The sequence below is a fragment of the Marinobacter mangrovi genome, assembly GCF_016798325.1.
Lineage (GTDB): Bacteria > Pseudomonadota > Gammaproteobacteria > Pseudomonadales > Oleiphilaceae > Marinobacter_A > Marinobacter_A mangrovi.
Window position 1 is genome coordinate 633,012 of sequence record NZ_JAERVO010000001.1, and the last position, 57,671, is coordinate 690,682.

At 60.3% G+C, this 57,671-nt stretch carries 49 protein-coding genes, 1 tRNA gene and 1 other RNA gene (2 of these 51 cut by a window edge); 35 read left to right on the top strand and 16 right to left on the bottom strand.

The window, feature by feature from the left end; genetic code table 11:
• A protein-coding gene (gene gltA, locus JL474_RS02850; RefSeq protein WP_123633409.1) for a citrate synthase crosses the window boundary here: on the bottom strand, window positions 1–232 show its beginning. 1,043 nt of this gene lie to the left of the window's left edge; the window shows 232 of its 1,275 coding nt (coding positions 1–232); it begins with the start codon at window positions 230–232; its stop codon lies off the left edge, out of view.
• A 704-nt stretch (window positions 233–936) separates the two neighbouring features.
• Between gltA and sdhC the strand changes: the two genes are divergently transcribed.
• The 13 genes from sdhC to rluB all read left to right on the top strand — a co-directional run bounded on the left by sdhC (window position 937) and on the right by rluB (window position 16,463).
• Entirely contained in the window at window positions 937–1,311 is a 375-nt protein-coding gene (gene sdhC / locus JL474_RS02855) for a succinate dehydrogenase, cytochrome b556 subunit (protein ID WP_123633554.1), read from the top strand.
• Window positions 1,305–1,649, top strand: a complete 345-nt coding sequence (gene sdhD, locus JL474_RS02860) for a succinate dehydrogenase, hydrophobic membrane anchor protein (protein ID WP_123633408.1) — start codon at window positions 1,305–1,307, stop codon at window positions 1,647–1,649. The genes sdhC and sdhD overlap by 7 nt, the downstream gene beginning before the upstream one ends.
• Before the next feature lie 3 nt (window positions 1,650–1,652).
• Window positions 1,653–3,425 carry a succinate dehydrogenase flavoprotein subunit gene (gene sdhA / locus JL474_RS02865; protein ID WP_123633407.1) on the top strand — a complete coding sequence of 591 codons (1,773 nt, stop codon included), beginning with the start codon at window positions 1,653–1,655 and terminating at the stop codon, window positions 3,423–3,425.
• Window positions 3,426–3,439: 14 nt separating this feature from the next.
• Window positions 3,440–4,144 (top strand): succinate dehydrogenase iron-sulfur subunit, encoded by a 705-nt coding sequence (locus tag JL474_RS02870; protein WP_123633406.1) that lies wholly within the window; start codon window positions 3,440–3,442, stop codon window positions 4,142–4,144.
• A 316-nt stretch (window positions 4,145–4,460) separates the two neighbouring features.
• Entirely contained in the window at window positions 4,461–7,298 is a 2,838-nt protein-coding gene (locus tag JL474_RS02875; protein WP_123633405.1) for a 2-oxoglutarate dehydrogenase E1 component, read from the top strand.
• A gap of 26 nt (window positions 7,299–7,324) precedes the next feature.
• Entirely contained in the window at window positions 7,325–8,557 is a 1,233-nt protein-coding gene (odhB, locus tag JL474_RS02880) for a 2-oxoglutarate dehydrogenase complex dihydrolipoyllysine-residue succinyltransferase (RefSeq protein WP_123633404.1), read from the top strand.
• 38 nt (window positions 8,558–8,595) lie between these two features.
• Window positions 8,596–10,038: a dihydrolipoyl dehydrogenase gene (lpdA, locus tag JL474_RS02885; RefSeq protein WP_123633403.1), complete on the top strand. Its 1,443-nt coding sequence runs from the start codon at window positions 8,596–8,598 to the stop codon at window positions 10,036–10,038.
• A gap of 307 nt (window positions 10,039–10,345) precedes the next feature.
• Window positions 10,346–11,512 (top strand): ADP-forming succinate--CoA ligase subunit beta, encoded by a 1,167-nt coding sequence (sucC, locus tag JL474_RS02890; RefSeq protein WP_123633402.1) that lies wholly within the window; start codon window positions 10,346–10,348, stop codon window positions 11,510–11,512.
• Window positions 11,512–12,384, top strand: a complete 873-nt coding sequence (gene sucD, locus JL474_RS02895) for a succinate--CoA ligase subunit alpha (RefSeq protein ID WP_123633401.1) — start codon at window positions 11,512–11,514, stop codon at window positions 12,382–12,384. The genes sucC and sucD overlap by 1 nt, the downstream gene beginning before the upstream one ends.
• 229 nt (window positions 12,385–12,613) lie before the next feature.
• Complete coding sequence (locus JL474_RS02900; RefSeq protein ID WP_190294813.1) at window positions 12,614–13,828, top strand: tryptophan--tRNA ligase; 1,215 nt, start codon at window positions 12,614–12,616, stop codon at window positions 13,826–13,828.
• A 33-nt stretch (window positions 13,829–13,861) separates the two neighbouring features.
• Complete coding sequence (locus JL474_RS02905; RefSeq protein WP_203140845.1) at window positions 13,862–14,725, top strand: segregation and condensation protein A; 864 nt, start codon at window positions 13,862–13,864, stop codon at window positions 14,723–14,725.
• A gap of 17 nt (window positions 14,726–14,742) precedes the next feature.
• Window positions 14,743–15,411, top strand: coding sequence for an SMC-Scp complex subunit ScpB (gene scpB / locus JL474_RS02910; RefSeq protein ID WP_123633399.1), 669 nt, complete (start codon window positions 14,743–14,745; stop codon window positions 15,409–15,411).
• A gap of 32 nt (window positions 15,412–15,443) precedes the next feature.
• Window positions 15,444–16,463 carry a 23S rRNA pseudouridine(2605) synthase RluB gene (gene rluB / locus JL474_RS02915; protein WP_203140846.1) on the top strand — a complete coding sequence of 340 codons (1,020 nt, stop codon included), beginning with the start codon at window positions 15,444–15,446 and terminating at the stop codon, window positions 16,461–16,463.
• 38 nt (window positions 16,464–16,501) lie between these two features.
• Here the strand turns inward: rluB and JL474_RS02920 are convergent, their stop codons facing one another.
• Window positions 16,502–17,482: a GGDEF domain-containing protein gene (locus tag JL474_RS02920; RefSeq protein WP_203140847.1), complete on the bottom strand. Its 981-nt coding sequence runs from the start codon at window positions 17,480–17,482 to the stop codon at window positions 16,502–16,504.
• A 170-nt stretch (window positions 17,483–17,652) separates the two neighbouring features.
• On the opposite strand from JL474_RS02920, the gene JL474_RS02925 reads away from it, so the two are divergent.
• Window positions 17,653–18,003: a TfoX/Sxy family protein gene (locus tag JL474_RS02925; protein WP_203140848.1), complete on the top strand. Its 351-nt coding sequence runs from the start codon at window positions 17,653–17,655 to the stop codon at window positions 18,001–18,003.
• Window positions 18,004–18,033: 30 nt separating this feature from the next.
• Here the strand turns inward: JL474_RS02925 and JL474_RS02930 are convergent, their stop codons facing one another.
• The 3 genes from JL474_RS02930 to JL474_RS02940 all read right to left on the bottom strand — a co-directional run bounded on the left by JL474_RS02930 (window position 18,034) and on the right by JL474_RS02940 (window position 23,037).
• The gene (locus JL474_RS02930; protein ID WP_123633396.1) at window positions 18,034–18,669 is read right to left on the bottom strand and encodes a hypothetical protein; all 636 of its coding nucleotides are present in this window, start codon (window positions 18,667–18,669) and stop codon (window positions 18,034–18,036) included.
• Between the two features lie 86 nt (window positions 18,670–18,755).
• Window positions 18,756–19,670, bottom strand: a complete 915-nt coding sequence (locus JL474_RS02935; RefSeq protein ID WP_203140849.1) for a response regulator transcription factor — start codon at window positions 19,668–19,670, stop codon at window positions 18,756–18,758.
• Complete coding sequence (locus JL474_RS02940) at window positions 19,654–23,037, bottom strand: ATP-binding protein (protein ID WP_203140850.1); 3,384 nt, start codon at window positions 23,035–23,037, stop codon at window positions 19,654–19,656. The genes JL474_RS02935 and JL474_RS02940 overlap by 17 nt, the downstream gene beginning before the upstream one ends.
• 500 nt (window positions 23,038–23,537) lie before the next feature.
• Here JL474_RS02940 and urtA point away from each other — a divergent pair, with 500 nt between their 5' ends.
• The 18 genes from urtA to JL474_RS03030 all read left to right on the top strand — a co-directional run bounded on the left by urtA (window position 23,538) and on the right by JL474_RS03030 (window position 46,920).
• Window positions 23,538–24,707, top strand: coding sequence for an urea ABC transporter substrate-binding protein (gene urtA, locus JL474_RS02945; protein WP_407944043.1), 1,170 nt, complete (start codon window positions 23,538–23,540; stop codon window positions 24,705–24,707).
• A 134-nt stretch (window positions 24,708–24,841) separates the two neighbouring features.
• On the top strand, window positions 24,842–25,765 hold the full coding sequence (gene urtB / locus JL474_RS02950; RefSeq protein WP_123633393.1) for an urea ABC transporter permease subunit UrtB: 924 nt from the start codon (window positions 24,842–24,844) through the stop codon (window positions 25,763–25,765).
• Between the two features lie 44 nt (window positions 25,766–25,809).
• The gene (gene urtC / locus JL474_RS02955) at window positions 25,810–27,015 is read left to right on the top strand and encodes an urea ABC transporter permease subunit UrtC (protein WP_203141293.1); all 1,206 of its coding nucleotides are present in this window, start codon (window positions 25,810–25,812) and stop codon (window positions 27,013–27,015) included.
• Window positions 27,015–27,755, top strand: coding sequence for an urea ABC transporter ATP-binding protein UrtD (gene urtD, locus JL474_RS02960; protein WP_203140852.1), 741 nt, complete (start codon window positions 27,015–27,017; stop codon window positions 27,753–27,755). The genes urtC and urtD overlap by 1 nt, the downstream gene beginning before the upstream one ends.
• A 29-nt stretch (window positions 27,756–27,784) precedes the next feature.
• Window positions 27,785–28,471, top strand: coding sequence for an urea ABC transporter ATP-binding subunit UrtE (urtE, locus tag JL474_RS02965; RefSeq protein WP_203140853.1), 687 nt, complete (start codon window positions 27,785–27,787; stop codon window positions 28,469–28,471).
• Window positions 28,472–28,506: 35 nt separating this feature from the next.
• Window positions 28,507–29,553, top strand: a complete 1,047-nt coding sequence (locus tag JL474_RS02970) for an aliphatic amidase (RefSeq protein WP_123633390.1) — start codon at window positions 28,507–28,509, stop codon at window positions 29,551–29,553.
• A 12-nt stretch (window positions 29,554–29,565) separates the two neighbouring features.
• Window positions 29,566–30,624: an AAA family ATPase gene (locus tag JL474_RS02975; RefSeq protein WP_203140854.1), complete on the top strand. Its 1,059-nt coding sequence runs from the start codon at window positions 29,566–29,568 to the stop codon at window positions 30,622–30,624.
• 248 nt (window positions 30,625–30,872) lie between these two features.
• Entirely contained in the window at window positions 30,873–32,105 is a 1,233-nt protein-coding gene (fmdA, locus tag JL474_RS02980; RefSeq protein ID WP_203140855.1) for a formamidase, read from the top strand.
• Between the two features lie 3 nt (window positions 32,106–32,108).
• The gene (locus JL474_RS02985; RefSeq protein ID WP_123634815.1) at window positions 32,109–32,477 is read left to right on the top strand and encodes an FmdB family zinc ribbon protein; all 369 of its coding nucleotides are present in this window, start codon (window positions 32,109–32,111) and stop codon (window positions 32,475–32,477) included.
• Between the two features lie 148 nt (window positions 32,478–32,625).
• On the top strand, window positions 32,626–32,895 hold the full coding sequence (locus JL474_RS02990; RefSeq protein ID WP_123634814.1) for a YrhK family protein: 270 nt from the start codon (window positions 32,626–32,628) through the stop codon (window positions 32,893–32,895).
• 82 nt (window positions 32,896–32,977) lie between these two features.
• On the top strand, window positions 32,978–34,354 hold the full coding sequence (dbpA, locus tag JL474_RS02995; protein WP_203140856.1) for an ATP-dependent RNA helicase DbpA: 1,377 nt from the start codon (window positions 32,978–32,980) through the stop codon (window positions 34,352–34,354).
• 31 nt (window positions 34,355–34,385) lie between these two features.
• A complete protein-coding gene (locus tag JL474_RS03000; RefSeq protein WP_203140857.1) occupies window positions 34,386–35,621 on the top strand; it encodes an RNA polymerase sigma factor in 1,236 nt (411 codons plus the stop codon).
• A gap of 65 nt (window positions 35,622–35,686) precedes the next feature.
• Window positions 35,687–36,091, top strand: coding sequence for a YciI family protein (locus tag JL474_RS03005; protein WP_203140858.1), 405 nt, complete (start codon window positions 35,687–35,689; stop codon window positions 36,089–36,091).
• Between the two features lie 84 nt (window positions 36,092–36,175).
• Complete coding sequence (locus JL474_RS03010) at window positions 36,176–36,859, top strand: GntR family transcriptional regulator (RefSeq protein ID WP_123634810.1); 684 nt, start codon at window positions 36,176–36,178, stop codon at window positions 36,857–36,859.
• 36 nt (window positions 36,860–36,895) lie between these two features.
• A complete protein-coding gene (smc, locus tag JL474_RS03015; RefSeq protein ID WP_203140859.1) occupies window positions 36,896–40,393 on the top strand; it encodes a chromosome segregation protein SMC in 3,498 nt (1,165 codons plus the stop codon).
• 257 nt (window positions 40,394–40,650) lie between these two features.
• Entirely contained in the window at window positions 40,651–41,754 is a 1,104-nt protein-coding gene (gene zipA, locus JL474_RS03020; protein WP_203140860.1) for a cell division protein ZipA, read from the top strand.
• A gap of 75 nt (window positions 41,755–41,829) precedes the next feature.
• Entirely contained in the window at window positions 41,830–43,848 is a 2,019-nt protein-coding gene (ligA, locus tag JL474_RS03025; protein ID WP_203140861.1) for an NAD-dependent DNA ligase LigA, read from the top strand.
• A gap of 291 nt (window positions 43,849–44,139) precedes the next feature.
• Entirely contained in the window at window positions 44,140–46,920 is a 2,781-nt protein-coding gene (locus JL474_RS03030; protein ID WP_203140862.1) for a hypothetical protein, read from the top strand.
• Between the two features lie 21 nt (window positions 46,921–46,941).
• Here JL474_RS03030 and JL474_RS03035 read toward each other — a convergent pair whose 3' ends face one another.
• From JL474_RS03035 to JL474_RS03045, 3 genes are all read right to left on the bottom strand, one after another.
• Window positions 46,942–47,574, bottom strand: a complete 633-nt coding sequence (locus JL474_RS03035) for a CBS domain-containing protein (protein WP_203140863.1) — start codon at window positions 47,572–47,574, stop codon at window positions 46,942–46,944.
• 132 nt (window positions 47,575–47,706) lie between these two features.
• Complete coding sequence (mnmC, locus tag JL474_RS03040) at window positions 47,707–49,596, bottom strand: bifunctional tRNA (5-methylaminomethyl-2-thiouridine)(34)-methyltransferase MnmD/FAD-dependent 5-carboxymethylaminomethyl-2-thiouridine(34) oxidoreductase MnmC (RefSeq protein WP_203140864.1); 1,890 nt, start codon at window positions 49,594–49,596, stop codon at window positions 47,707–47,709.
• A gap of 17 nt (window positions 49,597–49,613) precedes the next feature.
• Window positions 49,614–50,213, bottom strand: a complete 600-nt coding sequence (locus JL474_RS03045; protein WP_203141294.1) for a peptidylprolyl isomerase — start codon at window positions 50,211–50,213, stop codon at window positions 49,614–49,616.
• Window positions 50,214–50,602: 389 nt separating this feature from the next.
• Here JL474_RS03045 and JL474_RS03050 point away from each other — a divergent pair, with 389 nt between their 5' ends.
• Window positions 50,603–51,340, top strand: a complete 738-nt coding sequence (locus JL474_RS03050) for a pilus assembly protein PilB (protein WP_203140865.1) — start codon at window positions 50,603–50,605, stop codon at window positions 51,338–51,340.
• Between the two features lie 104 nt (window positions 51,341–51,444).
• Here the strand turns inward: JL474_RS03050 and JL474_RS03055 are convergent, their stop codons facing one another.
• From JL474_RS03055 to flgA, 3 genes are all read right to left on the bottom strand, one after another.
• A complete protein-coding gene (locus JL474_RS03055) occupies window positions 51,445–51,915 on the bottom strand; it encodes a flagella synthesis protein FlgN (RefSeq protein ID WP_203140866.1) in 471 nt (156 codons plus the stop codon).
• A 7-nt stretch (window positions 51,916–51,922) separates the two neighbouring features.
• A complete protein-coding gene (gene flgM / locus JL474_RS03060) occupies window positions 51,923–52,249 on the bottom strand; it encodes a flagellar biosynthesis anti-sigma factor FlgM (protein ID WP_123634801.1) in 327 nt (108 codons plus the stop codon).
• A 133-nt stretch (window positions 52,250–52,382) separates the two neighbouring features.
• Window positions 52,383–53,087, bottom strand: coding sequence for a flagellar basal body P-ring formation chaperone FlgA (gene flgA, locus JL474_RS03065; protein ID WP_203140867.1), 705 nt, complete (start codon window positions 53,085–53,087; stop codon window positions 52,383–52,385).
• A gap of 213 nt (window positions 53,088–53,300) precedes the next feature.
• Here flgA and JL474_RS03070 point away from each other — a divergent pair, with 213 nt between their 5' ends.
• A complete protein-coding gene (locus JL474_RS03070) occupies window positions 53,301–54,233 on the top strand; it encodes a chemotaxis protein CheV (protein ID WP_123634799.1) in 933 nt (310 codons plus the stop codon).
• A gap of 37 nt (window positions 54,234–54,270) precedes the next feature.
• Window positions 54,271–55,104: a CheR family methyltransferase gene (locus tag JL474_RS03075; protein ID WP_123634798.1), complete on the top strand. Its 834-nt coding sequence runs from the start codon at window positions 54,271–54,273 to the stop codon at window positions 55,102–55,104.
• 381 nt (window positions 55,105–55,485) lie between these two features.
• On the opposite strand, the gene JL474_RS03080 is transcribed toward JL474_RS03075, so the two are convergent.
• The 5 genes from JL474_RS03080 to JL474_RS03100 all read right to left on the bottom strand — a co-directional run.
• Window positions 55,486–55,630, bottom strand: a non-coding RNA gene (locus JL474_RS03080) — RtT sRNA.
• Between the two features lie 30 nt (window positions 55,631–55,660).
• Window positions 55,661–55,751: transfer RNA gene (locus tag JL474_RS03085), tRNA-Ser, on the bottom strand.
• A gap of 173 nt (window positions 55,752–55,924) precedes the next feature.
• On the bottom strand, window positions 55,925–56,875 hold the full coding sequence (locus JL474_RS03090; protein WP_203140868.1) for a 5-oxoprolinase subunit C family protein: 951 nt from the start codon (window positions 56,873–56,875) through the stop codon (window positions 55,925–55,927).
• Window positions 56,872–57,549, bottom strand: a complete 678-nt coding sequence (gene pxpB / locus JL474_RS03095; protein ID WP_203141295.1) for a 5-oxoprolinase subunit PxpB — start codon at window positions 57,547–57,549, stop codon at window positions 56,872–56,874. The genes JL474_RS03090 and pxpB overlap by 4 nt, the downstream gene beginning before the upstream one ends.
• Window positions 57,549–57,671, bottom strand: the 3' portion of a protein-coding gene (locus JL474_RS03100; RefSeq protein WP_203140869.1) for a 5-oxoprolinase subunit PxpA. 615 nt of this gene lie beyond the right edge of the window; 123 of the gene's 738 nt are visible here — the last part of the coding sequence; its start codon lies off the right edge, out of view — the gene reads right to left on this strand; its stop codon occupies window positions 57,549–57,551. The genes pxpB and JL474_RS03100 overlap by 1 nt, the downstream gene beginning before the upstream one ends.

The following is a 57,671-nucleotide window of genomic DNA, read 5'->3' on the forward strand; positions in this document are numbered from 1 at the left end:
CCGCCAGTTGCTCAATGGGATAGCCGCGGTGCAACAGAACACCATTGGCACCGTCAATGTAGGTGATCTTGGACTCGCAGGCCGCAGTGGACACAAAACCTGGGTCGTAGGTAAAGACGCCTTCCTGGACGAGACCTCGGACGTCAATGACATCTGGACCTTCCGTGCCGGCATATACGGGCAGCTCGATTGACTTATCACCCACCGAAAGCTGTGCTTTCCTGTCGGTCATGGTGCTCTCCTATATCAGCATTTCCAGCGTTAGAAAGGTTTCCGGAGACGCCGCAGGCGGTGCTGCAGGACAGGCTGGAGGCCATTCTGCCCGCCGCCGGTTGCTCTCTTGAAAACGCATATTATTGCAACATCACTCCGCGAGGTCACGGCCGGAAAGCCTTCGGGTGCGGCATTCCGGGCTGCACCGGGGTGCAGGGGATGAGTTGCTTGGTTATTCCGCAAAAACCGTCAGATTGGTGTTTCACGCCCAGCGTCGGGCACACACACAGTTTTGAAGCGTGGCGGCAAAATATAGGGAGTTGGCTTTTATTGTCAATGGATGAAGCAGGAATTCACGATGATGTATAGTGGCGAAATGGGTAGTTTGTGAGATCAGGGATAGGGAATTCCCGAGATTAGACCTTGGTCTGAAAGGATTTTGTAGGTTCCTAAATATTAATGCAAACTATGAGGGCGATTGACGCCTAACTGCCCGCTCACTGAGGGGTTTCAGTCGATTGCCGGTTTGTAATTCAGGGGGCCACTCCTTATAATCCGTAGCCCGGAATCGGGGACATGCCAGTCTGGAACGCCAATGACGACGTTTCGTCAGTGCCTTGTTCTCCCTCCATTGTTCTGATCCAAAGAAGAACACCCAACTACACCAACCATCCGTCCGGCGAGCAGTCTGTGAACCGGACAAAAAGAGAGTGTGAGAGAGCTGTGAATAGCAAACGACCAGTAAATCTCGATCTCAGCAAGTTCCATTTCCCATTGCCAGCGATCACGTCGATCCTGCACCGTATCAGCGGAATCATTATCTTCATCGGTATTGCATTCATGCTTTACGGCCTGCAGCTTTCCCTGTCGGGAGAGGAAGGCTTCAATGCGGTTGGTAACCTGCTGGACAGCTTCCTGGCGAAGCTGATCATCTGGGGCATCCTGTCTGCTCTGCTGTACCACCTTGTTGCCGGTATCAAACACCTGATCATGGACATGGGCTACTGTGAGGAATTGCAGTCTGGCCGTCTGGCCGCCAAGGCCACCGTGGTTATTTCCGTTATCCTGATCATTCTCGCGGGGGTTTGGGTATGGTAAGCAGCGTAACGAATCTGGGTCGCAGTGGTGTCTACGACTGGATGATCCAGCGTGTGACCGCCTACGTATTGGCGCTGTACACGCTCTTCATGCTGGGCTTTGTGCTGTTCACCGATGTGGATTACGCCAGTTGGGCGGGTCTGTTCGATCAAACCTGGTTCAAGATTTTCAGCCTGATGGCGCTGCTGTCGATTGGCGGTCACGCCTGGGTTGGTCTTTGGACCGTGACAACCGACTACATCAAGGCCACAGCCCCGCGCTTTCTGGTGCAGGCATTTTGTGGTGCGGTGATGTTTGTCTATGTCGTTTGGGGCGTACAGATTCTCTGGGGGCTTTGATCCATGTCTAATATGAAGACCATTTCCTACGACGCCATCGTCATTGGCGGTGGTGGCTCCGGCATGCGGGCGGCGCTTCAGCTGACCGAGTCCGGCGTCAACACGGCGTGTCTCACCAAAGTATTTCCGACCCGTTCTCACACGGTCTCCGCCCAGGGTGGTATTACCTGTGCGATTGCCAGTGCCGATCCCAACGACGACTGGCGCTGGCACATGTACGACACCGTCAAGGGGTCTGACTACATTGGCGACCAGGATGCGATCGAGTATATGTGCTCGGTGGGTCCGCAGGCCGTTTTCGAGCTGGAGCACATGGGGCTCCCGTTCTCCCGGACTGAAAACGGTCGTATCTATCAGCGTCCGTTCGGTGGCCAGTCCAAGGATTACGGTAAGGGCGGTCAGGCCGCTCGTACCTGTGCGGCGGCTGACCGTACCGGGCATGCGCTGCTGCATACCCTTTACCAGGCCAACCTGAAAGGTGGCACCACCTTCCTGAATGAGTGGTATGCCGTTGACCTGGTCAAGAACAGCAAGAACCAGGTGGTGGGTGTCATCGCCATCGAAATCGAGACGGGCGAAGTGGCGTTTATCAAGTCGAAAGCCACCGTCCTGGCGACGGGTGGTGCCGGCCGTATCTACGCCTCAACGACCAACGCCCTGATCAACACCGGTGACGGCATCGGCATGGCGCTGCGTGCCGGCTTCCCGGTTCAGGACATGGAGATGTGGCAGTTCCATCCGACCGGTATCCACGGTGCCGGCACACTGGTGACTGAAGGCTGTCGGGGTGAGGGGGGGTACCTGATCAACTCCGAGGGCGAGCGCTTCATGGAGCGTTACGCGCCAAACGCCAAAGACCTGGCGGGCCGTGACGTTGTTGCCCGGTCCATGGTCATCGAAATCCTGGAAGGCCGTGGTTGCGGTCCGGACAAGGATCACGTCCTGCTGAAGCTGGATCACCTCGGTGAAGAGACGCTGAATCTGCGTCTGCCGGGTATCTGTGAGCTGTCGCGCACCTTTGCGCACGTGGACCCGGTGAAAGAGCCGATCCCGGTTGTGCCGACCTGTCACTACATGATGGGTGGTATCCCGACCAACGTCGGTGGTCAGGCGATTACCCAGGATGAAAATGGCAACGACACCTTCATCGAAGGTCTGTTTGCCTGTGGTGAGGCGGCTTGTGTGTCTGTTCACGGCGCCAACCGTCTGGGCGGCAACTCGCTGCTGGACCTGGTTGTCTTCGGTCGTGCGGCGGGTCTGCACATCGAGAAGCAGTTGCGTGAAGGCTCCGAGGTCATGGAGCCGACGGAAGAAGACATCAAGCGCGCCATGGCTCGTCTTGACCGTCTGAACAGCGCTTCTGAAGGCGAAAGTGTCGCCGAGGTCCGAAAGGATCTGCAAAACACCATGCAGCTTTATTTCGGCGTGTTCCGGGATGGCGAGAGCATGGAGAAAGGGCTCAAGAAGCTGGATGAACTGGGTGAGCGGGTTCGCAAGACCAAGCTGACCGATCGCAGCAATGCCTTCAATACCGACCGTGTTGAGGCGCTTGAGCTGGATAACCTGTATGAAGTCGCCTATGCCACTGCGGTTTCAGCCATCGAGCGCAAGGAAAGTCGCGGTGCCCACGCACGCAATGACTTCACCGAGCGTGATGATGAAAACTGGCTGAAGCACTCGCTGTACTTCCCGCTCGAGAAGCGTGTAGGTAAGCGTGATGTCAACTTCGCGCCGAAGACGGTGGATACCTTCCAGCCGAAGATTCGGACCTACTAAGGAGTGACGCAGAAATGTTAGTAAGCGTATATCGGTACAATCCCGAAACTGACAACGCGCCTTACATGCAGGATATTGAACTGGAAATTCCTAAAGGTAAGGATCTGATGGTGCTGGACGTCCTGAACCTCCTGAAGGAGAAGGATCCGTCTTTGGCCTATCGTCGCTCCTGCCGCGAAGGGGTTTGTGGTTCCGACGGTCTCAACATGAACGGCAAGAACGGCCTGGGCTGTATCACGCCGCTTTCTGAGGTCGTCAAGAAGGGCAAGCTCGTGATCCGGCCACTGCCGGGGCTGCCGGTCATTCGTGACCTGGTTGTCGATATGAGCCTGTTCTACCAACAGTATGAAAAAGTGCAGCCGTACCTGATCAACAACGATCCGGCTCCGGCAATCGAACGTCTGCAATCCCCGGAAGAGCGGGAGAAGCTGGATGGCCTCTACGAGTGTATTCTCTGTGCGTGCTGTTCCACTTCCTGTCCGTCCTTCTGGTGGAATCCGGACAAGTTCGTGGGTCCGGCTGGCCTGCTGCAGGCATACCGCTTCCTGGCTGACAGCCGGGACCAGGCGCAGGATGAGCGTCTGGCCAATCTTGATGATCCGTTCAGCGTGTTCCGCTGCCGGGGCATCATGAACTGCGTCAGTGTCTGTCCGAAGGGGTTGAATCCGACCAAGGCCATCGGCCACATCCGGAATCTCCTGCTTCAGCGGGCGACGTGACCAGCAAAGGCTGACACAGGCGCTATACTGTTCTGATGTATTCAGCCTTCCCTGTGACAAGGTGAAGTCAAAATAAGGACTTACACCATTGGCTAATACCCAAAGGCGGGTAGGGGGAGGCACACTACGGAAGCCGTGGCGTGGACTTAAAAGGTTCTCGGCACGGCTTTGCTGAGTTTTAACCACCGGGGAACGGAAAACATCCGCGCCAGTTCAGTGGTGGCAACAGTCGTCGAAATCCCCTCAGGACGATTGTCGTTAACCCCTTGCCATCAGTGGATTGCTCCCCGCTCCAGTCCGAGGTGAGCTATTCAAAATGCATGAAAGCATCATGGAGCAGTTATGGCAGACATCCCACCTACAGGGCGGGAATCTGACCTATGTTGAAGAGCTTTTCGAAACCTATCTGACCGATCCCAACGCGATTCCCGAGGAATGGCGCAACTATTTCGACAAACTGCCCCGTGTTGATGGCTCTTCGGGCAGGGATGTCTCCCTTTCCGCGATCCGCGAACAGTTTGAACACATTTCCCGCAACCAGCGTCGACTGGCCGCCAGTGGCGTTCCGGCTTCCGCAACGTCCGATGCCGATCGCAAGCAGATTCGTGTTCTGCAGCTGATTAATGCGTACCGCTTCCGGGGGCACCAGCATGCCAACCTGGATCCGCTGGGGGTCTGGGAGCGTGAAACCGTCGAAGATCTGAACATCGGTTTTCATGATCTCAGCGATGCCGACATGGATCTGGAATTCCAGACCGGGTCCCTGAATTTCGGCACCGAGACCATGAAGCTGCGCGATATTGTAGAGGGTCTCAAGCAGACCTACTGCAGCAGCATCGGCGCAGAGTACATGCACGTGGTGGACACGCGCATCAAGCGCTGGTTCCAGCAGCGCATGGAACCGGTTCGGTCCCATCCCGAGTATGAAACCAAAACCCGTCGTCACATCCTTGAGCGTCTGACCGCTGCGGAAGGCCTGGAGAAATACCTCGGCTCCCGCTATCCCGGCGTCAAGCGCTTTGGCCTGGAAGGTGGCGAAAGCCTGATTCCCTGCGTCGACGAATTGATCCAGCGTGCCGGCAGCTACGGTGCCAAGGAAATCGTCATCGGCATGGCCCACCGTGGTCGTCTGAACGTCCTGGTCAATACGCTGGGCAAGAACCCGCGCGAGTTGTTCGACGAATTCGAAGGCAAGAAGCTGGCGGATGCCGGTTCGGGTGACGTCAAATACCACCAGGGCTTCTCGTCCAACGTGATGACGGAAGGCGGTGAGGTTCACCTCGCGCTGGCCTTCAACCCGTCGCATCTGGAAATCGTATCGCCGGTGGTTGAGGGTTCAGTGCGCGCTCGCCAAACGCGCCGCGAAGACCCGGACGGTACTCAGGTGCTGCCGATTATCATGCACGGTGATGCGGCGTTTGCGGGTCAGGGTGTGGTGATGGAAACCTTCCAGATGTCCCAGACCCGGGGCTATGGTGTGGGTGGCACAATCCACATCGTGATCAACAACCAGGTGGGTTTCACCACCAGCAAACAGGAAGACGCCCGCTCCACGGAATACTGCACCGACGTCGCCAAGATGGTTCAGGCGCCGATCCTGCACGTGAACGGCGATGATCCTGAAGCGGTCATGTTTGCCACCCAGATGGCGATGGATTATCGCAACGAGTTCAAGCGCGATGTGGTGATCGATCTGGTGTGCTACCGCCGTCGGGGCCACAACGAGGCGGACGAGCCGTCGGCCACGCAGCCGGTGATGTACGAGAAGATTCGCAAGCGCAAGACCACGCGAGAGCTTTACGCCAAGCAGCTTGTCGATGCCGGTGTGATCGGCGAAGACGAAGCCAAGTCGATGGAGCTCGAATACCGTGATGCGCTGGACAAGGGCGATCACGTGGTCAAGTCGCTGGTCAAAGAGCCGAACAAGGCGCTTTACGTGGACTGGCAGCCCTACCTGGGACACGAGTGGACAGCCAAGTGCAAGACCAGCGTCGCTCTGAAAACCTTGCAGCGTATCGGCAAGAAGATGGGGCAGTTGCCCGAAGGCTTCGCGGTCCAGCGCCAAGTGTCCAAGATCGTCGACGATCGCAATAAAATGACCCAGGGCGCACTGCCGATCAACTGGGGTTATGGCGAAGTCATGGCGTATGCGACGCTGTTGAATGAAGGCCATCCGATCCGCATCACCGGCCAGGATGTTGGCCGAGGCACCTTCTCGCACCGTCATGCCGTGCTGCATAACCAGAAGGGCGGCGATACCTACATCCCGCTGGAAAACGTGTCGGACAAGCAGCCGCTGTTCGAGATCTATGATTCGCTCCTTTCCGAGGAAGCGGTCATGGCGTTCGAATACGGTTACTCGACCACCACGCCGGACGCCCTGATCGTCTGGGAAGCCCAGTTTGGTGACTTCGCCAACGGTGCCCAGGTGGTGATCGACCAGTTCCTCACCAGCGGTGAGCACAAGTGGGGCCGCCTCTGTGGCCTGACCCTGCTGCTGCCACACGGCTATGAGGGGCAGGGGCCGGAGCACAGCTCTGCGCGTCTGGAGCGCTTCCTGCAGATGTGTGCCGAGCACAACATCCAGGTGTGCGTGCCCACCACCCCAGCGCAGGTGTTCCACATGCTGCGTCGCCAGGTGAAGCGTCCGCTGCGTAAGCCGCTGGTTGCCATCACACCGAAGAGTCTGCTGCGTCACAAGGAAGCCACTTCGGGCCTGGACGACCTGACCGAAGGCACCTTCCAGACCGTGCTGCCGGAGAAGGAACCGACGGATCCGAAGAAAGCCCGTCGGCTGATTCTCTGCAGCGGCAAGGTCTATTTCGACCTGCTGGAGAAGAAGAAGGCCGACGAGCGGGATGATGTTGCCATTGTGCGTCTGGAGCAGCTTTACCCGTTCCCGGCGGACGACCTGGACGAGGTTCTCAAGCCGTACTCCAAGCTGACCCACGCAGTCTGGTGTCAGGAAGAACCCATGAACCAGGGCGCCTGGTACTCCAGCCAGCACCACATGCGCCAGGCGCTGCACCGCCATAATCCGAAACTGTATCTTCAGTATGCAGGTCGGGACGCGTCCGCCGCACCGGCATGCGGACACCTCTCGGTCCACATTGAAGAGCAGAAAAAACTGGTTAACGACGCGTTCGAAGTTTGACGAGTTACCGAATTTAAGGATCCGAGATGTCAACTGAAATCAAAGCCCCTGTTTTTCCAGAATCTGTTGCCGAGGGCACAGTCGCAACCTGGCACAAGAAGCCGGGTGAAGCCTGTGAACGCGATGAACTGATCGTCGATATCGAAACCGACAAGGTTGTCCTTGAAGTGGTCGCGCCGGCTGACGGCGTGATCGAGGAAATCGTCAAGGATGAAGGCGATACCGTGGAAAGCGGTGAGGTCGTCGGTAAATTCAAGGAAGGCGCTGCAGGTTCTGCGCCGGCCAAAAAGGACGATGACAAAGGTTCTTCTGACGAAGCGGAAGCGCCGAAAGCCGAGCAAGGCAGCGCATCGTCCGGCGGCGAAGCCATCCTGAGTCCGGCGGCCCGCAAACTGGCCGAAGAAAATAATGTCGATCCCAACGCCATCAAGGGTACCGGCAAAGATGGTCGCGTCACCAAGGAAGACGTGCAGAAGCACGTGTCTTCCGGCGGTCAGGCTGCTCCGGCACCGAGTGCGCCCGCCGCAGCGGCGCCGGCGGCCGACGTTGCGACCGGCGAGCGTGCCGAGAAGCGGGTACCGATGACCCGTCTGCGTGCCAGCATCGCCAAGCGTCTGGTCAATGCCCAGCAAAGTGCCGCCATGCTGACCACGTTCAACGAGGTCAACATGAAGCCGGTCATGGAGCTGCGCAAGCAGTACAAGGAAACGTTCGAGAAGCGTCACGGCGTCAAGCTGGGCTTCATGTCCTTCTTCGCCAAGGCGGCTACCGAAGCCCTCAAGCGTTTCCCGGCGGTCAACGCGTCCATCGACGGTAACGACATGGTTTACCACGGTTACCAGGACATCGGCGTGGCTGTGTCCACCGACCGCGGTCTGGTTGTGCCGGTTGTGCGCGACGTCGACGGTCTGGGGCTGGCCGATATCGAGAAGACGATCATCGAGTACGGCACCAAGGCGCGTGACGGCAAACTGGGCATCGAGGAGATGACCGGCGGCACCTTCACCATCACCAACGGTGGGATCTTCGGTTCCCTGATCTCCACACCGATCCTGAATCCGCCGCAGACCGCCATCCTCGGTATGCACAAGATCCAGGAACGCCCGATGGCGGTGAACGGTCAGGTTGAAATCCTGCCGATGATGTACCTGGCGTTGTCATACGATCACCGCATGATCGACGGCAAGGAAGCGGTTCAGTTCCTGGTGGCCATCAAGGAAATGCTCGAAGATCCGGCGCGTATTCTGCTGGACGTCTGAACCGGTTCATCAACACATTTAGAGAAACAGGATAGAACATGTCTGATAAGTTCGATGTCATCGTCATCGGTGCTGGGCCTGGCGGCTACGTAGCTGCCATCAAGGGCGCCCAGCTGGGATTGAAAGTCGCGTGTGTTGAAAACTGGACTTCCAAAGACGGCAAGCAACAGGTGCTGGGTGGTACCTGTCTGAACGTGGGTTGTATCCCGTCCAAGGCGCTGCTGGAAATCTCCCACAAGTTTGAGGAAACCAGCCACAGCTTTGCCGACCAGGGGATCGAAGTTAAGGATCCGACCATCAACGTCGCAAAGATGATGGAGCGCAAGGACGGTATCGTGAAGCAGCTGACCGGCGGTATCGCGCAGCTGTTCAAGGCCAACGGCGTTACGCCGATTCACGGCCGCGGTCGCGTACTGGCGAACCGTCAGGTGGAAGTGACCGACAACGACGGCAAGACCACGACCTACGAAGCGGACAACGTGGTGATTGCCACCGGTTCCAACCCGATCGAAATTCCGCCGGCACCGATGACCGAAGGGTTCATCGTGGATTCCGAAGGTGCTCTGGAATTCGACAAGGTGCCCAAGCGTCTGGGCGTGATCGGTGCCGGTGTCATCGGTCTGGAGCTGGGCAGCGTCTGGGCCCGTCTGGGTTCCGAAGTGACCGTTCTGGAAGCGCTGGATACGTTCCTGCCGGCCGTTGACCAGCAGGTCGCCAAGGACGCGCTGAAGCAGTTCAAGAAACAGGGTCTGGACATTAAGCTGAAGGCTCGTGTCACGGGTTCCAGCGTCAAGCGTAATCTGGTCAACGTGACCTATGAAGACGCCAAAGGCGAGCAGGAACAGAAGTTCGACAAACTGATCGTTGCGGTGGGCCGTCGTCCGAACACCGACAACCTGCTGGCTGCAGACAGCGGTGTGAACCTGGACGAACGCGGTTTCATTTTCGTCGACGATTACTGCCAGACTGACGCACCGGGCGTCTGGGCGATCGGCGACGTGGTTCGCGGCCCCATGCTCGCGCACAAAGCCTCTGAAGAAGGCATTATGGTGGTTGAGCGCATCGCCGGCCACAAACCGCAGGTCAACTACGACTGCATTCCGAACGTCATCTACACCTTCCCGGAAGTCGCCTGGGTGGGTAAGACCGAAGAGCAGCTCAAGGCCGAAGGCGAAGCCTATAAGGTTGGCACCTTCCCGTTTGCGGCCAACGGTCGTGCCATGGCGGCCAACTCGGCCACCGGTATGGTCAAGATCATTGCCGACGAGAAGACCGATCGCATTCTCGGTTTCCATGTCACCGGTCCCCAGGCGTCTGAAATCGTCGCCCAGGGCGTGATTGCCATGGAATTCGGTTCCAGCGCCGAAGATCTGGCGCTGACCTGTTTCGCGCACCCGACCCTGTCGGAGTCCGTGCACGAGGCAGCCCTTGCAGTGGGCGACGGTGCAATCCACGTCGCCAACAAGCGCAAGAAAAAATAAGAAGTCAGTGGGCCGGTGAATCCGGCCCAACTTGTACAGACGGAGAGGGGCGCAACGAGGCGCTCAGTGTCTGAAGACCTCTCCCGATCTGGCCTTTGAACGTCAGCCTGTGCTGACGTTCAGGCGTTGGAAAGTCCAACCCCGGCCGGATCAGGGTGTGTCTCAACGAGAACTGACGCGCCCGAACAGAATTCGCACCACGCGGGTTCGTATCCCAGAGTGAAGCCAATGGCGGGTGGGGCGGTACAGCCCTGTCGGCCAGTGTCTTCTGAAATGGTTATCCTCCATATAAGAGTGGGACAACGCTATGAATTTGCACGAATATCAGGGCAAGCAGCTGTTCGCTGAATACGGCCTGCCGGTTTCCAAAGGCATCGCCTGCGAGACTCCGCAGGACGCCGTCGCTGCAGCTGCTGAGATTGGCGGTGAGCGCTGGGTTGTGAAGGCCCAGGTTCACGCAGGCGGCCGGGGCAAGGCCGGGGGCGTCAAGCTGGTCAGCAGCAAGGACGAGATCCGCGAGTTTGCCGAGTACTGGCTGGGCCGCAACCTGGTCACTTATCAGACGGATGAAAAGGGCCAGCCGGTCAGCAAGATCCTGGTTGAAGATCTGACCGACATCGACCAGGAGCTGTACCTGGGTGCGGTTGTTGATCGTGGCTCACGTCGTATCGTTTTCATGGCCTCGACCGAAGGTGGTGTCGAGATCGAGACGGTGGCCGAGGAAACCCCTGAGAAGATCCTGAAAGCGGAAGTCGATCCGCTGGTCGGCGCACAGCCGTACCAGGGCCGTGAGCTGGCTTTCAAACTGGGCCTGAAGGGCGACCAGATCAAGCAGTTCGTCAAGATTTTCCTGGGTCTGGCCAAGCTGTTCGAAGACAAGGACCTGGCCCTGTTGGAAATCAACCCGCTGGTCATCACCCCGGCAGGCAACCTGCACTGCCTGGACGCGAAGATCGGCGTTGACGGCAACGCCCTGTACCGTCAGCCGCAGATTCGCGAGATGCACGATCCTTCCCAGGAAGATCAGCGCGAAGCCGATGCCGCGAAGTGGGAGCTGAACTACGTCGCTCTGGAAGGCAACATCGGTTGCATGGTTAACGGCGCTGGCCTGGCCATGGGCACCATGGACATCGTGAAACTGAACGGCGGTCAGCCGGCCAACTTCCTTGACGTGGGCGGTGGCGCGACCAAAGAGCGTGTGACCGAAGCGTTCAAGATCATCCTGTCCGATGACGCCGTCAAGGCCGTTCTGGTTAACATCTTCGGCGGTATTGTCCGTTGCGACATGATCGCGGAAGGCATCATCGGCGCCGTGAAAGAAGTCGGCGTGAAAGTACCTGTCGTGGTTCGCCTGGAAGGCAACAATGCCGAACTGGGTTCAAAAGTACTGGCAGACAGTGGCCTGAACATCATCGCGGCTACCAGTCTGACGGATGCTGCACAGCAAGTCGTTAAAGCCGCGGGAGGTAAGTAATGAGCGTCCTGATTAACAAAGACACCAAAGTGATCTGCCAGGGTTTTACCGGTGCACAAGGCACCTTCCACTCTGAGCAGGCGATTGAGTACGGCACCAAAATGGTTGGTGGTGTCTCTCCCGGGAAAGGCGGTACCGAGCACCTGGGTCTGCCGGTCTTCAACACCGTTCGCGAAGCGGTTGAAGCCACGGGCGCACAGGCAACCGTCATCTACGTGCCGGCGCCTTTCTGTAAGGATGCCATCATCGAAGCGGCGGACGCTGGCCTTGAGCTGATTGTCTGCATCACCGAAGGCATCCCGACCATCGACATGCTCTACGCGAAAGAGTACGTCGATCGCAAAGGCGTTCGCATGATCGGCCCGAACTGCCCGGGCGTGATCACTCCGGACGAATGCAAGATCGGCATCATGCCGGGCCACATCCATAAGAAGGGCAAGGTCGGTATCGTTTCCCGTTCCGGTACCCTGACTTATGAAGCGGTCAAGCAGACCACCGACTTCGGCTACGGCCAGTCCACCTGTATCGGTATCGGTGGTGACCCGATTCCGGGCTCCAACTTCATCGACATGCTGAAGCTGCTGCAGGACGACCCGGAAACTCAGGCGATCGTCATGATCGGTGAGATCGGCGGTACGGCCGAAGAAGAAGCCGCGGCCTTCATCAAGGACAACGTGACCAAGCCGGTCGTGTCCTACATCGCCGGTGTGACGGCGCCTCCGGGCAAGCGCATGGGCCACGCCGGTGCGATCATTGCCGGTGGCAAGGGCACGGCAGACGACAAGTTTGCGGCCCTGGAAGATGCGGGCGTCAAGACCGTTCGCAGTCTGGCCGAAATCGGCCAGGCGCTGAAAGAGGTCACTGGCTGGTAAGAGCCAACGCCTGAAAAAGAGCCCCTGTTTTCTCCCGTCGGGGAGAGAGCGGGGGCTTTTTCGTTTAAACTGGGCTGACTTTGCGGTGAGAGGGTCTGTGATGGGCGCGGGTTTATCGTTAACCTGACCGCCACATCCGTTATAATCCCGGCGAAGACAATACGGTAGATCGGACCGCCGTCAGGCGAAAACCGAGCGTTCCAGTATCATCCATTAAGGAGTTCATGCTTTGAGTTCTGTAGATCCCCAGCAGCGCGTGCTGTCTGGTATGCGTCCCACCGGAAAACTGCATCTTGGTCATTACCACGGTGTGCTGAAAAACTGGGTCAAACTCCAGCATGAATTCGAGTGCTTTTTCTTTGTTGCCGACTGGCACGCGCTGACCACGCAATACGATGATACCCGTGGTATCGAGTCCAGCGTCTGGGAGATGGTGATCGACTGGCTGGCCGCGGGTGTCAATCCGGGGTCTGCGACCATCTTTATCCAGTCCAAGGTGCCGGAGCACGCGGAGCTACACCTGCTGCTGTCAATGATTACGCCACTGGGTTGGCTCGAGCGGATTCCGACTTATAAGGACCAGCAGGAAAAGCTGCGCGAGAAAGACCTCGCCACCTACGGCTTCCTCGGCTATCCGCTGCTGCAGAGTGCCGACATCCTGATGTACCGGGCCGGCCGGGTGCCCGTGGGCGCCGATCAGGTGTCGCACGTGGAGATCACCCGCGAGATCGCGCGCCGTTTCAATCACATCTACGGTCGTGAGCCGGGCTTCGAAGAGCAGGCGGAGGCCGCCATCACCAAGATGGGCAAGAAGAACGCCAAGCTCTATCGCGAACTGAAGCGCAAGTACCAGGAAGAGGGCGATGTGGAAGCCCTGGACCGGGCTCGGGCCTTGCTCAAGGAGCAGCAGAACATTTCCATGGGCGACAGTGAGCGCCTCTACGGCTACATCGAGGGTGGCGGTAAGGTCATTCTGCCGGAGCCGCAACCACTGCTGACGCCGGATTCCAAAATGCCGGGCCTGGACGGTCAGAAAATGTCCAAGTCCTACCAGAACACCATTGGCCTGCGCGAAGAGCCGGACGCCGTCGCACAGAAGATCCGCGTCATGCAGACCGATCCGCAGCGGGTTCGTCGGACCGATCCGGGCGAGCCGGAGAAGTGCCCGGTCTGGGGGCTGCACAAGGTCTATTCCGACAGCGACACCCAGGAATGGGTTCAGACCGGCTGCCGGAGCGCCGGTATTGGCTGCCTGGACTGCAAGAAGCCGCTGATCGACGCCATCGTTGAAGAACAGCGTCCGCTGCATGAGCGGGCCAGGGAATACGAAAGCAATCCGGAGCTGATTCGCTCGATTATCGAGGAAGGCTGCGAGCATGCGCGCGATGCGGCGCGGGAAACTCTGGACGAAGTGCGTCATGCCATGGGGCTGTCCTACCGCTGATCGCGGTGGACAACCACTGGCCCGGGAGCGGCAATGACTGACGATCAGCAGGTCCAGGAGAACTCGGAGTCCCAGACGCCTGAGGCGACTCAGGTGGCGTCGGACACCGATACCCCGGATGTCGCTTCTGTGGCCCGGGTGGCGGGCCAGCCCGTCAAGGACCTACCGCAGGATCTCTACATCCCGCCGGACGCGCTGGCCGTTTTTCTGGAGGCCTTTGAGGGGCCTCTCGATCTGCTGCTTTACCTGATTCGCCGTCAGAACATGGATATCCTCGATATCGATGTCAGCGAGATCACCCGTCAGTACATGGATTACATCAACGCCATCGAGGCCATGCGCTTCGAGCTGGCCGCGGAATATCTGGTGATGGCGGCCACCCTGGCGGAAATCAAGTCGCGCATGCTGCTGCCGCGCCAGGAGAGTGAGGACGAGGAAGACCTGGATCCCCGCGCCGAACTGATCCGCCGACTCCAGCAATACGAGCGCTTCAAGAAAGCGGCTGAGGATCTGGATGAGCTGCCGCGTATGGAGCGGGATACCTACGCCACGTCAGCCCCGCTGCCTCGACTGCCGCAGAGCCAGGTGCATCCAGACGTGGAACTGAAAGACATGCTGCTGGCGTTGCGCGACGTCATTCGCCGGGCGGACCTGTTCACCAGCCACCACGTTGAGCGGGAAAAGCTGTCCACCCGGGAGCGCATGTCCCACATTCTCTCCTGCCTGTCCGGCGACCGCTTTGTGCGCTTCGAGAGTTTGTTCACGATCGAAGAGGGGCGGCTGGGTGTCGTGGTGACGTTCCTGGCGACGCTGGAGCTGGTCAAGGAGCAGCTGATCGAGGTGGTTCAGGGCGAAGTGCTCGGGTCGATTCATGTGCGGGCCCGGGCGGCAAACTGAGACACAGGGCAACAGGAATGAGCGAAGAACAGATTCGACGTATACAGCTGATTATCGAAGCCGCGCTGCTCGCCGCCGGCAAGCCCCTGAACCTGGATCAATTGCGTGAGCTGTTCAGTGAAGAGGAACGCCCGGCCCGCCAGGTCATGGAGCATGCTCTCAGCCAGCTGGAGCAGGCCTGCGAGGGGCGCAGCTACGCCTTGTGCAAGGTGTCCAGCGGTTACCGTTTCCAGATTCGTGAAGACTATGCCCGCTGGGTCGGTCGGCTGTTCGAGGAAAAGCCGCAGCGGTATTCCCGGGCGCTGCTGGAAACCCTGGCTCTGATTGCCTATCGCCAGCCCATCACCCGGGGTGAAATCGAAGACATTCGCGGGGTTACGGTTAGCAGCAATATCATCCGGACGCTCATGGAGCGAGAATGGGTGCGTATCGTCGGCCACAAGGACGTTCCGGGCCGGCCGGCCATGTACGCCACGACCCGTCAGTTTCTTGACTACTTCAACATGACGTCGCTGGAGCAGCTGCCGCCCCTGTCGGAAATTCGTGATCTCGAGGAGATCGGGCGAGAGGTCGAGCAGAAGATCCAGGCCGAAATCCAGTTTGATGATCCGAAGTCGGTCCCGGAAGACGGAGACGACGATACCGGCGACGACCACAATGAATCCATTTCCGGGACCGTCCACTGAGGCCGGTCCGGGCACTTTGAAGGAAAAGTACCATGTCGCAGAAGCGCGACGCACAGTCGGGCCGCGGCCAGCGGCCGTCCGCGGATAAGCAGAAGCCCACACGTCAGGTGTTGCCGCCCGAGCGTCTGCAGAAGGTTCTCTCGCGGGCCGGCGTCGGTTCGCGTCGGGAAGTTGAAGCGTGGATCGAAGCAGGGCGGATTACCGTGAATAAGGCGATCGCCGTTCCGGGCCAGAAGGTCACGGTGGACGACCACATTTTCATCGACGGCAAACCCGTCAGCATCGAAGCGGCCCAGGCACCGGTTCGTCGGGTTTTGATGTACAACAAGCCCGAAGGCGAAGTGACCACCCGTAATGACCCGGAGGGGCGTCCGACGGTTTTTGATCGCCTGCCGCGTCTCAAGGATCAGCGCTGGATCGCGATTGGCCGGCTCGATATCAATACCACCGGCCTGATGCTATTCACCACCGACGGTGAGCTGGCGAACCGCCTGATGCATCCGTCCTATCAGGTGGATCGGGAGTATGCAGTGCGCATCTTCGGGGAAGTGGACGAGGCGATGACGGATCGGTTGCTGGAAGGTGTCCTGCTGGATGACGGCATGGCGAGCTTTTCGGATATTTCCAGCGCCGGTGGCTCAGGGATCAACCATTGGTTCCACGTCACCTTGTTCGAGGGGCGTAACCGGGAAGTCCGGCGGCTGTGGGAGTCCCAGGGCGTCAAGGTCAGTCGCCTGAAGCGGGTCCGTTTCGGGCCAGCCATGTTGCCCAGTCGTCTCAGCATGGGGCGCTGGGAGGAAATGGATCAGCGTAGTGTCGATGCCCTGAGCCGGGCGGTTGGCCTGGATCCACTGGCGCTACCGGCGAAAACGCCGGGGGAAGCCCGTACCCAGCGTCGGCAACAGCGCAAGAAGCCGTCCCGGGGATCCGGCAGCTATCGTAAGGGGGGCGTGTTTACCCGAGCGGAGCACAAGGCGGAAGAGCGTCAGGAGAAGAAAGGGGATGCCCGTCGCAAGCCCCCGATGGGACGTCGCAAGGCGCCGGGAAAGTAACTTGAAGTTTCGCCCGTTCCGTGGGCGTTGTTGGCGGTCTAGTCGCCGCGGTTGCGGCGGTTGCTGTCGATGAAGGTGATATCGGTGTTCTGGGCGGGCCGCGCCTGACGGGTGCAGTCGCGGCCATCGGATTTGGCCTGGTACAGCGCTTCGTCCGTACGCTTGAACCATCCATCGGCGGACTCACCACGGGACTGGATGCCGAAGCCCGCACTGGCCGTCACGCGGACCGGTTCCCCTTCGCTGTCCAGGGTGATGCGGGTGATGGCCTCGCGGATACGGTCAGCCACCAGCGCACATTCCTTGTCGCCGATATGCGGCAATATGATTCCGAATTCCTCACCACCAATCCGATATACCGTATCTGTGCAGCGGGTGGCGTCTTCGATCGCCAGCGCTGTCGCCCGCAGGATCTGGTCGCCGGCCAGGTGGCCATAGCGGTCGTTGACCGATTTGAAATGATCCAGATCACACAGGATCAACGCACAGCGCTCACCGTGACGATTCCCGAGTGAGGCCTCACGGTTCAGTGCATCTTCAAACGCCCGCTTGTTGGGGATGCCGGTGACGACATCGGTGAGGGACGCGCGGCGTACCGCATCATAGCGACAGGCATTCCGGATCGAGTGAATCGCTGTCCCCAGCATCTGCTCGATGACCGTTTGTTCCTGTTCGGCGAATCGCATCCGGCGAAAGATACGCAGCATGCCGAAGTGCTCGCCGGCCAGATTCAGGCCATACTCACACCGATGATTACCACCCTGGCCAATCTTGATCTCGACAGGCTGGCCGTCGATGGTGTTCTGGTAGGTCAGGCGGTCGAACGGCACCACGGACGCCAGCTCTTCGGCGAAAATGGCCATGAGTTCCTGGAGCTCCAGTGTGGTCGTCATCCGACGGCACAGGCGCATGAAAACGTCATCATCGCGCTGCCACTGAAGACTCAGACGCTCCAGGTCGGCCAGGGCCTGAGCGCGCTCAGGTCCGGCGTTTGTCAGGGATGTGGGATTAGAGGGCATAACGGTACTCTCGCTCGCATTGCAGTCGTTCAAGCATGTATCGTGCCCGTCCTGTAAAGGTCATTATAAACAGCGTGTTAAAAGGGAAGAGTGTGCTTTAAAGTTCAACGGAATGCGGTTTAGACAAATTATTGACGGATTAAATCCGACACGGGCGGAAGGAGATTGCCGTGGTCAAGGACGCAAAGATCGAGTTTGCAACGTTTGTGGTCGATCAGCTTCAGGGGGTTGGGCCGGTTCAGGCCAAGAGGATGTTCGGGGGCCATGGCCTTTTTCTGGGGGACATCATGTTTGCGCTGATTTCCGGACAGACGCTGTATTTGAAGTTCGACGCCCAGAGTGAGCCGGCGTTTGTTGCCCGGGGCCTGGAGCCCTTCACGATCCCGCGTCAGGGGAAGCGCATTGCGATGTCCTACCGCCAGGCACCCGAGGAGGTCTTTGAGGATCCGGAGCAGATGATGGCCTGGGGGAACGAAGCCTATGCCGCCGCGTTACGCGCCAGTCGATCTGGAAAACGGTGAAGCCATGGGTGGTCATGGCGCGAGTATGGGCTAGAGCACACGCTTCCTGATGGCCGTCACCAGCTGGTTCATCAGCTCGACCGCTTCCTGCTCATGATGTTCCTGCCATTGCCAGCGGCTGCTGTTTTCACTGCCTTCCCGCGCCCGGGCATCCCGGTTGTCGAGGAACTGACAGGCGGCCAGATGCGCCTTGACCTCGGCATCAAGCAACTGGTGCAGCAGGTGATCGATGTCGGCATCGATAAACGGGCGCAGGCGGTTGGTTTCCCGGCGCAGGTCCAGGGCCGCATGACGGGCCGCGAGACGGGTATCGCTGATCGGCTCGTGATGATCGATGGCGCGGAGGAAGGTGCCGATCCGGTCGTGCAGCTCCCACGCGAGGGGCCACAAGGTATCGTAGGCCGCTCTTTCCGTCGCGGAAACGCCCGCCCGTGGCCTGACATCGACCGATGGGGCATCCGGTTTATCGCCTTCGCCGCCGACCTGGGCATCGGCTTCCTGCCAGAGTGTATTGATACGCCGCTCAAGATAATCGACCTCTTCCTGCTGTCGACGCACCTGTCGGAATAGAACAACGAACGCAGCCAGCGCAATAAGGCAAGCCAGACCGCCCGCGACCACAAGGACCGGCGCTCTGGAAATAAAGGCTAGGGCGTCTGGATTCATGAAGCGCTCTCCTGTCACCTCAGTCGCCGTCACAGTCTCTCACATTCTCAGGATGCCTCACCAGTCTCGCTTCGCCCGGGCGCCCGTCACAGGCGGCCAAGACACTTGATGGCGGCCGCGGCGGCGGACGTGCGGTTCTCGACGGCCTGCTTGCGGAAGATCTGCTCCAGGTGTTTGTTGACGGTGCGCGGGCTCATGTCCAGAATCTGGCCGATTTCCCGGTTGGTCTTGCCGTTGGCGATCCAGAGCAGGACGTCCGCTTCCCGGGCAGTCAGGCCGAAACGTTGGCGCAGGGTCTCGGTCGCATGCTTGTCATTTTTTCGGGGGCTGAGGCGAAGCAGGTAGTTGACGTTGTCGATCCGGGCCAGAAATTCGGCCGTCAGTGGTTCGGGCAGGAAATCCAGGGCCAGGTTATGGCCACTTTCCGGGTCGTGGTCCAGCCAGGTGCTGAGCGTTTCAACGACGCGCTCGCTGGTTTCGGTATCGAGGGCACCGGACTGCTTGAGCAGTTGCTGTACCTGCGGCGTCGCCCAGACCTGCTGCCCGTGACCATCGACCGCCATCAGGTTCTGGCCGGCATGATCCAGTGCCGAGCGTGCACTGCGGGCCATGCGGGCATTGGCCAGATGCACGGACATCCGGGCGACCAACTCATTGGCATTGATGGGTTTGGTGACGTAGTCCACGCCACCGGATTTGAGCCCCATCACCACGTGCTCGGTGTCCGACAGACCCGTCATGAAGATGATGGGCACGTCCATCAGCTCACTGCGCTCACGCAGGCGCCGGCAGGTTTCGAAGCCGTCCATGTTGGGCATGATCGCATCGAGCAGAATGATGTCCGGGGCGATGTTCTGGGTGATGGTCAGGGCCTGGGCGCCTTCGAGCGCCACCAGCACGGTCATGCCGGCTTCTTCCAGCACGTCGTTGATCATGCGGATGCTGTCCACCGCATCGTCGACAACCAACACAACGGTACGTTGTTCACTCGCAGCATTCATCACGGGTTACCTGTAGCAGGGAGATGATCTCGTCAAACCGGAAGTTCTCGGTCAGCTCGGTCAGTTGATCGAGCAACGGGGTTTCGGCGTCTCCATGCACGCGCATGCTGTGCAGCGCTTCGAGCAGTCCTTTGCGATGGCCGATTGAAGCCAGCTCCACCAGACGCTGCTGGTGGGCCGGTTGGGGGAGGCGATTGACGGGTGACGGATAGAACGCGGTATCGGTCTTCTCGCTGGGCGTCCTTTCGTAGCGCCAGCTCAGTTTGAGCAGTTCGCCGATACGATCCAGCAGGAGGTTCAGTCGCACCGGTTTGACGACGTATCCGTCATACAACGGTGGGCTTTGCAGCTGGTGCCGGCCCTCGCTGGCATCGGCGGAGACCATGACCACCGGCAGCTCCAGGCGAGCGCCACGGATCTGGTCGAGGATCTCCCAGCCGGTAAAGCCCGGCATGGAGATGTCCAATAACACCAGGTCCGGCTTTTCCCGCTCCACGGTCTGCAAGGCGGAGAGGGAGTTGTCGATCTCCAGGATCTCGAAGCCCAGCGGCGAGAGCATCGCGCGGATCAGCTGGCGATGTGACGACTCGTCGTCGATGACCGCAATCCGGCGAACCGGGCCGTCGTAGCCGAAGATGGTTCGTGTGGGCTCGGTGATGGATTCCGGGTGAGGGCGGTCGACGCTGGAGAGCATGAGGCTGACCCGGAAGACGCTGCCGTGGCCGGGCGAGCTGGTCACGGCGATATCGCCCCCCATGATTTCGGTCAGCAGGCGCGTAATAGTCAGGCCCAGGCCCGTGCCCGAGCGGCTCAGTCCGGCCGTCCGAACGCGCTCGAAGGGACGGAAGATGCGCTCGATGTCCGATTCGGCGATGCCTTCGCCGGTGTCCCGCACCTCGAATTCCGCCACCTGGCTGCGGTAGCGCAGTGTGAAATTCACCTCCCCGTGATCCGTGTACTTGATGGCGTTGGAGAGCAGATTGATCAGGATCTGCCGCAGACGCTTTTCATCGGTACTGACAAACTCCGGCAGGTGTTTCGGGCCCTGGTACGTGAAGCGCAGGCCCTTGTCCTGAGCCTGGAGCCGGAACATGTGTACCAGCTGATCCATCAGCATCGCAATACGCACCTGGTCCCGGTGCAGGTCGAGCCGGCCGGCTTCGATCTTGGAAATGTCCAGCAACCCCTCGATCAGGTCGGCCAGGTATTCGCCCGAGCGGCGGATCACATCCAGGGCGCCTTTGCGATTGGCCGGGATGGTCTCATCGTTTTCCAGCAACTGAGCGTAGCCGAGGATGGCGTTCAGCGGGGAGCGCAGTTCATGGCTGATGCCGGTCAGGTAGCGGCTCTTGGCATCGTTGGCGGCTTCGGCGTGCTCCTTGGCTTCCTGAAGAGCCTTGTCCGTGCGTTCGTGGGCAACGATCTCCTCCATCAGCAGGCGCGTCTGGCGCTGGGATTCCTCTTCCGCAACCACACGGCTCTCGTGAGCCAACACGAACAGCCAGCAAACCACTCCAGTCACAATGATGAGGATGAAAAACACCTTCCAGAGCGTGGCGGAGAGCAGGAGTGCCGCGGCGGCGCTGTCCACCGGCGTCTTGAAATAGATCAGCGACAGCAGAAGGCCGGACACGCCGTTGATGGCAAACAGCAGGATCAGGAAGTGGCCGACCCGGCTGGTCAGCCGGGGCATCAGGGCCGGGGGCAGGTACCGCCCGAAGAAGCTCTGGAACTGTTCCCGGTACCCGGCGCCAGGCTTGCAGAAATCGGCACAGCGGGCGTCGAGTGAGCAGCACAGGGAGCAGATATGGCCATCGTAAGCCGGGCAATGGGTCACGTCTTCAGGCTCGAAACGATGCTCGCAGATGCAGCAATTGACCAGGCCCTCGGTGGTCTCCATATGCACCGGCGGCCGGGCCAGGTAATAGCGGCCCTTGGTCTGCCAGGCGATCAGGGGCGCGGTCACCAGCGCGGTGGCCAGGGTGATGAAGTGTGACAGGGCCTGGGCCACATCGCCCAGGGCACCGCTGTGGCAGACCAGTCCGGCGGTCGAGGCCAGCAGCATGGCCCCCACGCCCACCGGGTTGATGTCATAGAGGTGCGCCCGTTTGAACTCGATGTGTTGCGGGCTGAACCCCAACGGCTTGTTGATGACCAGGTCCGCCACCAGCGTGCCCACCCAGGCGATGGCGATGACGCCGTAGAACCCGAGTGTATCCTCCAGCGCGCGATAGACGCCCAGTTCCATGACCAGCAAGGCAATAGCCACATTGAACATCAGCCAGACGACCCGGCCCGGGTGGCTGTGGGTCAGCCGGGAAAAGAAATTCGACCAGGCAATGGAGCCGGCGTAGGCGTTGGTGACGTTGATCTTGATCTGGCACAGGATCACGAAGACCCCGGCCATGGCCAGGGCCACTTGCGGCGTCTGGGTCATGTAGTTGAAGGCCACCACATACATCTGCGTGGGGTCCGACGCGTCGCTGGCCGGAATCCCCTGATGCAGGGCGAGCACGGCCAGGAACGAGCCGGCCAGGATCTTGAGGCTGCCGATCACGATCCAGCCGGGCCCGCCGCTGAGGACTGCCATCCACCATTTGGCTTTCTCGCCTTCCTTGGGTTCGGGGATAAAGCGCAGAAAGTCCACCTGCTCACCGATCTGGGCAATCAGGGAAAAGACCACCGCTGCTGCGGCGCCGAACATCAGCAGGTTGAAACCGCTACCGGTCTCGGGATGAATGCCCTCGAACTGCGTCCAGTCCGTCACGGCAGTGGCGTCGGAATAGATGATGAATACGAAGGGGAGCAGCTGCAGCACGATCCAGGCGGGCTGGGTCCAGAGCTGGAAACGACTGATGGTGGTAATGCCATGCGTGACCAGGGGAATGATCACCAGCGCGCAGATCAGGTAGGCAAACACCAGGGGGATGCCGAACAGCAACTCCAGCGCCATCGCCATGATGGCGGCTTCCAGGGCAAAGAAGATGAAGGTGAACGAGGCATAAATCAGCGAAGTAATCGTTGAACCGATATAGCCAAAGCCTGCTCCACGGGTGAGCAGATCAATGTCGACGCCGTAGCGGGCGGCGTAGTAGCTGATGGGAATCGCCGTCAGGAAGATGATCAGGCTGACCACACAGATGGCCGCTACGGCATTATCAAAGCCGTAGTGCAGGGTGATGGCACCGCCGATGGCTTCCATCGCCAGGAACGAAATCGCCCCCAGCGCGGTATTGCTGACCCGGGCAGCCGACCAGCGTCGGGCCGTCTTGGCGGTAAAGCGCAGGGCGTAGTCTTCCAGGGTCTGGTTGGCGACCCACTGATTGTAGCTCCGGCGTACGCGGAAAATATGCTGTCTGGCCGTCATGGGCTGGCCTGGTTGCTGTTGTTCGGAGGCTTCACCGTGGCGAAGCGAGAGCCCGTCCTGTCCGTCGTAAATCCACTTCCCCATGTATCCAGTGCCTTTTCCGATTTTTGTGCGCCAAAAGGAGGCACAGGATTCGCCGTTATGACGCCTGCAGCCCGATTGGCGGTACCGGATACCGGACAACAATTATCGTGCCATCGGCCTCGTCGTCGGCAGGCGAATGTGCACGCGGGAAAGGAGTACTGCGTTTTTATCGCGTTGGGCACCGGCCGCCCATGCGTCAAATGACGTAGGTCGGTGGGGTATTTGTCGAATGGGCGCTCATGGCGGTGCTGGACAGAATGATCCTCGTAGGTGCTGTGCGACCCGGTGGGCGCCAGGCCGAACATTAAACAATGCGAGGAAAGACCATGGGTACGACAGATAAGACAGGAAATCAGCGCGCGCTGTCGGGGGGCACCGGTTGGCGCCGGAGTCTGATGACATTGGCCGCCTCGGTGATGCTGGCTTCGGGTGCCAACGCGGCACCGGCCACCTCCGAGGTGAACACCACCGGTTTGGCGGTCACCGATGACACGGTCACCGTCGGTATTCTTCACTCACTGACCGGCACCATGGCCATCAGTGAGACCGGTTCGGTCCAGGCCGAGAAGCTCGCCATCGAGCAGATCAACGCCCAGGGCGGGGTGCTGGGACGTCAGATCAAGATCATCCAGGAAGACGGCGCTTCCGACTGGCCGACTTTCGCCGAGAAGTCCCACAAGCTGCTGGAGCGGGACAAGGTCGCCACCGTCTTCGGTTGCTGGACCTCCGCGTCCCGTAAAGCCGTCCTGCCGGTGTTCGAGAAGGACAATGGCCTGCTGTACTACCCGACCTTCTATGAGGGGCTGGAAGAGTCCCATAACGTGTTTTACACCGGCCAGGAGGCCACCCAGCAGATCCTGGCGGGCCTGAACTGGGCCCATGACAAGCTGGGTGCGAAGACGTTCTACCTGGTGGGTTCCGACTACATCTGGCCGCGTACGTCCATGAAAATTGCCCGCAAGCACATCGAGAACGTGCTGCACGGCAAGGTCGTGGGTGAAGAGTACTACCCCCTGGGCAGCACCCAGTTCGGCTCGCTGATCAACAAGATCAAGCTGAAGAAGCCGGACCTGGTCTTCGGTGCGGTCGTGGGTGGTTCCAACGTGGCCTGGTTCAAGCAGCTCAACGCCGCCGGCCTGACCTTCAAGAAACAGCCCATGCTGACCATCTCCGTGACCGAGGATGAAGTCCTGGGTATCGGCGGTGAGAACGTCGAAGGGCTGTACTCCTCCATGAAGTACTTCCAGAGCCTGGACCTGCCGGGCAACAAGGAATTCGTCGACGCCTTCAAGAAGAAGTATGGCGAGGACGCCGTGATCGGTGACGTGACCGAATCCGCCTACCTCGGCCCGTGGCTGTGGAAGCGTGCGGTGGAAGCCGCCGGCAGCTTCGATGTGGACAAGGTGGTCGCCGCCTCTCCGGACATGGAGTGGGACAACTCCCCGCACGGCTACCTGAAAGTCGACAAGAACCACCACCTGTGGATGCGCACCCGCATTGGCCAGTGGAAAGCCGATGGCCAGGCCGACGTGGTGTGGGAATCCGACGTGATCAAGCCGAACCCCTTCCCGGAAGGCTACCAGTAAGCGCCATGGACGCCCGGGAGCTATCCCGGGCGTCGCCGATCCTGGCGCTGTCCTGACTGAAAAGAAATGTTTTAAGCAACACAACAAGCGGGTGCAGAAACGGGTCTGCACCCCGGTCCGAGGGAGGACTGATCATGGGTGGTTATACCGGAGAGGAACTGACCGCAATCTTTCTGATGCAGGGGTTCAGTGGCCTCAGTCTGTTTTGCGTGTTCCTGCTGATGGCCCTGGGGCTGGCGATTATTTTTGGACAGATGGGCGTGATCAACATGGCCCATGGCGAATTCCTGACACTGGGGGCTTACATCACCTACCTGGTGTCCTACGTGGCCTCGGATGTGTGGCCCTTCCTGCTGGATTACTACTTCCCCGTGGCGATCATCCTCGCCTTCGTGGGGACCTTCATACTGGGCTACCTGGTGGAGCGTTTCCTCATACGGTTCCTCTACAACCGGCCGCTCGACACGCTGCTCGCGACCTGGGGGCTGGGTCTGATCATGCAGCAGATCTTCCGCTCCACCTTCGGTCCGCGCGAGAAGAGCGTGGTCATGCCGGACTGGCTGATGGGCTCCTACCAGGCCACTGACATGGTGGATATTCCATTGAACGGTCTGCTGGTGGTGGGCATCACCATCGTCCTGACTATTGCCGTTTTCTTCCTGCTGTACCGCTCACGCTGGGGCATCAAGGTCCGTGCGACCACCCAGAACCGAATGATGGCCAACGCCGCGGGTATCAATACCGAACGCGTAGACCGCCTAACCTTTGCGCTGGGCTGCGGAATCGCCGGTGTGGCCGGTGCGGCCTTTACCACCATCGCCTCTACGGGCCCCACCACCGGGTCGCTCTACATCGTGGACACCTTCCTGGTGGTTGTGTTTGGGGGCGCTGCCAGCCTGCTGGGTACCGTGGCCTCCGCCTTCGGCATTGCCCAGGCCCAATCCATCCTGTCCTTCTTCCTGTCCGGTTCGATGGCGAAAGTCATCACGCTGATGACCGTGGTGGGAATTCTCATGTTCCGGCCCCAGGGGCTGTTCGCCAGCAAGGTCCGGCGCTGATTGCGGCCTGATACGAGGAGACGACAATGAGTACGCAACCTGTAATGAAGGCCAGTTGGATGGACAAGTTCGGCGGCCGCGGAAAACTGATCCAGATCCTGATCATTGCGGTCCTGATCCTGGGTGTCCTGCCACTGTTTAGCGATATCTTCCGGCTGAACCTGTACGGCAAATACCTGACCTACGCCTTCGTCGCGGCAGGCTTGGTGTTGTGCTGGGGCTACGGCGGCATTCTGAGCCTGGGGCAGGGGATCTTCTTCGGCCTGGGCGGGTACTGCATGGCCATGTTCCTGAAGCTGGAAGCCTCGTCGCCGGAAAATACGGCGATCCAGAGCACGCCGGGGATTCCGGACTTCATGGACTGGAACCAGCTCACCGAGCTGCCTTGGTTCTGGCAGCCGTTCCACAGCTTCACGGCCACGCTGATCCTGATCGTGGCGGTGCCGGCGCTGTTTGCCTTCCTGATCGGTGTGGCCATGTTCAAGCGTCGTGTTGGCGGCGTGTATTTCGCCATCATCACCCAGGCCATCGCCTCCATCATGACCATCCTGATCATCGGGCAGCAGGGCTACACCGGGGGCATCAACGGCATCACCGACCTGCGCTCCCTGATGGGCTGGGATATCCAGACGGACTTTGCCAAGTACGTGCTGTACTTCGCCTGCTGCGCGGCCCTGATTCTCTGCCTGCTGGCGGGCCAGTTCATCCTGAACAGCCGTTACGGCCAGTTGCTGATCGCCATGCGCGACCAGGAAGACCGGGTGCGTTTCTCCGGCTACGACGTGGCGAACATCAAGATCTTCGTGTTCGTGGCCGCGTCGGTCATCTCGGCCATCGGTGGCGCGTTCTTCACGCTGCAGGTGGGCTTCATGTCGCCGTCCTTTGTGGGCACCGTGGCCTCGATTGAGATGGTGATTTTCTGTGCGGTCGGCGGGCGACTGTCCCTGATCGGCGCCGCCTACGGGGCGTTCCTGGTCAACCTGGCGAAAAGCTCCCTCTCGGAAAGCTTCCCGCAGCTGTGGGTCGTTGCGATGGGGGCGTTGTTTATAGCGGTGGTCATGCTGTTCCCGCGGGGCCTGGCCGGTCTGGTGTCGGATTACGCCGCGCCCGTGCGCAACTGGTTCGCCAGCGCCTTCAAGCGCGAAACCGTTGCGGCTTCCGGACCGGAAACCAGGCCCAGTGCGCCAAAGCCGCCTGAATCCAAAGCCCGTGACGACGTGTCCATGGCCTCAGCACAGGAGTCCCACTGATGAGCTCACCCATTCTGCTGGCGGTTGAAGACCTGACCGTTTCCTTCGACGGCTTCAAGGCGGTCGATGGTCTCTCGCTCTACCTGGAACGCAACGAAGTTCGGGTCGTCATCGGTCCCAATGGCGCGGGGAAGACCACGCTGCTGGACCTGATCTGCGGCAAGACCCGGGCGACGGACGGCTCCATCAAGTTCAAGGATCTGGAGCTGACCAAGATGGCCGAGCACCAGATCGTCCATAAGGGGGTGGGGCGCAAGTTCCAGACCCCCTCCATCTACGAAAACCTGACGGTCGCCCAGAACCTGGAGCTGTCCTATCCGTCCGGTCGCACGGTGTTCGGCAGCCTGTTCTTCCGGCGCACGCCCAAGATCAACCAGCGGGTCCGGGAGATCGCCGAGCAGATCTACCTGGCGGACGACCTGGACAAGAGCGCCGGCCTGCTCAGCCACGGCCAGAAGCAGTGGCTGGAGATCGGCATGCTGCTGATCCAGGACCCGGAACTGCTGATGCTGGACGAGCCGGTCGCGGGCATGAGTGTGGTCGAGCGCGAACGCACCGCCGGGTTGCTCAAGGAAATCAGCCAGAACCGGTCGGTGCTGGTCATCGAGCACGACATGGACTTCGTCAAGGACATCGCCCACAAGGTGACCGTGCTGCACCAGGGCAAGTTGCTGGCGGAGGGCAAGATGGACGACATCCAGAAGAACGAACGGGTGATCGAGGTTTACCTGGGGCACTAACGGCGCGGCTAAGCGCAGGAGATTGAAACATGCTCAGTACCAACGATTTACGTGTCAGCTACGGCATGAGTGAAGTGATCCACGGAGTGTCCCTGAACGTGGGCGAAAACGAAACCCTCACCATCATGGGCCGCAACGGGATGGGCAAGACCACGCTGTTCAAATCGCTGATCGGGGTGTTGCCCGCGAAAGGGCAGATCACCCTCGGCGGTGAGGATTTGACCAGCACCAAGCCCTATCAGCGGGTGCAGCGGGGCATTGCCTATGTGCCCCAGGGCCGGCTGGTGTTCCCGACACTGACTGTGGAAGAAAACATCGCCACCGGTCTTGAAGCGACCGGGGCGAAGAAGATCCCGGCCGACATCTACGACCTGTTCCCGGTGTTGCACGACATGCGCCATCGCAAGGCGGGCAACCTGTCCGGTGGGCAACAGCAGCAGCTGGCCATCGGTCGTGCCCTGGCGGCGGATCCCAAGGTGCTGTTGCTCGACGAGCCCACCGAAGGCATCCAGCCGTCGATCATCAAGCAACTGGCCAAGACCCTCAACGAGATCAAGGAAATCCGCAAGCTCAGCATCGTGGTGTCGGAGCAGGTGTTGAGCTTTGCCATGGCCGTTGCGGATCGCGTGATGGTGATCGAGAAGGGCGCCATCGTCCACGAGGTGGACGGCAAGACCGCAGATCAACAGCAGATCGCCCGGTACCTGGCGGTTTGAATTCGGCTTTTACGACAGAACAGTAGGAGAGCATCATGCGACACGGTGATATTTCCAGCAGTAACGACACGGTCGGTGTGGCGGTCGTCAATTACAAGATGCCGCGCCTGCACACCCGCGACGAAGTCCTCGACAACGCCCGCAAGATCGCGGACATGATCAAGGGTATGAAGGTGGGCCTGCCTGGCATGGACCTGGTGGTGTTCCCGGAATACAGCACCATGGGCATCATGTACGACAACGATGAGATGATGGAAACGGCAGCCACGGTGCCGGGCGATGAGACGGCCATCTTTGCCGCGGCCTGTCGGGAAGCCAACACCTGGGGTGTTTTCTCACTGACCGGTGAACGCCACGAGGAGCATCCGAAAAAGGCGCCGTACAACACGCTGGTGTTGATCAACAACGAAGGCGAGATTGTCCAGAAGTACCGCAAGTGCATTCCCTGGTGCCCGATCGAAGGCTGGTATCCCGGCGACACCACCTACGTCACCGAGGGGCCGAAGGGTATGAAGATCAGCCTGATCATCTGCGACGACGGCAACTACCCGGAAATCTGGCGCGATTGCGCCATGAAAGGGGCCGAGTTGATCGTCCGGTGCCAGGGCTACATGTACCCGGCCAAGGAACAGCAGGTCATGATGGCCAAAAGCATGGCCTGGGCCAACAACTGCTACGTGGCGGTGGCCAACGCCTCCGGTTTCGACGGCGTTTATTCCTACTTCGGCCATTCGGCGATCATTGGCTTCGATGGCCGCACCCTTGGCGAGTGCGGCGAGGAAGACATGGGTGTGCAGTATGCCCAGCTCTCCGTCAGCCAGATCCGCGATGCCCGGGCCAACGACCAGTCCCAGAACCACCTGTTCAAGCTGTTGCACCGGGGCTATTCCGGTGTTCACGCCTCCGGTGACGGCGACAAGGGCTTGGCCGATTGCCCGTTCGAGTTTTATCGCACCTGGGTGATGGACGCCCAGAAGGCGCAGGAAAATGTCGAGGCAATGACCCGCAAGACAATCGGTGTGGCGGAGTGCCCGGTGGGCGAGTTGCCCTACGATGGCCAGGAGAAGGCCGCAGGCGCTTAAGGAGGGACCGGCGTGCCGTTCATCAACGAAAAGATTGAAGCCAATCGCGAACAGACGGCACGCCGGGATTATGCCGGCCGCGTCCAGCGGATGTCCCGGTTCGTGTTCGACCCGGAAGCGGTCAGCGACCGTTTGCAGGAGCGCATCGTCGGGCAGGCCGAAACCCTACAGGCCCTAACGGCGATGCTGGTGCGAGTGAAGGCGGACATCGGTCCAGAGGATCGGCCACTGGCGGTTCATATGCTGATGGGACCCACGGGCGTCGGCAAGACCGAGACCGTGCGCCTGCTGGCCGAAGCCATTCACGGCAAGCGCGATGCCCTGTGTCGGATCGACATGAACACGCTGGCCCAGGAGCATTACGCGGCCGCGTTGACCGGGGCACCGCCCGGCTATGTCGGCAGCAAGGAAGGCCACACGCTGTTCGATACGGAAGCCATTCAGGGCAGCTTCAGCAAACCCGGCATCGTGCTGTTCGACGAGGTGGAAAAGGCGAGTCCGGAAGTAGTCCGCACGCTCCTGAACATCTTGGATAGCGGACGGATGGTGTTCCCGTCAGGCCAACGGGAGATCGACTTCCGCAACAGTCTGATCTTCATGACCTCCAACGTTGGCGCCGCGGAGGCCGCCCGATACCGGGACAGGTTCCGGCGTGGCTGGCGCCGCTGGCTGGGCCTGATCCCCCGACGCGAGGCTGAGGTGCTGGAAGCGGCCCTGCTGAACACCTTTGATCCCGAGTTCATCAATCGGATCGACGGCATCCACACCTACAACCGGTTAGGCATCGACCGGCTCGACGACCTGCTCAGCATTCAACTGGCTCGTCTCAATCAGCGGCTGTCCCGACGCGGGGCGTCTGTCGAACTCACGGAGGCGCTGCGCGAATACCTGTGCGGACGCTACGACAACCGCTTCGGCGCCCGGGATATCCTGCGTCGCCTCCGTTCAACACTGGAGCCTCCACTGGCGGAAGCGCTGCTGGCGCATCCCGAGGCAGGGGCGTTTCGAGGTTATCTGCGGGGCGGCGCCGTCTGCGTCGAGCCCGTCACGGTTCCGGGAGAGCCGGCCTGATTCCCGTTTAGTCAGACCGGCCGCGTTTCCCGCAAGCCGCCCTCCTGGTTGGGCGGCTTTTTTATGGGCGATAGAAACGGGGGGCCTCGGGCGATGTCCCGGACTCAATACGTCAATTGACGTAGGGACGGGGGGCGTTTTCCCAATAGTGGGCGTTGTGGGGATGGCGGATAGTGGAAGGACCTGGCAGGCCGGGCCTGCGAGCCATACCAACAACTGTTCACGCCGTGATTCGAGGAGCGTCCAAGATGGCCGAAACCATTATCAAGATCGACCTGAATAAATCCGCCTACGAGAACGAGAAAGTCCATAACCGCTGGCACCCCGATATTCCCATGGCGGCGACGGTCAAGCCGGGTGACGATTTCATCATCGAATGCCACGATTGGACCGGCGGCCAGATCAAGAACAACGACAGCGCGGACGACGTGCGCGACGTGGATCTGACCCAGGTACACTTCCTGTCCGGCCCGGTGGGTGTCGAAGGCGCAGAACCCGGTGATCTGCTGGAAGTGGACATCCTGGACATCGGTGCGTTCGATGACAGCCAGTGGGGCTTCAATGGCTTCTTCTCGAAGCAGAACGGTGGCGGCTTCCTGACCGAGCATTTTCCCGAAGCGCAAAAATCCATCTGGGACTTCAACGGCATGTTCACCAAGTCCCGCCATATTCCAAACGTGGAATTTGCCGGCATGATTCATCCCGGCCTGATCGGCTGCCTGCCGTCTAAGGAGATGCTGGACGAGTGGAACCGTCGTGAGAAGGAACTCTATGACACCGAGCCGGATCGTGTGCCGGGCCTGGCGAACTTGCCCTATGCCGAAACCGCCCACATGGGCAAGCTGACCGGGGAAGCCAAGGCGGCGGCAGCAGCCGAGGGCGCCCGCACCGTTCCGCCTCGTGAGCACGGCGGTAACTGCGACATCAAGGATCTTTCGCGCGGGTCCAAGGTGTATTTCCCGGTCTACGTGAAAGGCGGAGGTCTGTCCGTGGGCGACCTGCACTTCAGCCAGGGTGACGGTGAAATCACCTTCTGCGGCGCCATCGAGATGGCAGGCTGGATACATCTTCGGGTCAACGTCGTCAAGGACGGTATGGCGAAGTACGGCATCAAGAACCCGATCTTCAAGCCCAGCCCGATCAAGCCCAAGTACGACGACTACGTCATCTTCGAGGGTATCTCCGTGGACGAGCAGGGCAAGCAGCATTACCTGGACGTTCACATCGCCTATCGCCAGGCTTGCCTGAACGCCATCGAATACCTGACCAAGTTTGGTTACACGCCGGCCCAGGGCTACGCGTTGCTCGGTTGTGCCCCGGTGGAAGGCCACATCAGCGGGGTGGTGGACGTGCCCAACGCCTGCGCCACGCTCTGGTTGCCGACCGGTATCTTCGACTTCGACATCAATCCGTCGGCGGATGGGCCGTCCAAGAAGGTCACCGCCGGCACGGACGTTCCTCTGTCACCGGACAAGGAGTAAGCCATGCCTGTCTACGACTACAAGTGCCGGGAGCATGGCCATTTCTATCAACTGGCCCGCATGGACGACGCCGCCAAACCGGCGGCCTGTCCCACTTGCGGCGTGATGTCGGCACGAGTCATCGTGCTGCCGCCGGAGCTGCGCGGCCTGGACCGCGACCGCCAGGATGCCCAGGCCCGCAACGAGAAGGCCCGTCACGAGCCGGTCTTCTCGACGGCGGACTCCCGCGCGGAAGCGGACGACCGCGCCCGCCATGCCGCACGGAAGGGCTGCGGGTGCGACCATACGGAACGGCGTCATTCGAAGCTGTTCTACACCGCCGACGGCAAGAAGATGTTTCCCTCCATGCGTCCGTGGATGATCAGCCACTGATCGTTCTTATCCGGCCCGGACTCGCTGTCCGGGCCCCGTTCCAACTTGACCTTCCTCTTTAATGACCTTGCGAACACCGGGTGTCGCGGGCACTGTGATCGTTTATCCCGATTGAAATCACGCGACTGGACGAGGAGGAGTCTCCGTCATGAACAAGCCTGTTCACGAGCTTGACCATGAGATGCTTGAAGCCGAGAAAAAGATTCACGAGCGCTATGAATGGCTTCACATTGCCAACGACTATATCTCGGCGATCCTGTTCCTGGTGGGCAGCATTTTGTTCCTCTGGGAGAAGTGGCAGACGGTGGCGACCTGGTTCTTCATCATTGGCAGTGTGTTCTTCCTGTTTGCGCCGTTGCTGCGCACCCTGAACAAGCGCTATGTGAAGAACCTGCGGAAAGGACCGATACATTGGTAAGGGGCGGCTTGGTGTAGAATGGCCGCCAACTTACTTTTGTGGATCGCCCCGATGCCACACCGAACAGGCCCGATACCCCGCTATGTCCGATTTCAGCACGCTCAAGCTTCGCACCGACCTGCTCGGTAACCTGGATTCCCTGGGTTACCGGTCCATGACGCCGATCCAGGCAGCCAGTCTTCCCATTGTCCTGGCCGGTCAGGATCTGATCGCGCAGGCCAAAACCGGCTCCGGTAAGACCGCGGCCTTCGGGTTGGGCGTACTGCACAAGCTGGACGTCTCACGATTTCGGATCCAGGCGCTAGTCCTGTGCCCAACGCGGGAGCTGGCGGACCAGGTGGCGCAGGAGCTGCGCAAGCTGGCCCGTGCCATCCATAACATCAAGATCCTGAGTTTGTGTGGCGGAACGCCGATTGGCCCGCAAATCGGTTCGCTGGAGCACGGTGCCCACATCATCGTAGGCACGCCGGGCCGTATTTCGGATCACCTCCGCAAGCGCACCCTGTCGCTGGCGGATGTGGAAACGCTGGTGCTGGATGAAGCCGATCGGATGCTGGACATGGGGTTCCAGGAGGTCCTGGACGAGATCATCGCCGAAATGCCGGCACAGCGTCAGACACTGCTGTTCAGTGCCACCTACCCGGATGAGATCCAGACGATCGCTGAACGCGTGATGCATCACCCGGAGCGGGTGGAGGTCGAGACCCATCAGAGCGACCAGACCATCCGTCAGCGCTTTTATCCCGTTCGCGACGATGCCCAGCGGCTGGAAGGGCTGCGACTGTTGCTGATGAAGCACCGTCCGGATTCCGCCATTGTCTTCTGCAACACCAAGCGGGAGACCGACGAGGTGGCGGATGCGCTGCGCAGCATGGGCTTCAGCGCACTGGCCCTGCACGGCGATCTGGAGCAGAAGGCGCGGGACCTGATGCTGATTCGCTTTGCCAACAAGAGTGCAACGGTACTGGTCGCCACCGACGTGGCCGCGCGAGGGCTGGACATCGACAACCTGGACGCGGTGTTCAACTTCCATGTGGCGCGGGATCTGGATGTCCACGTTCACCGCATCGGCCGGACCGGTCGCGCCGGCAGCCACGGCCTGGCGTTCACGTTCTTCTCGGAGAAGGAACGCTACAAACTTGAGAAACTTTCTGAGAAGACCGGCCAAACTATTGATGAGTCGAATCTTCCTTCCGGAAATCAGCGCCACCAGACGACATACAAACCGCCCATGGTGACGCTGCAGATTGATGGGGGGAAAAAGCAGAAAGTGCGTCCCGGCGATATACTGGGCGCGTTGACGGGTGAATCCGGCGTACCGGGCAAGGCCGTCGGCAAGATCAGCGTCACGGATAACAGTGCTTTCGTGGCCGTGACGCGGGATCATGCAAAACAGGCACTTGAGAAGCTTTCTTCAGGTAAGTTGAAAGGTCGGTCCTTCCGCGCCCGACGCATTTGACCTTTAACGGATCGCAGGCAGGGACGACGCCATGCGTAAAGAGATTGAAGCCATCTACGCCCGAGACTCACGGAAAGTCCTGGCGACACTCATTCGACTGCTGGGTGACTTCGAGCAGGCCGAGGAGGCGCTGCACGACGCCTTCACCTGCGCGCTGGCCCAGTGGCCGGAGGAGGGCATTCCGGCCAATCCCAGCGCCTGGCTGGTCTCCACCGGCCGCTTCCGCGCCATCGACCAGATTCGTCGCCGGGTGAAGTTCGAGGACATTACCCGCCAGCTCGACCAGCCAACGTCCACACCTCATGCCGTAGCAGACAGCGACGATGAGATGCTGGAAGACGACCAGCTGCGCCTGATCTTCACCTGCTGCCATCCCGGCCTTGCCCCCGAAGCCCAGATTGCCATGACGCTGCGGGAAGTCTGCGGGCTGACCACCGAAGAGATTGCCCGGGCCTTCCTGACCACGCCGGCCACGCTGGCCCAGCGGATCGTACGCGCCAAGAACAAGATCCGGGACGCCGGTATTCCCTATGAAGTGCCGGGACCGTCACAGATGTCGGTCCGGCTGGACGAGGTGCTCCGGGTCGTCTACCTGGTGTTTAACGAGGGCTACTCCGCCACCAGCGGTGAACAGGTGAGCCGTTACCAACTGGCCGACGAGGCCATCCGTCTCGGTCGCCTTCTGCTCGCGTTGTTGCCGGCCCCGGAGGTGAAAGGGTTGCTGGCGCTGATGCTGCTACAAAACGCCCGACGGTCGGCCCGTCAGACACCGGGCGGGAATCTGGTGCCTCTCGACCAGCAGGAGCGCAGCCTGTGGGATCGGGCGACCATCCAAGAGGGCGCTGCGCTGGTGACCGACGCCCTCGCCACCCGCCGCTTTGGACCCTATACCCTGCAGGCCGCCATTGCGGCAGTCCATGACGAAGCGCCGACGGCGGAAGCCACAGACTGGCCGCAGATCGTCGGTCTCTACGACGTGCTGATGCAGCAGTCTCCGACCCCGGTGGTCGCCCTGAACCGGGCGGTGGCTGTTGCCATGCGTGATGGCCCCCAGGCCGGGCTGACCCTGATTGACGAGCTGCTGGCGGGTAAGGCGCTGGACGCCTACCATCTGGCCCATGCCGCGCGGGCTGACCTGTTGCGACGCCTTGGGCGAATCGAGGAAGCCCGTATCGCCTATCAGCGGGCACTGGCTTTGGCCGGGCAGGAACCGGAGCGCCGCTTTCTTCAACATCGTATCGACGAAATGGGCGCCGGCGTTGCCTGACCGTGTCGATTCGAAGGCTGTCGGTTCGACAAGGAATAGAAAAACAACCACTTCAGGGAAAAGCCATGAAATACCTCGCATTGGTGTATTACGACGAAAACATCATCAAACAGATGACAGGCGACGAGTGGACCTCCCTCAACCGGGAATGCCTGGCCTGTGTGGACGGGCTTCAACAGCAGGGTCATTACCTCGATGGCAGTGCCTTGCAGCCCGTGGATACCGCAACCACGGTCCGGGTCCGGGACGGCCGCGCGACCGCCACGGACGGTCCCTTTGCCGAAACCAAGGAACAGCTCGCCGGGTTCTACATGCTGGAGGCCAGGGACCTGAACGATGCCATCCGCCTGGCTGAGAAAATTCCGCCGGCGCGGTTGGGCAGCATCGAGATCCGGCCACTGCGGGACATCACCCCGTTTGGCGACGACGCACCGCAGGACGACCGGCCCTGGGCCGATCGCAATCGATAAAGACTCGATCGCGCAAAGCCATGGCTGGGCTCGCACCGGCGTTGTGTTACACTCCGGCGTTATTTGCGAGTCGTGACGTCAACCATGCGGTTTCAAGCGCCAGAAAGCCTTTCCGAGCAGATCGCCCAGCACCTGGGGCAGCAGATTATTGTCGGCCAGCTACGCCCGGGCGACCGGATCCAGGAATTGCGGATCGCCGGTGAGCTGGACGTCAGTCGGGGATCGGTCCGGGAAGCGCTGCTCATTCTGGAGCGGCGCTACCTGATCGAGATTTTCCCTCGCAAAGGGGCCGTGGTTTCGCAGTTGACGCCACAGCTGGTCAACAGCCTCTACGACATCTACATCGAACTGCTGGGGATGCTGGCGCGGCGGTTGATCGAGACGACCGAAGGGGCGGATCTGGTGCCTCTGGTGGAGCAGGTTCGCAAGCTGGATGCGATGATCGAATCCGGCGAGCCGTCCCGGGAAAGCATTATCGATAATGGCTTCGAAGTCATGCGGCGGGCCTATCACATCGTCGACAACCCGTTCCTGGAAGAGACGCTGGAAAACTTCCGGCCGGCGATCAGTCGCACGTACTATCTGGCCATGGACCATTTCCGGGGCGAGGTGGCCGAGACCCGGCGCTTTTTCCGGTCGCTGGCAGCCGCGGCGGCTGAGCGGGACAGTACAGCGCTGGTACGCAGCATCCAGCAGTTTGGCGAGCACCAGCGTGCATTGGTGCTCAAGACCCTCGACATGGACAATGACGCTGCCCGTCAGGGATAAGCAGCAGGCAATGACAGAGCAGGTTAGCGGGCCGATATGCGTCTAAAATCGATCAAACTCGCCGGTTTCAAATCCTTCGTGGACCCCACCACGGTGCCGTTTCCATCGAACATGACCGCGGTGGTGGGACCGAACGGCTGTGGCAAGTCCAACATCATCGACGCCGTCCGTTGGGTCATGGGGGAAAGCTCCGCCAAGTACCTGCGCGGTGAGTCCATGACCGACGTCATCTTCAATGGCTCCAGTGCCCGCAAGCCGGTCGGGCAGGCGTCCATCGAACTGGTCTTCGACAATTCCGACGGCTCCGCGCCGGGGCAGCACGCGGCGTTTACCGAAATTTCCGTCAAACGCCGGGTGACCCGGGAAGGACAGTCCGAGTATTTCCTCAACGGCACCAAGTGCCGCCGGCGCGACATTACCGACCTGTTCCTGGGCACCGGTCTGGGGCCACGCAGCTACGCCATCATCGAGCAGGGCATGATTTCCCGCCTGATTGAAGCGAAGCCTGAAGAACTGCGGGTTTACATCGAGGAAGCGGCGGGTATTTCCAAATACAAGGAACGCCGCCGGGAAACCGAGAACCGCATCCGTCGCACCACCGAAAACCTGGAACGCCTCACCGACTTGCGGGACGAGCTGGATCGTCAACTCCAGCACCTGCAGCGACAGGCCCAGGCGGCGGAGCGCTACAAGGCCCTGAAGCAGGAAGAGCGACAGAAAAAGGCCGAGCTGACCGTGTTGCGCTGGCAGGCCCTCGATGCCGACCTGCAAACCGCCCGGGAAAAGATCCGCGAAACCGAGTTGGAACTGGAGCGACTGCTGACCGAACGCGTCAGTCTGGAAACCCGCCTGGAAGGCCTGCGGGAAGACCATCAGGACCGCACCGAACATTTTAATCGCGCCCAGGCCCGCTACTACGAGGCCGGCGCGGACATTGCCCGGATCGAGCAGAGCCTTGAACACCAGCGCGAACGCTCCCGCCAGATGGCGACCGAGCTCGACCAGGCCCTGGCCAACCAGCGGGAACTGGCCGAGGAGCTGGGCGCTGATGAAGAAAAACTGAACAGCGCGGCGGAAGAGCTGGCCATGCTGGAGCCCGAACGGGAAGAACTCGCCGCCAAGTCCGAAACATCGGCGGAATCCCTGCACGCGGCCGAGCAGGCCATGAGCGACTGGCAGCAGGAATGGGAAGGCTTCAGCAGCCGGTCCGCCGAAGCGCGCCAGCGGGCGGAGCTGGCCCAGTCCCGCATCCGTTCGACCGAGGACGCCATAGAAAGCCTGAAAACCCGGCTGCAACGTCTGCTGGATGAGCGCCAGCTGCTGGAAGGGCAGATCCAGCGGGACGAGCTGGACAGCCTCCGCGAACAGCGGGAGATCCTGCAGATGCGGCGTGAAGAGGCGCAAGAGCAGATCGAATCGGCCAACGCCGAACTCCAGGACGCCCGCGACCAGCAACTGGATGCTGAAAGCGCCAGCAATGAGCTGCGCGAGCAGCTCCAGACTGCCAAGGCCAACCTGACCTCACAGGAGGCTCTGCTGGCCGAACAATTGGGCAGCAATGACGATGCGCTCCAGGACTGGCTCCACACCCAGCAGTTGAGTGAGAAGCCGCGTTATGCCCAGCAGATCAAGGCCTCCGGCGATTGGGCGTTCGCCGTGGAACAGGTGCTGGGCAGCTTTACCCAGAGCGTTTGCGTCGATTCCGTCGATTTTCTCCGCGACACCCTGGGAGAGGCGCCCCGTGGGCTATCGCTGATGGCCGCGACCGATCAGACCGTGGGCGGCAGCGCCGGCCGTTTGTCGGCGGAAGTGAACAACGCGGGTGGTCTCGGTGGATTCCTGGATACGATCCATGCAGCCGAGACACTGGATGACGCGTTGGCGCTGCGCGATCGCCTCGCCCCGCACGAATCCATTGTAACCCGCGACGGTGTCTGGCTGGGCCGCCACTGGCTCAAGACTCCGGAGTCCGCTGAGGGGCAGGTGGGTGTGATCGCCCGCCAGGAAAAGGTCGATACCCTCACAGCCGAAGTGGAAGAACTGACCGCCCGGTGGGATGAAGCCAGCGAACGTCTGGCCGAGCTCAAGGAGCGGACCCAAGATGCCGAGCTGCGTCGTGACGACGCCCAGCAGCAGCTTTCCGGCGCGGACCGGGAACTGAGCGATGTGGCCTCGAAGCTGAGCGGCCTTGAGGCTCGGGCCGAGCAGATTGAATCCCGTCTCGTACGTATCGACGACGATACCGCCGACGTGCGCGAACAGCAGGAAGAAGAGCTTGGCAAGCTCGAGGAAATCCGGGCCGTCTGGCAGGACGCGCTGAACGCCACCGAAGATCACGCCAACGAAAAGGAATCCCTGCTCAGTCGCCGGGATTCATTGCGCGAGAAACTGGACGGCATGCGCCATCAGGCCCGCCACGACCGGGATCATGCGCACCAGGTGGAATTGCAGATCCAGTCCCTGCAGAGTCAGCACGACGGCCTCAAGCAGACCCTGGACCGCATGCAGCTGCAGAAGGAGCGGCTGGAAGAGCGCATCATGGTGCTGCGTGAGAATCGGGAGGTCGCCGAGGAACCGATCGAAGACCTGTCTCTGCAGCTGGAAGGTTTGCTGGACCGCCGATTGGCCGAAGAAGAAAAGCTGGGTGGCGCACGGGATGCGCTGGAAGAGATCGACCGTGAAGTGCGGGAGCTGGAACAGAACCGCAGCCGCGTCGAACACCGGATCCAGGACGTCCGCGCCAGCCTGGAAAAGGTCAAGATGGAGTCCCAGGCCCTCGAGATTCGCGCCGGCAACCACGTGGAGCAGTTGCAGGAACTCAACGTCCGACTGGCGGAAGTGATCGAGACCCTGCCGGAGGATGCCACGGAGAAAGCCTGGGCCGAAGAACTGGAGAAAATCGGCAACCGGATCCAGCGGTTGGGCGCCATCAACCTGGCGGCCATCGACGAATACCAGGTCCAGAGTGAGCGCAAGACCTATCTGGACACCCAGCACACCGACCTCGTCGAGGCGCTGGAGACCCTGGAGTCTGCCATCCGCAAGATCGACCGAGAAACCCGTCAGCGCTTCAAGGAAACCTTCGACAAGGTCAACGGCGGCCTGCAGGCCCTGTTCCCGAAGGTCTTTGGCGGCGGCAGTGCCTACCTGGAGCTGACCGGCGAGGACCTGTTGGAAACCGGCGTCGCCATCATGGCCCGACCGCCGGGCAAGAAGAACAGCACCATCCACCTGCTGTCGGGTGGCGAGAAGGCCCTGACGGCGATCGCGCTGGTGTTCTCGATCTTCCAGCTCAACCCGGCGCCGTTCTGTATGCTGGACGAGGTGGACGCGCCGCTGGACGACGCCAACGTGGGCCGGTATGCCAATATGGTGAAGGAGATGGCCTCGCAGGTGCAGTTCATCTACATCACCCACAACAAGATCGCTATGGAAATGGCCGACCAGTTGATGGGGGTCACCATGCACGAGCCGGGTTGTTCGCGTCTCGTCTCGGTGGATGTGGAAGAGGCAGCCGCTCTGGCGGAAGCCTGATCGCCGCGTTGTCGGTATCCGGGCGAAGGTGAAAGGGCCAGATTGTCAAAATTATGCCGCCTATGATGACAATCCGGCCATGTGGCCGGGCGGCGCGTTGTATTCCTGACGGTCATTGCTTAGAGTATTCGGGAGCCGAGAGCGCCGGCAGGGCACGATAGGACACTGTTTGCACACCTGTAATCCCTGTAACCCGTATTCCCGGAAAGACGTGACGCAACCAGACGGATTAAGAAGAAAGAACAGGACTGCATTTTATGTCTCTGCGTGAATGGTTAATTGCCATTGGGGCCCTGATCATCCTGGGGATCGTGATCGACGGAGTACGTCGCATGCGTCGTGCCCGCCAGGAAGCGGCCGCGATCTCCTCAGGCATGGGCGCCGACGACATCGAATCGTCCCCCATCGATGAAGAATTCAATCCGGAGCTGCCGAATGGCGGTTCCCGTCCGATCACCCGGGAGACGCTGGAAGAACGGGGCTATGTCCGCAGATCGGGGAAATCCCGCTTCGCGTCGCCGCCGCAAAAGCCGACCCGTCCGGTCGTAGCCGACCAACCGAATCGAACCTCTGAAGAAGAGTCTGAGGCGCCGTCGTCCTGGCAGCCGTCCGATATGGGCCGCGAGCGGGCGGAAGAGCTGGAGGAGCCCATCGAGCACATGAGTGCGTTCGATGAGTCCCAGGAACGTTTTGAGGAAGCCTGGGAAGGGGACAGCTGGGATACCGCCGAACCGGAGCCGGAGCGAGATCAACAACCCGGGTTTGAGCCTGAGGCGGAACCCGAGCCAGAGCCGGAGCCTCCTGTCGCACGACACATTGAAGTGGAGGAAGCGCCCGACGTCGAGGATGAGGTGGCGGTCGAACCGGCAACCCGTCCAACTCAACGGGACGATGGGGCGCCCCTGGCCGGCGCCAACCGCCCGGATGCCCAGGAAGTGATCGTCATCAACGTGCTGGCCCGCCAACAGAAGGCGTTCGATGGCACGGCATTGCGCAAGTTATTCGAAGGGTGCGGTCTGGAGTTCGGTGATATGGAGATCTACCACCGTCACGAAGAGAGCGACACCCGCAGCCCGGTCCAGTTCAGCGTGGCCAATGCGGTTGAGCCCGGCACCTTCCGCGACCAGGATCTGGACGGCATGGAAACCCCGGGCATCAGCTTCTTCATGAGCATGCCGGGACCGTCGGACTCCCTGAAGGCGTTCGAGTTCATGGTGGAAACGGCCCAGTGCGTCGTGCACAACCTGGGCGGGGAGCTCAAGGACGAACGTCGCAGCGTGATGACGCCGCAGACCATCGAGCACTGTCGACAACGCATCCGCGAGTTTGAGCGCAAGCGCCGCTCCCAGCGGGTGGGATGACACCGACGTCGAGCACGAAAGAGTATGTCATAATGCCCGGTTTTCACCGGGCATTTTTGTAACAGGCGGAGACACATGGCAGACAAGGCGACCCAGCGCATCGAGCAGTTGCGGGAACAGATTAACGATCACAACTACCGTTACTACGTTCTGGACGAGCCGGCCGTTCCCGATGCCACCTACGACCGCCTGATGCGCGAACTCCAGCAGCTCGAAGCCGAGCATCCCGAACTCGTAACGGCGGATTCGCCCACCCAGCGTGTCGGCGCCATGCCGTCGAACACCTTTGCCGAAGTGACCCATCGGGTCCCCATGTTGTCGCTGGATAACGCGTTCAGTGCCGAGGAAATGACCGATTTCGATCGCCGGGTGCGGGATCGCCTGCAGCGGGAAGAGCCCGTGGAGTATGTGGCTGAGCCCAAGCTGGACGGTCTGGCGGTGAGCCTGCATTACCAGGATGGCGTCCTGGATCGAGCGGCGACCCGGGGTGACGGCTACACCGGTGAGGACATCACGGCCAATATCCGGACGATTCCGTCAGTGCCTCTCAGGTTGCGCGGGGAAGGTTATCCGGCTGAGCTGGAAGTGCGCGGCGAGGTCTACATGCCCAAGGCCGGCTTCGAGAAGCTGAACCGGGACCTGGCCGATCGCGGTGAGAAAACCTTCGTCAATCCCCGCAATGCCGCCGCTGGCAGCCTGCGTCAGAAGGATGCCCGGGTGACGGCGCGCCGTCCGCTGGAACTCTGCACCTACAGCGTCGCCGTCGAGGATGAAAGCCTGCTGCCCGACAACCACTGGGACGGCATGCAGAAGCTGAAAGAGTGGGGTTTCCGTATCAATCCTGAGATGCGCAAGGCAGTCGGCGTCAAGGCGTGTCAGGAGGCGTACGAAGACCTTATGGCGCGCCGCAACGATCTGGCCTACGAGATCGACGGCATTGTCTTCAAGGTGAACGATCTCGCCCTGCAACGGGAGCTGGGCTTCGTCTCCCGGGCGCCGCGCTGGGCCATTGCCCACAAGTTTCCGGCGCAGGAAGAAATGACTGTCGTTGAGGCGGTGGAATTCCAGGTCGGGCGTACCGGTGCGGTGACCCCGGTCGCTCGGCTCAAGCCGGTTTTTGTCGGGGGCGTCACGGTGAGCAACGCCACCCTGCACAACATGGACGAAATCGAGCGTCTGGATCTGCATGTGGGCGACACCGTGTTTATCCGCCGGGCCGGCGATGTGATACCGCAAGTGGTCAAGGTGGTGGCCGAGAAACGCCCCGCCAACGCGGAAGCGGTGAAGCGGCCCGAGCATTGTCCCGTGTGCGGGTCCGAAGTGGTTCAGCTAGAGGGCGAGGTGGTTGCCCGCTGTACCGGCGGTCTCTACTGTGGCGCCCAGCAGCGCGAAGCCATTCGCCACTATGGTTCGCGCCGGGCCCTGGACATCGAAGGGTTGGGCGAGAAGTGGATCGATATCCTGGTGGAGCGGGGCATGGTGAAGACCGTCGCCGATCTCTATTCGCTGACGGTCGACGACCTCAAGACCCTTGACCGTATGGGTGAAAAGTCGGCGAGCAACCTCGTCAACGCCATCGCCGAGTCCAAGCACCCGGAACTGTGGCGGTTTATCTACGCCCTGGGTATCCGTGAAGTCGGCGAGGCCACGGCCAAGGGGCTGGCGTCCCACTTTGGCGATTTGCCACCGATCATGGAAGCCGATGAAGAGGCCTTGCAGGACGTGCCGGACGTGGGCCCGGTAGTGGCCGGTCACATTCGTCTGTTTTTCGAGCAGCCGCATAACCAGGAAATTCTGGAGGCCCTGAAAGCGGCCGGCGTGCAGTGGCAGACGCTGGAGCCGTCAGCTTCTCCGAAACCCCTGAAAGGACAGACCTTCGTCCTGACCGGTACTCTCTCGGAGATGACCCGGGAAGACGCCAAGGAGCGACTGGAGGCGTTGGGTGCCAAGGTGTCCGGGAGTGTGTCCAAGAAAACCAGCCAGGTGGTCTTCGGTGAGGCGGCGGGATCCAAGCTGACCAAGGCGGAATCCCTGGGTGTTCCGGTCATGGACGAAGCTGCCTTCATTGCTTTCCTGAAGGAGCAGGAAGGGTAAGGCGAGTGAAACCTCCTCGAGGTCACGAAATCCGTGGATTCGAGGTTGTGGCCTCCTGGACCCCTCCATTCTGAGAACTCGTGCAGATTGCGCGGATCGCATTTTCATTACCATGACGTTGGTGTGTAACGGCCTGTAACCCGTTCGGGTATGGCCGTTGTCGCGCAAAGACAACAACAACGTCGGTAAATGGATTTCTGCATGCGAGCCAGCACGATCTTGCGGTCCGAACTTCCCCAAACCCCGCGATCCGTAACGAATACAACATCAAGACGCTCCCGATGGTCAGCGGTGGGCATCGTCCTGATCCCCGCCATCATGGCGCTGGCGGGCTGTAAGACCGAAAAATCCCCCGACAATCCCACGGTTTTGGGCACGCCCGCGAAAACGGCTTATCTGGGCGTGGAGTATTACTACAACTTCGGCGCCTATGGCGGCGATGCCATCCTCGATTACTCGCTGACCAACGCACCGCCCTGGCTGGCCATGGAAGACACCAGCAACAAGGCACGCGAGGGCATCATCATCCGCGGCGTGCCGGGGGTAACCGGCGGCAACCGTGGAGAAGCGGACCTGGGGACCACCAACGATATCAACCTGACCGCAACCGATGGTTCCCGGGTCGGCGTCCAACCGTTTGATATCGAAGTGAAGCAGAATATGGTGACAATGTCTTCTGAGCCTTTCACCGAAGGTGCGCGTTCGGAAGATGTAGACGGGGCGGGCGACGATGAGACTTGTGCCATGCCTCCCATGGAGGGCAATGGTCTTCATCAGATCACTTACGACACATTTAACGTAGACGGTTCCGTTAAGGGAACTAAGACCGAGACGTTGAATACGTACCCTGTCATTGTCCGCGTCCAGCTAGCACAACCCTCTGTGCAAACCACCAAGATAGCATTCGAGTTACGTTCGAACTTTGATCCCTCCAACTGTGATGGCGGAGCAAGTTCTGGGCAGGAATGCGAGTTTTCATTGCGCAACCGAGAAGAAGCTCAGTTGAGCAAAGACGTCGTCCTGGCAGGTAATATGAATAATAGCGACGGGAAAGAACGTCTGCCGCAACCTGGCTATGTCGACGTCATTGACGAGACCTCGGGTGTTCTGACGATTGATCGTGGCAAGACAGAATGTTTCATTCGCCTTGAAGTGGTCGATGACAGGTTCGCCGAACCGACTGAGCGTTTTGAGCTTGCTTTGACAGAAGTTCGTCAGGGACTGGTAGCGCTAGGTAGTGATGACGAGGTTAAAGAGCCATTGTCTATCGTTGATAACCAGCCTGCCGTCACCTTTCAGAGTGTTACGGGGCAAAGTGCGACGGCGGTAACAGAAGGGAGTGCCCAGCGCGTTTTGGCGGTGTTGGATCGAAAGGAGGCGTCCCCGAAAGCGTCGTATAAGGTGCGACTCACAAATGATACGGATAAAGCAACGGCCACCGACCCAGATTACGAGTTTCTCGTGTCTGATGGCGCTGAGCCGCCCCATTTTAGTTTGATAAATGAGCTGAATTTCGGTGCGGGCGTCAATACCGTCGAATTCTTTGTGCATGCTGTTGACGATTCATCGGCGCCACCGGCCTCGGAAGATCCGGCTGGCGATGGTCCCGATAACGACGACGAATATATCAGTGTCGGTGTGGATTCGGACTATCAGGATGGACGAATCAATTACGCAGCCATTGAAGGCAATCTGAAAGTCTGGTTCAACAAAATGAAGGACGCTCTCACGGTCGGAGATGAATCCGTGGGTGTTGTGCCCAGCGATATTGTTGTGGGGGATAGTGGCCGAATATTTGTGGCCAGTTCATTTAAGGATTCCAGTTCGGGAAAATACGATGTTGGTATTTCCATTTTTAATCGGTTTGGAGGGAGCCCAGTTCAAGCCTTTTCGGTTCCAGCAAACAGCGATAGCCGACCGGAACCCAAGCTCGCTTTCATTAGAACGACGGTCGAGGCTGGCGCGGAATCGCGGGTAAGAAATGCCCTGGCGCTTACTTTCGCAACTGATGGTTCTATCGATGGTGGCAGCAATAAAGGCGGTATTGATGAGGCTGTGTATCTCTTCAGACGTGATGCTGGTGATGAAGATTACGTCGAGCGCTGGCGCGGACAGTTTGGTACCAGTGGGAATGATATTCCGCTCTACGTTGGCATTAACTCCAGTAACCGGGTGTTTATCGCCGGTCAGACGACGGGGCGCTGGACCGGCCAAACGCAGGGCGGGGGGCTCGATGTCTACGTCCAGCGTATTGATACTGAAACCAATGAATCGGTGGAGTCTCCAGTTGTAGCCTGGACCAGTCAGCAGGGTTCATCATCCGATGACAGTCTTGCAGGACTCGGCGTCATGAGCTCAACGGCTTATCTCGCTGGCACAACTTTGGGGCAGATAGGATCAGAGACGCCGATTGGAGGGCGGGACCTATTTATTTCTAACTACACTGGAGGGGCAAATTCCTCAGCAACGATTGTTCAAACGGGTACAGATTCTGACGATAGTCTGAATGCAGCGACTATAGTGGATTCCAGAGTATGGATGCTTGGAGACGGAAACTTCGGTTACAACAGCGATGCCTTCTATGGAGATAACAATATACTAGAAGCGAACGATTCCGGAAGCTCGAAAAAAGGTTACGTTTTGTCTTACGACGTCTCGGGTAAGTTTGATGCTGCAATTACGCTCAATGATTCAGAAGATGCTTCGAATGACAGTTTTACGATGATAGCTCCCTTTGACGGTGATGCCATCATTGGCGGGTTTACCGATGGCTCGTTTGTTGAGGGGGGCACACCCGGCATTACTCTAGCCCGAGTTGGGCGGGAAGAGTTTGAGAACGAGGAAGAAGATGAAGATAACCCGGATGAAACGGTTACCTACACTCTGGGCAAATTGAAGGAGGAATTTCGCAGACAGCTCCCTTCGGCTATAGGGAGCAAGGAGCGAGTGTTGAAGATTGCTCCCTACAAGGATGAAAAACTGGCGGTTTTGTTCTCCAATGAAGAATCTGGTAATAGGATCTATCAAATACAGCTGATCAACGGTGACGGACAGCTGTTAACTAATCGCTAGCTAGTATCGATCTGGGGAATATTATACCTCCCCCTCCTGAACGCTGTTTTCCGCATACAGGCGCAGGAAGTCCGTATTGGTCACGATGGCTAGCGGGAGACTCTGTGGGCCGATGACCAGCGCCGCGCTGAGCTGATGGGCAAGCATCAGGCGCGCCAGCTGATGGGCATCGGTTTCGGGAGTGGCCGTCAGGAATGAGGGCAACTCAATGCTCGCAAAGCGGACCAGGCGCTCATCGTCATGGTGCTGATGCAGCCAGTTGAGAATCCACCGGTCGTCGACCAGGCCGGCCACCGCGTCTTCTGATGTGATCACCAAGTGGTGCACGTCGTGGCGCCGCATTTCCTGGAGGCCATCGGCCAACGTGGCGCCGGCAGGCAGTGAGAAAAGGGTGTCGGAGGCCATGCGGGAGACCGGCAGGTAGCCGCCGGGCCCGTCCGAGTCAGACTGGGCCTGTTCGCCGTATTCGGAAATGGCTCGCTTGACGGCCGCCTCTTGCTGACGGCTCCGGGTGGGATCGACCGGTTCGTTGCGGCTTTCGTGGGTCGGCTGACTCTCGTTGAGTTCATCGACCACCCCGATGGACTGTCCCCGGGCAGCCTCGGGCAGCCGGGTGGGCTGGGGCCTTCCCGGCTCGGTGACAAATATGGGCATTGGCCATCCTCGCAAACTGCTGGTAGACCCTATTTAATCACACCGGGCCCTCTAACAGGTTATCGGCCGATCGTTGCAAATGTGAATTACTTTATCGTAACAATGCGCAACTTGCCGGATGGCGGGGATTTTTCATTCGGGCGACAGGCAGCGCTCCAGAGACAGCCGGGCGCTCAGCGACTCGGGTAGACACATCGGTTGACCGGTGATCCGGTCCACCAGCCATTCCGCCAATAGCGGGGCAAACGCGAAGCCCTTGCTACCGAGTCCGGTCAGCACGTACAGGCCATCCTGCTCGGCGTCGACAGAACCGACCACGGGCTGATAGTCGTGCGTCGTGCAGCGGAAACTGGTGCGCCCGGTCAGGGCGTCGACCGACGGAGGCGCGCCTTGGCGCCAGATGTTGGGCAGCCAGCTCCCCAGCTTTTCGATATTGTCCTGGTGGGACGAGGAGCGCACGCCGGGATCGCTGTCTTTCAGGTCAAACGTGGCTCCCGTCACCGCATATCCCCGATGAACAGGGTTGATGTAGCTTTGGCCGCAGAGGACCACGCCGGGGTTGTTCAGGAGGTCCGACGGCAACTGCGTTACCTGGCCGCGAATGGCGCGGAACCGGTACCGGGCGGGCCCGGGCAGCACATCGCCCACCTCATGCCCTCCAGTGACCACCACGTCTCGCGCCTGCCACTGACGGCCGCGTTGATCACTGAGGTGCCAGACGCCGTCGCGGGCGGTTATGTCGGTGACCTCGCATCCGAATTCACAGGTGATGCGTGGGTGCTCAAGCAGGGCGGTACACACGTTAACCGGCTCCAACCAACCGCTCGAGGGAAACCAGAGGCCGTCGTGGGTGATCGGACAGCCGGCCAGCTCACTGGCTTCGGCCGCGGAGACCGGGCGCAGGATGGCCTCCGGAAAGTCATTGCGATCGAGGAACCGGGCTTGCCGGGATTTTTCCTGTTCGGTGGTGGCGAGCTGCAGCAGGCCGTCGGGATGCCAGAATGACGCCGGCGCACATGGCCGTGCATAGCGGGTGTAGGTGCGCTGGGCGTGCAGCAGGGCATGCAGCGCCAGCTGGGTTTCCGGGCCATAATCGACGCCGAGTTTGACATAAAGTGCGGCCTGGGGGTTGCCGGAGGCGCCATCCGCCGGGCCTGGGCCTTTTGATAACACCCGCACAGTGCGGCCCCGATCGGCCAGGTTTCGGGCCACCAGCGACGCGGCGATGCCGGCGCCAATCACCAGGACTTCGCCATCGGCGCCTTCGGGATTGGTGCGTTTCGACGTCTGCTTTCCGTCATCTGTCAGCTCGCCGGCCAGCATCTCCCGTTTGCGTCCGAATCCGGGCACCTTGCGCACAGTAAAGCCTTCCGCCTTGAGCGCGCGACGAACGGCGCCGACGGCCGTGAAGGTGGCAAAGGTGGTGCCCGGCTGGCTGTGGTCGGCGACGGACCGGATCAGGCTTTCCGCCCAGAGGTCCGGGTTCAGGGCCGGTGCGAAACCATCGAGAAACCAGGCGTCGGCCTGAAAGGTGAGCGCTTGCCAGGCGTCCTGCGCCTCCCCGAAATACAGGGTGAGCCGAACCCGGCCTTCGTCAAACACCAGGCGATGGACGCCGGTGACCAGGGGTGGATACTCGGCCAGCAGGTCGTTCGCCAGCGGCGCCAATTCCGGCCACAGTGCCAACGCCTGCTGCAGGTCGGCCCGGGTAAGCGGGAAGCGTTCCACGGACACGAAGTGGAACTGCGCGTCGTCCGGCGCCTCCTCCCGCCACGCCTGCCAGGATGCGAGGAAATTGAGCCCGGTACCGAAGCCGGTCTCGGCAACGACGAACGTGGCGTCACCGGAGAGGGCGCGGAAACGCTCCTCCAGCCGGTTATGGCCCAAAAACACGTAACGGGTTTCCTCCAGGCCATTTTCCCGGCTGAAGTAAACGTCGCCAAAGCGCTTGGAGACCGGTTGCCCATCGCGCCATTCCAGATCAGCCGACTCAATCGCCGGCGGGCGAAGGGTGGCTGACATCGACGGTGCCCCGGACATCAGGGCTTGGCGTCCTGGTCAGGCTCGATCACGGTGGCGGAGCGGATCACGACCGGCGTCTCGGGAACGTCGGCCATGCCGGACTGCCGTTCGGTCGGCACATTGCCGATGGCGTCGACGGCGCCCATCCCGTCGGTGACGGTGCCGAAGACGGTGTAGCCAGCGCCACGAACCCCCTTGTCGAGAAAGTGATTGTCGACCAGGTTGATAAAGAACTGCGAGGTGGCCGAGTCGGGATCGTTGGTTCGCGCCATGGCAACGGAGCCGCGCACATTACCGAACGTCTCGCTGGCTTCGTTGGGTACCGGAGCACGGGTGGTCTTACGGCTCAGGTCGGCCGTGAAACCGCCGCCCTGGACCATAAAGCTGGGAATGACCCGATGAAAGACGGTGCCGTCGTAGTACCCGGCCTTCACGTATTCCAGGAAATTGGCCACGGTCTTCGGCGCCACGTCCGGTCGCAGGCGGATGGTCACAACGCCCTCGGTGGTATCGAGGCGGACCTGAGGAAATGAATTCTGATCGCTGTTCGCTGCCTGAACGCCTGTGACCAATCCTGTGGCCAGGATCAGTGCAATCAATCCTCGAAGGAAGATCACACCATAGGGATATTTAACGTTGTTTTTGAGGGTGAGACTCGTCAAGACAGGATCCTCATGCTTTGATCAGGGTGCCGGGCAGTTTATCAGATTTCCACGGCTGTTAAGGGAAATCAGCCGCTTGCAGGATGCTCGCGGATTGTCACGAAACGCTCGTGATGGGTTACCGACCCGGCGTTATAAAAACAATGACAACAAACAGGCGCGCTTTGCTCACCGGGCGTTACGTATCGATTCGATCAGTTTCTGTACAGGTGCGTAATCCCGATCCATGCTTTGCGTGGGCTGATACAGCGAACGCGAGAGTCGGCAGGCTGGCCTGAGACTTGCCGGCATCGTGAGCGGTTTCGCAGATCGTTGATGCGCGTCGAGCCACACGGAGGAAACAGGTGAAGAACACTCAGGGTTATCAGGAAAAGTCCCGACTTGGGCGACTCCTCGTCAATCGCGGTCACATCAGTGAAGCGCAACTGGAACAGGCGCTGGAACAGCAGCGTGCATCCGGCGCATTGCTCGGTGAGGTTCTGGTGGCCGCCGGTTGGGTCAGCGAACGGGATCTGTCCCGGGCCTTGCGCCAGCAGCGTCACTACCGGCGTGCCGCCGCTGTCGTGGCGATGGTGGCGTTACCGCTGCAGCCGGTGGTCACGCTGGCATCAGCGACACCGGAGAAGGCCGAAGGCGCCATCACGTCCGATGAAATGCTGCAAAGCAGCGGTTTCCGTCCATTGACCGATGCCGAGATGAGTGGTGTTGCCGGGCAGGGGACCGATGATCTGCTGGCGCGGATCGAACGGGTTGGCCAAATGCCGGATGACGCGGCCCGCGGCGATGAGCAGAAAGCGGATGCGATTGAAGGTCTGAAGCTGGTCACGCACACGTTTGTGCCGGTGCTGAATTTCCTGGACTCCGATCTGACCATCAGCGGCGTGCATTACCGGGACGATGAGCCGAGGCTGGAACTTCTGGCCGATGGTGGTCTGAGGCTGGCGCTGCCGGAGCGTATTGAGAGCGTGGAAATGAACGAGATCCGGGTGTCCGGCACCCGGGGGCCGTCCATGGGGAATGTCAGCCTGCACAACATTCGCTTCTCGCCAGAATCGCATATGACGATCTATACACGGCCATAAGAAGGGCCGTTCCCGGGGCTGAGTTTGTTGTCCAGCCCGGTCTTTCCTTTCCCGGAATGCTTGGCTTATCCCGTCAACGATGCGGTGGCTGACAGGTTGGCGTGTCAGGCGCTTGCCAATACCGTTTTGTGGCTAACGGCCGTGGATTGCCCTTTGGCGCCGTAGAGTTTGGCCTGGTCGGCACAGCCCCGGAAGATTTCCGTCAGACGGCCGAGGCGCTGTTGCAGATTGCCAATGATGCGGCCATTGACCTGATTGAGACGCTGGCAGGCCTTCAGGCGATTCTCGGCTTCGTTCCAGAGCTGGGTGAGCTCTTCAACGCCGGCTGCCCGGATGAAGGTGGAAGGTTGGCCATGCCGGGGATTGAAGCCCATCGCAACCAGCGCGTGGATCTTGCGCTTGGCTCGCTCGCGGACCTCGTTGAGCAGGTGGTTCTTTTCCCGTGTCAGGGCTTCGAGGCCTGCCATGTCCGAGGTCTTGAGCAGTTGTTTCTCTGACGCCAGCAATCCGCCCAGCTGTTCGAGTTGCTGGATGTCTTTGTGGAGCAATGCTTTCAAATCATCGATGGCGGCCATGATCTACTCATCCAAAAATGCTTTTATCCATATCAAGCATTTTCTGGGCCACTTTCTCTGCATCCACCTTGTAGCTGCCATCGGCCAGCGCAGACTTGATCTGCTCGATGCGATCGTCATCCACTTCCGGATAGCTGCTCATCTGCTCTTCCAGTTTCTTCAGATCACGCGCCTGATTGCTCAGGCTGACGTTATCCGGGCGTGAACCCTGGGTGCGAGCCTGTTCGGTCGGCGTCGGTGTCGACGGCGTTTGTGTGTTGGCCTTGCTGGTATTCGTGGAGGTGGTCTTGGAGTTGACCTGGCCGGGGCCAATTCCATTAAAGTCAACTGTCATAACGGTACCTGCGGATAAGTGAGTTAAACCGGTTACAGTTTGTATCGACCGGCTTTAGTGAATCTTTAGCGAATACGGCAATTATTTTTGCGGCAGGGCATTGCCGGACATCGGCAAGCCTCTTCCGCCCTGCCTACATCGGGACTTCAACGTGTCCCGGAGACGTGACCTGCGCACGCAACGTCTTCTCGGAACGCAGGTTCTGGACCATGATCTGTTCACCCACGCGCCCATCGCCCAGCGCCTTGCCTCGGGACTGCACGGCAATCGATCCACTGCGGGCGACGATAATAACATGGTCCCCCCGGGACACGGCATCGGGCTGGGTGACGACGTCCGGGGTGAAAATCGTGCCGGAATTCACGGAGCGCCGTACCTCCAGTCCAACCAGGTCCTCACGCCGCGTGATGGCCCCTCGGCGAACGGAGTTGATGACAATCGGCTGGGTCGCAATCATGCCTCCGGTAATGCGCTCGCCCCGGCTCAGGGGGCGGGCGGCGACCAGCCCCGGGCCCCGAATCTCCAGCGTCGCAGAGAGGTAAAGGCGCCAGGGGCGCTGGCCGTCACAGGATACGGACAGGGTTGGCTGCGTGGTTTCTGTCGGATCGCTGGTGAAACTGACGGACGGCCCATCCTCGCAAGCGGCCAGGTTCAGCCGCGAATCCAGTGACCCCAGGCTATAGGTGGCCGTCTGGCCGGCGTCCTTGCGTTCCGCGACGTATTGATCGAGAAACTGTTGCGCCGCTTGCCGGATCATGGCCGCCGTCGTTTTTTCGGCGGCGCTCAGGGGTGACGAGATCACCATGCCAATGGACAAGAGGAAAATGACTATGCGCATTTTGGACTGTATGACCTATGCTTACGGTTGAATCCAGGGGCAGGATTGCGATCAACTAGCCCCATGGCCTATTGACGACTTTCCGTCACCGGCGGATGATGCCGGACACTTTTCGGTAAAAGTCGCAATAACTGTGCCGATTTGATCAGCATGGATGATAACGGCCATCTACGGACGCGGAACTGAATAACAAGCAAGATAGGTAAGAGCGTTATGGCAGGCGTATTGGACAGTGTGAATCAGAGAACGCAGCTGGTCGGGCAGAATCGCCTGGAGTTGCTACTGTTTCGCTTGCGTGGCCGTCAGGTCTACGGCATCAATGTGTTCAAGGTGAAGGAAGTCCTTCAATGCCCGAAGCTGTCATCCATCCCGCAAAGCCGTTCGGTGGTCCGGGGGGTGTCGCACATTCGGGGGGAGACCATTCCGATCATCGACATGAGTCTGGCGATCGGTTTGCCGGAGATTCCAGCGAGTAACCTCGCCGAAAGCTTCGTGATCATGTCGGAGTACAACCGGCGCACCCAGGGTTTCCTGGTGGGCAGCGTGGACCGCATCGTCAACCTCAACTGGGAAGAAGTATCGCCGCCGCCCAAAGGGGCCGGGCGCGAAGTTTACCTGACCGCCGTGGCCCGCATCGACGACCAACTGATCGAAATCATCGATGTTGAAAAGATCCTGGCTGAGGTGGCACCGTTGCGCGAGGATGTGGGCGAAGAGTTGGTGGGCCGCAGCTCCGAAACGGATCGGACATCCACCCGTCCCGTTCTGGTCGTTGACGATTCCAGCGTGGCGCGGCGCCAGGTCGAACGCTGCCTGACGGCGATCGGACTGGCGGTGGTCACCCGTAACGACGGCAAACAGGCTCTGGACTACGTCAAAGAGCTGACCGCTGACGGCTCCGACATCAGCGATCACCTGTGCATGATGATTTCCGACGTGGAAATGCCGGAAATGGACGGCTACACATTGGTAACGCGGTGCAAGGAAAACACGCAGCTGAATTCGCTGTACATCATGCTGCATACGTCGTTGAGCGGTGTGTTTAACAAGGCCATGGTTCAGAAAGTGGGTGCTGACGACTTCATGGCGAAGTTCAGCCCAGACGAGCTCGCTGAGCGGGTGATGGAAGTGCTGGATCAACTATGATCCGCGCCGAGAAGGACCGGAATCGCTGCAAGGGCCCATGAAATCAGAGATTACTCCCCAGGAATACGACGCATTCAAAGGATTCCTGCAGGACGCCTGCGGAATTTTGTTGGGCGACAACAAGCAATACCTCGTCAAGAGCCGCCTCCGGAAAATCCTTGAGGAAAACGGCTTCGATACCCTTGGTGGCCTGATCAAGCAATTGCAGCGCCCCCGGGATCCATTGCGCGAGGTGGTGATCGATGCGATGACCACCAACGAGACACTGTGGTTCCGCGACACCCACCCCTTCCGCATCCTGAATGAGCGATTGCTGCCGGAACTGGCGGAGCAGAAGGGCAACCAGCCTTTACGGATCTGGTCGGCTGCCTGTTCCACCGGGCAGGAGCCTTATTCCATCGCGATGGCGATCGACGAGTTTCGCCGGCTCAAGCCGGGGCGCCTGCGGGGAGATGTACGGATCGTAGCGACCGATATCTCCCGTAGCGTCCTGGAAGTAGCCCGTCGGGGCGAGTACGAGATGCTCGCTATCGGGCGGGGCCTCTCGCCGGATCGTCAACGCAACTACTTCACGTCCTCGCCGTCCGGCGGCTGGCAGATCAAGCCTGCGATCAAGAACATGGTCGAGTTCAAGGAGCTGAACCTCCTGGACCGCTACATCATGGGCAAATTCGACCTGGTGTTCTGCCGTAACGTCCTGATCTATTTCTCCGCGGACCTCAAGAAAGACATCCTTACCCGCATGCACAGCGCCTTGGTGCCGGGTGGCTACCTGATCCTGGGGGCTTCGGAATCCCTGAATGGGTTGCCGGAATATTATGAGATGGTTCAGTGCCAGCCGGGGATTATCTATCGGGCCAAGAAGCGGTAAGGGGTTCTGGTCGAACGCGAGTAATGCAGAATAAAAGCCCGGTCTCTCGCCGGGCTTTTTAGGTTTGGCGGTGTGGGCATGATGGTTTGGCGCGTTGCGCCTCACCCCTTCGGGACCGTCGTCGCTGGCGCTCCGACGTTCCTCCGCAGGCTTTCGCCTGCTCCGGTCGAACCCGCGAGGGTTCTTCTACCCACCCAATCAGCCAATAAAAAACCCGGCTCGAAAGCCGGGTTCTTTTATTGGCGGAGAGGGGCGAGCGAGGTTTTCATTGCGAACATCGTTCGCAACCTTGCGAGCGCTCCCGGCCTCTGGGCGGGAGCCGGACGGTCGCCGACCGATCCGCCATAAAAAAAGCCCGGCATTGCCGGGCTTCCTCAAATTTGGCGGAGAGGGAGGGATGATTCGGCGCTTTGCGCCTCACCCCTTCGGGGCCGTCGTCGCATACGCTCCGACGTTCCTCCGCAGGCGTTCGCCTGCTCCGGTCGAACCCGCGAGGGTTCTTCTACCCACCCAATCAGCCAATAAAAAACCCGGCTCGAAAGCCGGGTTCTTTTATTGGCGGAGAGGGAGGGATTCGAACCCTCGATACGCTATTAACGTATACACACTTTCCAGGCGTGCGCCTTCAGCCACTCGGCCACCTCTCCAATAAACTGTTTCAGACGGGCTGTGCCGATCTGAGGGCGCAAACTCTAATGGTTTTGTTCAGATTTGGCAACTCTCTTTCGGTATTTTCGTGTAAAAACAACAAGGCGTGTGCTTTTTGATCAGTTTTGGTGGCAGTCTGATGAGCTAAGCGGCGGACCTTTCCCCGGGGCCGTCACGGCCAAATGAGGGCCTTGCCGTCGGTGTTCCACGTTGTCCTCGCAAAAAACGCCTCAAACACCACTCGCTCACACTGTACGTTGGCCAGCTCCGCAAACCGGAAACGGACTTCCGTATCCGGTCCGCGCTGACAGAGCCGGCTGCAATCCAATGCCGCCACTGTCCCGATCTTGGGATACCCACCCATGGTCTGCCGGTCGTTGAGCAGGACGATGGGCTGGCCGTCGGCAGGGACCTGGATGGAGCCCAGGGCAATGCCTTCGGAGAGCAGTGTCATTCCCGGGACGTCGATGTCGGTGCCCGATAACCGGTAACCCATGCGGTCGATTTGCTGGGTGATGGTGTAGGGCGCGGTCGTCAATGTACGACGTGCTTCGTGGCTGAACGCCGAGTACTGGTAGCCCGGGATGACGTTCAGGGTGAGCGGGGCGGTGTAATCCGGGAGAAACGTCTCAGGCATCTGCCGGTGCGGGGCGATGTCCGTGGACGCCGCTTCGATCAACTGGCCGGACTCGACGGCGCTTAAGCCGGGCAAGCCTTCCCGGGGCGTCATGGCGTGGCTTTGGCAGAGGCATTTGCCCAGCCAGCCGCCGCGCACCGCGATGTAGTTGAGCAAACCGCTGGTTGGCGATTCCAGGCTGATGGTGTCGCCGGCCTGCAGGGCGTGCGTGCGCCAGAGGGAGTGGCGGCGGCCGTTAATCGCCAATCGGCCCGCGGCACCGGTGACGGCGATGCTCATGGGGCCGGTGGCTTCGGCACTGAACCCGCCCATCAGGACTTCCAGGCAGGCGCTCCCACGGGGATTATCCAGCAGCTTGTTGGCCCAGCGAAACGCGTGCAGATCGGCGGCGCCACCGACGGCCAATCCCAGATGTTGCCCGTGTCGTCGTCCTTCATCCTGCAGGGTGGTTCGCAGGCCGGTACTTTGAACGCGCAGGCCGCTCACAGCTCGCCTCCCTGCGCGAGAAAGTCCTCACGGGATATCGACTTGAAGGAGACTCGATCGCCCGTCTGAAGCAGCGACAGGCTGTCCAGTGAGAACAGTCGGGTGGGGCAGCGGCCAATGATGTTCCAGCCGCCCGGTGAGACGGATGGGTACACGGCGGTTTGCTGGTTGGCGATGCCGACGCTGCCGGCAGGTACACGCTGGCGTGGTGTTGTCTTGCGGGGTGTGGCAATCGACGGATCGACGGTGCCCATGAAACCAAAGCCGGGGGCAAAGCCCATGGCAAACACCCGGTAGGTCGTCGCCGTGTGCCGCTGGATCACGTCGTTAATGCTCAGTCCGGCCTGTTCGGCCAGCGCTTCGAGGTCCAGCCCCACGTCCGGGTGATAATAGACGGGTAATTCAATCAGGCGGCCTGTTGTAGCGGGCTCTGAGGTGTCTTCACCCGTCGCCGTCAGGATGAGCTCGATCGCACGGATGACCCGCCGGAAATCCACCTTGTGCAGATCGTAAACCACAAGCAGCGTGGTGTAGGCGGGAACCTGATCGATGATCCAGTCGCCGAGTTGTTCGGCGATCGTTTGCTGCGCAGCCAGGATCCTCGGGGTCAACTGCTCATCCAGCGTATCGCCAAAGCGGATCAGGATACTGTCTTCGGAAACGGGCTCGATGATCACGCGGCTTTTCCCAGCGCCTCGCGTATCGCTTTCACGGCGGCCAGGGATTCGGGGTTGTCGCCGTGCACGCACAAGCTGTCTGCAGGCAGATCGAGCCACTGGCCTTCGATGCTTCGAAC

Bases quoted from the DNA above. Each gene is read 5' to 3' on its own strand.
- scpB (WP_123633399.1), top strand. From the start codon at position 14,743: ATGAGCGAAGAACAGATTCGACGTATACAGCTGATTATCGAAGCCGCG.
- urtE (WP_203140853.1), top strand. From the start codon at position 27,785: ATGCTCAGTACCAACGATTTACGTGTCAGCTACGGCATGAGTGAAGTG.
- lpdA (WP_123633403.1), top strand. From the start codon at position 8,596: ATGTCTGATAAGTTCGATGTCATCGTCATCGGTGCTGGGCCTGGCGGC.
- sucC (WP_123633402.1), top strand. From the start codon at position 10,346: ATGAATTTGCACGAATATCAGGGCAAGCAGCTGTTCGCTGAATACGGC.
- rluB (WP_203140846.1), top strand. From the start codon at position 15,444: ATGTCGCAGAAGCGCGACGCACAGTCGGGCCGCGGCCAGCGGCCGTCC.
- JL474_RS03010 (WP_123634810.1), top strand. From the start codon at position 36,176: ATGCGGTTTCAAGCGCCAGAAAGCCTTTCCGAGCAGATCGCCCAGCAC.
- zipA (WP_203140860.1), top strand. From the start codon at position 40,651: ATGTCTCTGCGTGAATGGTTAATTGCCATTGGGGCCCTGATCATCCTG.
- JL474_RS03005 (WP_203140858.1), top strand. From the start codon at position 35,687: ATGAAATACCTCGCATTGGTGTATTACGACGAAAACATCATCAAACAG.
- JL474_RS02940 (WP_203140850.1), bottom strand. From the start codon at position 23,037: ATGACGGCCAGACAGCATATTTTCCGCGTACGCCGGAGCTACAATCAG.
- JL474_RS02990 (WP_123634814.1), top strand. From the start codon at position 32,626: ATGAACAAGCCTGTTCACGAGCTTGACCATGAGATGCTTGAAGCCGAG.
- flgM (WP_123634801.1), bottom strand. From the start codon at position 52,249: ATGACAGTTGACTTTAATGGAATTGGCCCCGGCCAGGTCAACTCCAAG.
- mnmC (WP_203140864.1), bottom strand. From the start codon at position 49,596: ATGTCAGCCACCCTTCGCCCGCCGGCGATTGAGTCGGCTGATCTGGAA.
- odhB (WP_123633404.1), top strand. From the start codon at position 7,325: ATGTCAACTGAAATCAAAGCCCCTGTTTTTCCAGAATCTGTTGCCGAG.
- sdhA (WP_123633407.1), top strand. From the start codon at position 1,653: ATGTCTAATATGAAGACCATTTCCTACGACGCCATCGTCATTGGCGGT.
- JL474_RS02905 (WP_203140845.1), top strand. From the start codon at position 13,862: ATGACTGACGATCAGCAGGTCCAGGAGAACTCGGAGTCCCAGACGCCT.
- JL474_RS02920 (WP_203140847.1), bottom strand. From the start codon at position 17,482: ATGCCCTCTAATCCCACATCCCTGACAAACGCCGGACCTGAGCGCGCT.
- JL474_RS02985 (WP_123634815.1), top strand. From the start codon at position 32,109: ATGCCTGTCTACGACTACAAGTGCCGGGAGCATGGCCATTTCTATCAA.
- JL474_RS03055 (WP_203140866.1), bottom strand. From the start codon at position 51,915: ATGGCCGCCATCGATGATTTGAAAGCATTGCTCCACAAAGACATCCAG.
- sdhD (WP_123633408.1), top strand. From the start codon at position 1,305: ATGGTAAGCAGCGTAACGAATCTGGGTCGCAGTGGTGTCTACGACTGG.
- sucD (WP_123633401.1), top strand. From the start codon at position 11,512: ATGAGCGTCCTGATTAACAAAGACACCAAAGTGATCTGCCAGGGTTTT.
- JL474_RS02970 (WP_123633390.1), top strand. From the start codon at position 28,507: ATGCGACACGGTGATATTTCCAGCAGTAACGACACGGTCGGTGTGGCG.
- JL474_RS02930 (WP_123633396.1), bottom strand. From the start codon at position 18,669: ATGAATCCAGACGCCCTAGCCTTTATTTCCAGAGCGCCGGTCCTTGTG.
- JL474_RS03070 (WP_123634799.1), top strand. From the start codon at position 53,301: ATGGCAGGCGTATTGGACAGTGTGAATCAGAGAACGCAGCTGGTCGGG.
- dbpA (WP_203140856.1), top strand. From the start codon at position 32,978: ATGTCCGATTTCAGCACGCTCAAGCTTCGCACCGACCTGCTCGGTAAC.
- urtA (WP_407944043.1), top strand. From the start codon at position 23,538: ATGCTGGCTTCGGGTGCCAACGCGGCACCGGCCACCTCCGAGGTGAAC.
- ligA (WP_203140861.1), top strand. From the start codon at position 41,830: ATGGCAGACAAGGCGACCCAGCGCATCGAGCAGTTGCGGGAACAGATT.
- JL474_RS03035 (WP_203140863.1), bottom strand. From the start codon at position 47,574: ATGCCCATATTTGTCACCGAGCCGGGAAGGCCCCAGCCCACCCGGCTG.
- smc (WP_203140859.1), top strand. From the start codon at position 36,896: ATGCGTCTAAAATCGATCAAACTCGCCGGTTTCAAATCCTTCGTGGAC.
- JL474_RS03000 (WP_203140857.1), top strand. From the start codon at position 34,386: ATGCGTAAAGAGATTGAAGCCATCTACGCCCGAGACTCACGGAAAGTC.
- urtB (WP_123633393.1), top strand. From the start codon at position 24,842: ATGGGTGGTTATACCGGAGAGGAACTGACCGCAATCTTTCTGATGCAG.
- JL474_RS02935 (WP_203140849.1), bottom strand. From the start codon at position 19,670: ATGAATGCTGCGAGTGAACAACGTACCGTTGTGTTGGTTGTCGACGAT.
- urtD (WP_203140852.1), top strand. From the start codon at position 27,015: ATGAGCTCACCCATTCTGCTGGCGGTTGAAGACCTGACCGTTTCCTTC.
- JL474_RS02875 (WP_123633405.1), top strand. From the start codon at position 4,461: ATGCATGAAAGCATCATGGAGCAGTTATGGCAGACATCCCACCTACAG.
- urtC (WP_203141293.1), top strand. From the start codon at position 25,810: ATGAAGGCCAGTTGGATGGACAAGTTCGGCGGCCGCGGAAAACTGATC.
- flgA (WP_203140867.1), bottom strand. From the start codon at position 53,087: ATGCGCATAGTCATTTTCCTCTTGTCCATTGGCATGGTGATCTCGTCA.
- fmdA (WP_203140855.1), top strand. From the start codon at position 30,873: ATGGCCGAAACCATTATCAAGATCGACCTGAATAAATCCGCCTACGAG.
- JL474_RS03075 (WP_123634798.1), top strand. From the start codon at position 54,271: ATGAAATCAGAGATTACTCCCCAGGAATACGACGCATTCAAAGGATTC.
- JL474_RS02870 (WP_123633406.1), top strand. From the start codon at position 3,440: ATGTTAGTAAGCGTATATCGGTACAATCCCGAAACTGACAACGCGCCT.